We start from the raw sequence: 57671 nt of genomic DNA, 5'->3' as shown, positions 1-57671 counted from the left end.
CTCGAGGAGCATCTGCCCGCCGTCCACGGCCGCCGACAGCTCGACCGGCGTGCCGGCCGGCGTGTATTTCGCCGCGTTGTCCAGCAGGTTCACCAGCGCCTGCTCGACGAGCACGCCATCGAATGGCGCCATCGGCAGGCCCTCGGGCACGTGCGTGTGCACGGGGCGCCCGGCCAAAGCCGCCTCCATGCGGCCCAGGGCCGACCCGATGACCTCCTCGACCGGCTGCCATTCCTTGTGGACGACGAGGCCGCCGGCCTGGAGCCGCGTCATCTGGAGGAGGTTCTCGACGAAGTGGTTGAGGCGGCTCGCCTCGTCTGAGATGGTGCGCAGCAGCGTGCGACGGGTCTCCTCGTCCTGCACGCTGCCCAGCTCGAGCAGGCTGCTGCTCGCGCCGGCGATAGTGGCCAGGGGGGTGCGGAGGTCGTGGGACATCGAGCTGAGGAGCGCGTTGCGCAGCCGCTCAGCCTCGGCCTGAAGGCGTGTGGCGTGCGCCGCCTCACGCAAGCGGTCGCGCTCGGCAGCCATGGCAAGCTGAGCGGCGGCCTGGCGCCGGATGCGCTCGGTGAGCGCGCTCGTCAGCAACGCCACGCCCAGCATCACGGCGAACATGATCAGATACTGGAGGTCCGACACCCCCAGCGAGCCGAAAGGGGGCACAAACAGCACGTCGAAAAGCAGCACGCCGGCGAACGATGCGAAAATGCTCGGCCCCCGCCCGTGCCAGGCGGCGACCACGAGCACGCCGACGAGGAAGGCCATGACGATGTTCGCCTCGGCCAGGCCCGAGTGGCGGAACACACCGGCCACGAGGGTGCAGGCAGCCATGAGGACGGCAGCCCAACCGTACGAGGCCCACGAGGCACTCGACGCCGGCGCGGCGACGGCGCTCACCTCGGCCTGCGCGGTGCCTGTCGCGGAGTCGTCCATGTCGCGCAGTCTACCGCAAGCTCCGGCGTGGCGCAAGAGGCGAGCCGTGCGGCGCTCAGCCCACGAACACCTCGGCCGCGGCGTACCGGTACCGTGCCGGCTCGTGCGGCGCCACCAGCGAGAGGCCGAGCGCCAGCGGCCCCACGCGCCCGACGAACATCGTGAGCGTGAGCAGCAGCTTGCCCACGTCGCTGAGGCCCGCCGTGATGCCCATGGACATCCCCGTGTTGCCCAGGGCGGAGACGGCTTCGAAGAGGACCCGCAGGAACGACTCCCTCTCGGTCGCGGCCAGCGCCACCGTGTCGAGCAGCAGGAGGAGCAGGAACGACAGGAAGATCGTGTTCGCCTTGGCGATGGTCTCGTCCGATACGCGGCGGCGGCAGAAGTTGGGGTCGCGCTGGCGGAAGTGGCCCCACAGCGAGAGGGCAAGGACGCCGAGCGTGGTGGTCTTGATGCCGCCGCCGGTGCTGCCAGGGGAGGCGCCGACGAACATGAGGAACATGATGAAGACGAGGCTGGGCGCGCTCATCGTCCCAATGTCAATGGTGTTGAAGCCGTCGGTGGTCGAGGCCGAGATGGCCTGGAAGGCCGAGGCCCGCCAGCGGTCGGCCGCGGTCCAGCCCGCCGGCCACCGTTCCGCCGCATAGATCAGCCCTGTGCCCGCCAGCATCACGACGGCGGTGACGGTGAGCGCGAGCTTCGTGTGCACGGAGAGCCGCCGCGGCCCCTCGCCCATCCGGCGCCGGCGGAACCGGCCACAGAGGTCCGCCATCACCAGGAACCCGATTCCGCCGGCCAGGGAGAGCCCCGTGACGGTGGCGGCCACCACCCAGTCTCCCTGCCGCGACACGAGGCTGTCGGAGAGCAGGCCGAACCCCGCCGTGCAGAAGGCCGAGATCGAGTGGAAGGCGCCAAAGTAGAGTGCCTTCCAGAACGAGAACTCGGTCATCCAGCAGGCGGTGAGGACGGCGGCGCCGACGGCCTCGAAGCACAGGGTCACAAGCGCCACCCAGGCGAAGAAGCGCGTGACGTCCGCCAGCGTGGGGCCGGCCATGGACTCCCGTGCGACGAGCCTGTGGTTCATCCCCAGTCCGCCCGAGAGCAGGCGCGCGAAGACGACGAAAAAGGTCATGTAGCCCAGGCCGCCCACCTGGAAGTCCAGCAGCAGCACGGCTTGGCCGAAGCCCGAGAGACCTGTGCCCACGTCTACCGTGCACAATCCGCTGGTGCTGACGCCCGACATGGCCATAAACAGCGCATCCACGAACGGCATCGGCCGTTCGCTTGCCGACGCGATGGGAAGGCACAGCAACCCGGCGATGAGCAGGGTGAACGCCGCGTAGCCTGCGACCAACAGGCGCAGCGGCGCCACACGGAACGCCGCCTTCACGGTTCCCGCAACGGCCCTTGGATGGACCGGTTCCGCCAGCCCATTGCGGCGTGCGGCCACTCCACTTGCCATGGCACGCTTCCTGCCCAGGATGGGCACACTTCCCTCATCATCACCCTACCACACGGCGCATTAAGGCCGCACCCAATCGCGCCCCTTGCGCATCAAGATTCCGTCAAGAAGGCGGAAAACGCCTGCACCCTGCCGCCGCCAGCCGTGGCCATCTCGACGCGGGGCGCCAGGCAGCACCCGCAGGGGGCCGCTACCCTTTGACAAACCGAACGGCGTTGGGTAGACTCTCCAAGAAGAGCAAGGACCCTCTCTGTCGCGAGGAAAGGTCGGAGCCATGGCTGGACGGACGAAGGCCGCCGAGCCCGTGAGCGGCGTGGCCAAGGCGCAGAAGATCTGGATGGACGGCGAGTTCGTGAACTGGGACGATGCGAAGATTCACGTGCTTTCGCACGTCGTCCACTACGGTTCGAGCGTCTTCGAGGGGCTGCGCTGCTACAGCACGCCCACGGGGCCCGCCTGCTTCCGCCTGCGCGACCACCTCCACCGCCTGATGCAGTCGGCCAAGGTCTACCGCATGGCCGTGCCCTACACGGTCGAGGAGCTGGCCGAGGCGACGAAGGAGCTGATTCACCGCAACGGGCAGAAGGCCTGTTACGTGCGGCCGTGCGTCTTCCGCGGCTATGGTCCGATGGGCGTGTACCCCCTCAACAACCCCGTGCAGGTGGCCATCGCCACGTGGGAGTGGGGCGCCTACCTCGGCGACGAGGCCGCCAACGCGGGCATTGACGTGTGCGTGTCGTCGTGGACCCGCCTGGCGCCCAACACCGAGCCGTCGCTGGCCAAGGCGGGCGCCAACTACATGAACTCGCAGCTCATGAAGATGGAGGCGGTGATCAACGGCTATGCCGAGGCGATCGCCCTGGACATCAATGGCTACGTGGCCGAGGGCAGCGGCGAGAACATCTTCGTCGTCAAGGACGGCGGGCTGGTGACCCCGCCCTCGGGCGCCTCGATCCTGCCCGGCATCACGCGCCACTCGGTGATCGTGCTGGCCAAGGAGCTGGGCCACGAGGTCCGCAAGCAGATCGTTCCCCGCGAGGGGCTGTACATTGCGGACGAGGTGTTCCTCACCGGCTCCGCCGCCGAGGTCACGCCGGTGCGCAGCGTGGACCGCATCCCCGTGGGCGACGGCAAGCCCGGCCCCATCACCCTGGCCATCCGCAGGGCCTTCCTGGACCTCGTCACCGGCAAGGCCGAGGACCGCTACGGCTGGCTCGAGCGCGTCTGAGCTACGGAGGGCGAAGACATGGTGGAGCGGCATCCCGGGGGGACGCCGGCGGTGCGGGGGGGCCGCCGGCTGGCGCTCCGCGTCGCCTGCGCGCTGGCGTTCCTGGCGTGCGGCGGCTGCGAGCGCGACTACGTGGAGGTCACGGTGCAGCCGCGCGCCGACGGCTCGTTCTCGCGCACCTACCACACGTGGCACACCGACACCGAGAAGAAGGGCCAGGTGCTGGCCCCGCCCGCGGCGCTCGTGGAGCAGGCGAAGGCCCAGTACCCCAAGCGGGTGGAGACGAACGACCCGTCGGTCGCCTTCCAGGGCGACTTCCGGGTGGTGCCGCCCGATCTCCAGCGCGGCGCCCACAGCAACCGCGGCGCGTACACGGTCTGGACCTCGCCCCTCGGGCACGTGGGCTACTATCGGGAGCGGCGGCCGGGACGCACCGACCACTTCACCCGCTTCCGCGAGGCGGCGGAGGCCGCCGACCTGCTGGTCCGTCTCGCCGTCACCATCGCCCGCCAGCAGCTCAAGGACGAGGCGGGCCTCGACAAGCTGATCGAGTTCCTCGAGGGCCCGTTCCGCAAGGACTTCAAGGAGGCCCTCTTCTTCATCGCGCACGCCGACCTGGGCGCGGCGGCGCAGTTCATCGGCCAGGACGCCGAGAAGACCCTCGTGGGCGCCGCGGCGTTCCTCGTGCAGTTTGCCGAGGAGCACCGGTACCTCGAGGCGGCGGATATTCCGCGCCTTCTGACGCGCGAGGGCGCCATCGGCGTGGCCGCGGCGCTGGTGGCCAGCAGGATGGGCCGCCCGCTCGACGCGCCGCTGTGCAAGAAGCTCGCGGCCCTCGCCCAGCCCGAGGTCGCCAAGGAAACCTATGCCGCCGCACTCCAGGAGATGAAACTGACCGAGAAACAGTTCGAGGTCGCCCTGAGCCCGCTCACCGACGGCCTCTTCCATCTGCGGTTCTTCGATACCGAGACCGAGCTGCGCTACACCCTCATCCTGCCGGCCAACGCAGAGGTCCGCTACACCAGCGGGCGCCGCGACGAGAAGGAGAACCGCATCACCTGGCGCGACCTGCTCGACGATCGGCCCGTGGCCAGCCTCTACTTCGCCTTCTGGGCCGCGCCCGACGAGGCCTGGCAGACGCAGCACCTGGGCGGCGTGGTGCTCCGCGGCGAGGAGCTCACCGAGTACGTGCTCTGGGAGAACTCGCTGCGCCCCGACATGATCGCCGCCTGGCGCGCCGCCCTGGAGCGCCTCGACCCCAAAGGCGACCTCGCGCAGCAACTCACGGCCATCCGCCTGACGGACTCCCCCAAGGAGGGTCCGCCCGAGCAGGGCGCCCGCATCCTCCTCAACGCCCTCAAGCCGCCGGCTGCCGCCAAGTGAGCCGCGAGCGCGGCCCCGTCAGAACGCCTCCGCCACCTCGCGCGCGATCTCGGTCCAGCGCGTGAAGCGCTCGGGGTGGTTCTCGCAGGTGTGGGTGTCCTTGAGGATCATCTCCACCACGCAGCCGCGCGTGGCCTCGCAGGCGTGGCGAATGTAGGAACGGAGGCGCCCCTCGTCGAACCCGCCCACGAGGTGCGAGGGGTGCGGCTTCCACGAGGAATGGTCTATGCCCCTTAACCGCCCCAGCCGGTGACCGGAACGGCGGGTGATCAACCGGGTGAGGAGCCACTCACAGGGAACCCCAGCGCCGCCGAAGCATCGCGCCACGTGTACTATCGAGCACAGCCAGCGCAGCGCGGTTGACGTCGATGGTCTCCGCGAAGTCCCTATGCTGCCCACGTACACCTGTTGCCCGAAGCGCGGAAAGGAGGCGCTCCGCTTGACTCAGCATGTCCTCAAGGGCTGACATGGCACCATCGTACGAGTCTGTACGCAGAGACATGGCCTGTCCTCGCAGAGCGTGAAGGTAGTGGCGGAAAGCGCTCTGTTCCGAGAACCCAACGGATGATGGTTGCGCTCCCCCAAACAGGACCGACGCGTAGCCGCCGTCCAACTCGGGGGGCGGAGCCATGCGGTCAAGCACGCCCTGCCGGTGCGCGATATCGAGGAAGGGCAGTTTGTACTCCGACAATGCCTGAGGGCAGTAGTACCAGGTAGCCCTCTGGCGTATCTCCTCCTCGTATGAAGTGCGGAACTTATCGGGAGGGAAGGAGCGGACGTTCATCCACGTGCCAGAGCAGATTGCACAACCCTTTGCAACTGCCGCAACGAGCATCTGCTGGTTGCAGTAGCCCAGTATCACCTTGGCCCCCGCTAGCCTGAGCCCGACAGCCAGGTCAAGCAAGTTCGCGACCCAGTTCGGGTCCTGAACAAGGTACTCGCCGTTAGGGTGCTCGCACACCAGGTAGTACCCCTTGACCGGCCACTGTACAGCGTTCTCCAGGAGCTTCGCAACCTGACTCTGGTCCCTCGCCGCATCTGCTGACAACGCAACAGTCGCGATCAGCTCGAGCCCGTCGTCAAGGGAACCCGCTTCCTCAAGAAGGCTCCTATGGGTCATCAGCCAGTCGTCACTAATCGCAGTGGCGAGAGTGCCGGGCAGTATGAAGGAAGCGGTTCCAAGGCGGTTGTTGAGCCGGGTGAGCCTGCTGAGCAGTTCAGTGGCACCATGCCCTTGCCAGAAGGTCCCAGTATCATAGTCCTTTGGCCAGAAGTCATGGGAGCAGAGCCGCTCGTGGTCCGCGTAGGGCAGATAGAATTGCGGGTCAAGAAGGACCCGGCCGTCACCCGAGCCATTGATCTCGGCGGATAGGCGGACCATCTGCTGATCAGTGAGATCCCGCGGGCTCAGAATTACAGTGCCACCACCCCACGCGGCCAAAAGTTGGCGGCAGTGCTCCATCATTCCGTAGCCGAACTGGAGATAGGCTTCCATCATGCGGCCTCCAAGTGCACAACGGCTTCCAAAGCGCCACCGTCGTGTGCGCATGCCGATGTGGAGGTGCAGGTCCATGTCACTCCTGGAGCTCCGCGTTGTGGATCTCGGTCAACCATTCCAGCGCCTCAGCAGCGGACCCAGGTCTGTGGTCTCGACGCTTCTGCGTGAGCGTGAGAACGAGATCGGCGAAACTGCCCGCGGCGCGCAAGCCCAGCGCCAAGCGTGGGAGTGGCATCGTCTCGACGCGTCGAAGTACCTCCAAGAGGTCGGCTGCTCCTGTCCTGAACGGGTTCGACCCTGTGGCACACTCGAACAGTGTGACGCCCAGTGCAAAGAGGTCGGCTCGCGAGTCGATGTCTGGCTTCATGTTCCTGCACTGTTCGGGGGGCGAGTAGCCCCATGTCACCTTGCCGAAGGGCGCAGCCGTTGCCGTCAAGGACTGAAGGTCAAGGTGACGCGCGATCCCGAAATCAATCAGCCAGTAGTCGCCTGCGGGATCGCAGATGATATTGTCGGGTTTGACATCTCGGTGCACGATGTTCACCCGTTCGGCAGCAACCAGCGCTTCCAGAACATGAAGGCCCAGGCGTAGCACGCGGCGCGGAATGAGCGGCCCCAACCTGAGCATGTCCCGCACGGTGTGCCCGCCGATTCTACGCTCGATCAGCCAGACATACCCGCCAATCGGGGTGGCCAGCTTGCCATGCTCAAGGATCTGTGGTACACGGGGGGAACCAACCCGTGTAACAGCCAGGATCTCGCGGACAGTGACCTCGGCATCCTGCCTCGGACTGATCAACTTGAGGACGGTTTCACCATACACGGAATGGGTTCCACTGAACACGAGTTTCTGGCCCCCCTGACCGAGAAGGCGCACGTCTGAAAGCGCCGGGAACTGCTGCCTGATCCATGCGACATCAATCGCACCGGTGCCGCTCATCGCAAGGCCCTCGTGCCTGTGTGCTCGCGCCACACCCACTCGTTGAAAAGCCACGACGCGTAGGAACGAGGGAGGTCCGCCCTAGCGCTAAGCTTGGCCATCGGATCGGGTTCCGCCTTGGTCAGTACTCGAATCCCTAGGCCCGCGGCCTCATCGAGCAGACTTGCCCCTCTTGGAATACGGGGAAGAAGAACGTACGAATCGGAGGCAAACCACGTGTTGAGCAATGCCTGATCGAGCGCGACGCTCCAATTGCTGATCTTCGCTTCAATAGCTATTATGCGCCGAACCGCGAACGAAGCCGATAGCGACCTTGCTACCCAGGTCTCGCGACGCTTTTGGATCGTTCTCGCGGACGTGAGGCGGTCAAGGCCTGCGTGCAGCTTGGACCCAAATATCGTACGCAACTCCTGGGTAGTTGCAGGGCCGGCATAATGCAGGTAGTGAAGAAGCCGGATGTCGTACCGTGTCAGGACCGCTCGCCGGGAGTCCCATCTCTCCGCAGTCGGAGGATGCCAGACAACGAGGACGATATCGGGAAACCCTGTCTCAAGCTGCGGCTGGCAGAGCACACTGACCTTGTATCCGCGTCGAATCGTGAAAGGTCGCTCCTGCAGGAACCAGTTGACGAGTTCGTCCTCGGGTCCAGGACGGCCCCTTCGGAACGACAAGCCAAGCCCTGCCACAGCGGACGTGTCGTCGATGACGCTGATCGATCTTGGCAGCATTCCGCACCAAGCGCTTGGGCAGTTCCTCGCGGCACCCGCGAAAGTCACCCGGCCTCATTATACATGCTGCATACCAGGCGTCAAATCTGTCCGACGCGAGCAGTCAGCAGTGACCCACGGAGCATCCCCCGGGGCTACGCCTCATGTTCGGGACTCCTCCGCCACCTCGCGCGCGATCTCGGTCCAGCGCGTGAAGCGCTCGGGGTGGTTCTCGCAGGTGTGGGTGTCCTTGAGGATCATCTCCACCACGCAGCCGCGCGTGGCCTCGCAGGCGTGGCGAATGTAGGAACGGAGGCGCCCCTCGTCGAACCCGCCCACGAGGTGCGAGGGGTGCGGCTTCCACGAGAAGATGGCCTTCGCCCCGAGCCGCTCGGCACAGCGGTCCACGTCGGCGAACGGGCTGATCGAGATGCGACGGATGCGGGGAATGGCGAGCACGTAGTCCAGCTTCCGCGTCAGGTCCTCGCAGCAGCCGTAGCCGTTGAGTCCGAAGGGCGTGAGCAGCCGCCGCTCGTACTGAAGGGCGAACTCCTCGTGCATCTCGGGGCTGACGAGGGCGAGCTCCTGCGCCTCGGCCGATGCCCACATGTCGCACGGTCGCACACGGGCGGGGTCGAAGCCGGGCGCGGGCAACTCGTCCGTGTAGCCGTTGCCGCCCGACGAGTGGTAGGTGGAGTCGTTGTTCAGGCTCAGGAGGTTCAGCCACTCGTATTGCTGCACGGTGCGGCGATAGCCCTCCTCGAAGAAGGCCATGGCGTCGTGCACGAGCTGCGGCTCGGTCGCCATGTCCATCATCGCCTCGTTCAGGCCGCGCAGGCGGGTGTAGAGGGCCATGGGGTGGAACGAGATGTGCGAGATGCCCTTGAGCTTCACCTCGAGGATGTCGCCGAAGAGGTCTTGGGCCTCGGCAAGGGCCGCCGCTGTGGCCTTCTCGTCGTGGCCGACCTGGGGGAACGTGAGCTTCTTGAGGTCGTCGGGCGAGTTGAGCACGGGGTCGAACTTCCATGCCCCGCGCGCCTCGGTGGAGGGGATATTCTTCGGCTCGAGGCCCCAGCCCGTGTGTTTGATGGCCTTGCCCACGACCCATTCGCGCTCGATCACCGTGTCGTCGTGCAGGTGCTCGTGGTAGTAGAGGCGGCTGCGGAGGTTCCACTCGATGCGGCGCGCCCGCTCGTCCGCGCAGTTCAGTGCGGACTGGGGCAGGAGCTCGCCCCAGGAGCCTTCGGGGAAGACCAGGATCATCGGGCGGACGCGCTGGAGCGCGTTGTGCCGCTTCCACATGGCCCGCCGCTCGGCCATGAGGGGCAGGGCGGCCACGTCGGCGACCCGCTTCGCTAACTCCCTGAGTATGCGCCGGTCCCCTGGACTCTCAGACACGGTTCGCCCCTGGAAACGGAGGGTCAGTTGATGAAGAGCCTGCGCATGTCGGCGATGAGCATGGGGAGGGGCATGATCTTCTGGCGGCCCGGGTTCAAGGGGTTCGCCACCTCGGCTTCGAGCTTCGTCGCGCCCATGCTCAACCCCCAGCAATCCCAATCGGGATTCACGCTCCTCTGCTCAGAGTATAGCTGCCCGGCGCAGGGCAGTCAACGGCCCGATGCCACGGCCCGGCGAAGCCGATGAAGAAGCCGCCGAAGCCCTGGAGACAGGGCAGGGGCCCGGCTCCGGGCATGCCCATTTCGCGACGGGCATCCGACCACGCGTCGCAGGCATGTCGGCTCGCGAGGCGTTTGACTTCGCCGACCTTGTGCGGTATGACCAAGCTCGAGGAGCAGACCCATGGCCGACGGGCAGTGGCATTCGCTGTTGGCTCTCGCGCTCCTGGGCGCGGGGCGGCTGATTCCCCTGGCGTGTGCCGCGGGCCCGCCGGCCGGCGCCGTGCGCACCGGCCCCGACGACCCTGCGTCGCTCCAGCGCGGCATCGAGGCCGCGGCCCGGGCGGGGCTCAAGAGCGTGCGGGTTCCCGAGGGCACGTATCGCCCGCCAACGCCCGATCGCGGGCCGTATCTGAGGTTCGAGGGGCTGGCCGACCTCGAGATAGACGCCCGCGGCGTCACCCTGGCCCGCACCGACCCGACCCGCGGCGGCATCGAGTTCGTGCGCTGCCGCAACGTCGCGCTCCGCGGCATGACGCTCGTCAACGAGACTCCGCCATTCACCCAGGGCCGCATCGAGAAGATCGCGCCGGACGGCGCCTGGCTCGAGTTGCGGGTGGACGCGGGCTATCCCGCGGCCTACCTCGAGAGGCCCCAGACGGGCTACGTCTTCGACCCCCGCACGCGGCAATGGAAGCCGGGCAGCCACGACATGGGCTTCACGAGCGGCGAAATGCTCGGCGGAAACCTCGTGCGGCTGCACTTCCACCACCCGATCCGGCCCGCCGCCGAGGCGCTCGAGGCCGGCGACCTCATGGCCTTCCGCGGCCCGGGCCAGCGCGACATCCTCGTGGCCGGGTGCAGCGGGATGCGCATCGAGGGCGTCGCCATCCTCGCCGGAGGCGGCTTCTGCATCCACGACGACGGCGGCGAGGGCGGCAACCACTACTCCTACACCGTCACTTATGGCCCCAAGCCGCCCGGCGCCACCGCCGCCCCGCTCATCGCCTGCAACGCCGACGCCTTCCACTCCAGCGGCGCCCGCAAGGGGCCGACCCTTGACGGCTGCCGCTTTGAGGGCATGCCGGACGACGGCGTGGCCATCCACGGCACCTACGCCATGGTGATCGAGGCCGAGGGCAAGGATTGGGTGATCGCCACGCGCTGGGGCAACTTCTTCCGCGCGGGCGATCCCCTGCGCCTCTTCGACCTTCAGGGCGCGCTCGCCGGCGAGGCGACGGTCGTCGCGGTGAACCGCGCCGAAGGCTACACCCCCAAGGCCCTGCCCGACGACAAGCACTTCAAGGAGACCCGCAACTTCTGGCGCTTGACCCTCGACCGCCCGCTGCCCGCCGCCGCGCTCGGCTGCCGCATCAGCACCCCCGCCGCCAACGGCAGCGGCTACGTCGTCCGCCACTGCGTCATCCGCAACCACCGCGCCCGCGGCCTGCTGCTGAAGGCCGACGACGGACTCGTCGAGGGCAACACCGTGGACGGCAGCACCATCGCGGCCCTCATCATCGCCCCCGAGTACTGGTGGAACGAGGCCTGCTACAGCCGCCACGTCGTCGTGCGTGGCAACACCTTCCGCCGCGCCGGCTACGCCACCACGGGGGCGTGGGACGCGCGGCCCGGCATCGTCAGCATCGCCGGCGAGGGCGACCGCAAGGGCATCGCACACGGCCACCAGCACATCGTGCTCGAGGGCAACACCTTCCTCGAGAACGACGGGATCAACCTGTTCGTGGACGGCGCTCAGGACGTGTTGGTGAAGGGCAACCGCTTCGACCGCGCGCAGGGGCGTCCGAGCCGTCGCGGCGCCGACCGTGGTTTTGACCCGGGCGTCCTCATCTGGCTCAGCAACTGCGAGGGGGTTCGCTTCGAGAACAACACCGTCGCCGCCCGCGGCCCCTGCGGCACCGCCCTCCTCAAGGCCACCGTGACGGCGGTGCGCCTCGTCGGTGACAAGGATGGCGTGACCGTGGGAAGGTGAGAGCCGCTTCAGTGGGCCAAGCAGGCCAGCCGCTGGGTAAGCCGCCGGACGGGCCAGAGAACGGCGAAGCCGACGCCGCCGAACGAGCAGTCAATGAGCCGCCAGGTGAAGGGGATGCCGCGGAAAGGGCCGCAGATCATGGTCAGCGGAATGACCAGCACGCACGCGATGAGGCCGAACTCGATGACCCACAGGTTCCGCACAGGGTCGCGCAACGGCCCGATGAAGAGAACGGCCAGCACGATGTGGTCGAAGGCCAGCCAGTCGGTGCCATAGGCCATCCAGGGATAGCGGGCGTAGGTGTCGGAGAGTCCGTTGCGGACGCGGATGAGCCAGGCGGTGATGCCCGAGTAGCTGTCGGGGAATGCGGCGTCGGGCACGCCCATCAGGCGGGTGAGGGTTCTCAACTCCCATTCGATGGGGAAGGCGGTGAGGCCGCTCGCCGCAGTCCGAGGATGAAGATGGCGAAGAAGATTCTCGTGCGGTGCAGGAGGATACTCCGCTGGTCCCTCCGCGTCCCTCGCAGGCGGTCAGTTGGGGAACAGCCTTCGGACGTCGGCGATGAGCATGGGGAGGGGCATGATCTTCTGACGCAAGGGGTCGAAGATGAGGCCGAGGTTCTCGAGGGTGGTGACGCCGAGGAGAGCGCTGTCGCCCTCCTCGCCGAAGAGGACGACGCAGGTGGCGGTCTGGCCCTCGAAGGTGATCCGAGCCTCGCCGACCTGGCGTCGGATGGGCACGCCGTTGGCCAGGAAGAAGGTGCGCTCGCCGGTGGCCTCGATGCCCAAGCGCTCCAGCTCGGCCCGGGGAATCACCGAGTAGACTGCTCCGGAGTCCACCAGGAAGCGCAGGGTCTTGTGCCGGGCCGGGTGGAACGGGTTCGCGACCTTGGCCTCCACGTTCGTCAGGCCCATGTGCGTTCCTCCGGAGTGCTGGTGATGCGTGTTTCGCGCGCGAGGCCCCCGCGCCCAATCCCGAGTATAGCTCTCTTTCGCCCAACAATCAACCATGCGGCCGTAGGTCAGGTCATCCAGTGCCCGTGGCGGGCCAGGAGGGCCTCGGCGTGGTGGGCGCGGCCGGTGGCGCGCAGGCGCTCGCAGTAGGCGTGCAGCCGCCCGCGGGTGTGATAGGGGCCGCCTTCGCGAATGACCGTCCAGAGCGGGTCCACGTCGCTCTCCGAGGTGTTCATCATGGCGGTGGTCCACTCGTGGAGACGGGCGAGGCCCTCGTTGGCGACCTCGGGGCGGGCCGCCGACAGGTCGCGGGTGAGGTGCGGGTCGGCCGCGACGTCGAAGAGCAGGACGGGGTCGAGGTCCTTGAGGCCGTCGTGGTAGGTTCGGAGGAGGAGCCAGTTGTCCCACCGGACCGAGCGCTGGCAGCTCCAGGCGAGGTTGCCGCAGACGAGGAAGCTGCGGCCGGTGGCCGCAGCGCCAGTCGGCACTCGGCACGAGGCAGTCGGCAGGCAAGAGCTGTCGCGGAGGGCGGGAGCGACGGAGCGTCCGTCCCAGAGGGCGGGCACTTGGCCGCCGGCGAGTTCGAGGATCGTCGCGGCGAGGTCGGTCTGGTAGTGGAGGCCGGCGTCCACGCGGCCGGCGCCCAGGCCGGGCCAGCGCAGGATGAAGGGCACGCGGGCCGTGATGTTGTCGGCGGTGTGGTGGTCGCCGTAGATGTTGAGCTCGCCCTGGTTCTCGCCGTGGTCGGAGGAGACGATGATGGCGGTGTCGTCGAGGACGCCCTGGCGTTCGAGTTCGGCCAGGAGCAGGCCGAAGTGGTGGTCGGCGTAGCGGATGCCGGTGTCGTAGCCGTTGATCCAGCGGGCGTAATCGTCCAGGCAGGTGATCTGCGCGGGGATGCGGGGCCAGCGGGCGGTGTCGTAAGGGCCCATGTCGCCAAGGTCCTGGGCCGAGTGAGGGCCGTAACCCTCGAAGTGCTTGCGAATCTGGTCCTCGGTGAGCCATTCATCGAAGGGTTGGCCCTGGAACGGGTCGCCGAAGTCCAGCGGCGTGCGGTAGGGGGTGTGGGGGTCCCAGACGTTGACGTGGAGGAACCAGTTGTCTTCCTTGGCGTGAGCATCGAGCCAGCGGAGGGCGCCGGGGACGACCTGGGGGGCGATCTCCATGCCGCCGCTGCCGGGGTTGTGCATCTCGAGCCAGCCGTGGTAGAACCACCAGGCGCTGTGGCGCTCGGCGAAGGGGCTGAAGGAGACGGGCCTGAGGCCGGCCTGGCGGAGGGCGGCGATCCACGAGTTGCGGGCCGGGCCGTGGCGGAAGGCGCGCTCGCGGCCCTGAAGGCGCAGGTCGGCCGCCAGGCCCCCGTGGTTCACCACGCCCGAGTGGATGCCGAAGCGGCCCGTGTAGAGCGAGGCGCGCGAGGGCAGGCACGGGGCGTCGGAGACGTAACAGTGCTCGAACCGCACGCCCTCGGCGGCGATGCGGTCAATGTTGGGCGACGTGTCGCGGCAGTAGCCGTAGCAGCCCAGGTGGTCGGCGCGCAGGGTGTCAATGTCGTAGAACAGCACGCGCATGGCGGTCTCCTGTGGGGACAAGGGGCTTCGGGGCGGGATTCTAGCAGGAAGGCCGCAGGGGTTCAACCGCAGACGCCGCTTGAATCTGCACACGGGTTGCCTACAATAATAGAAAACGGGAACTGGCGAGGCGGCTGCGGCAGGAGACCCACGTGAGCACACCGTCCGAACAGGTGACCGAGGCAACCTCTCCGCGCCGATGGAAGCGCGTAGTGCGCGTCCTGGCCATCCTGCTTCTGCTCATGGCAGGAAGCCTGCTCGTGGTCCACGCCTCGGCCTGGACCTCGTTCCCGCGCCTCAGCCCCTCGGTGCTGCCGCCGGCGGGCGAGGTGCTCGAGGGCAAGGCCCCATTCTCTTTCGCCTACGTGGCCGACAGCCGGGGCAACCTGGACCTGCTCGAAACCATCTTCGAGCGCGTGAAGGCGGACCGCGTGCGCCTGGTGCTCGCCGGCGGCGACCTGGTGGTCGAGCCCGCGGCCGAGGACTTCGAGTGGCTGCTTCACGAACTCGAGGAGGCCCGGTTGGGGGTGCCCTTCTGCGCCGTGGCGGGCAACCACGACATCCGCCGCGAGGAGGCGGACCCGGCCGAGCGATACCGCCTGTACTCGCGCAGCTTCGGCCCGCGGCAGTACTGGTTCGCCTGCGCGAACACGCTGTTCGTGGCCCTCGACACGGCCACGGAGGCGTGCGCAGAGGGCGACCTGAAGTGGCTCGAGCAGACCCTCGCGCGGTACCGCAGCCAGTACGAGGCCTGCATCGTCTACACCCACACGCCGCCGCACGACCCGCGCCACCTGCGCCCCTGCCTGGCGTCCGGCGTGGAGGAGCTGCAACGCATCCTGAACGCGCACCACGTCACAGCTCTGTTCTGTAGCCACATCCACTCGTACCTGGAAGACAAGCTCGGCGAGGTGCCCGTCTACATCAGCGGGGGGGCCGGCGCCGGCCCGGATCCGCCCTTCGTGCCTCACCACTACCTGTTGTGCACGGTGGAGCCCGGCGGCGCGCTCCGGGTGGAGAGGAAAAACGTTGCCGTGGACACCACGGAGGACTACTGGGAGCACAAGCTGCTGGTGAAGCTGCCGCGCCGGTTCAACGTGCTGGTCATGCTGGGGCTCGCGGGCGTCGGCATCGTGCTCCTCGCGGTCGGCGCCACGCCCCGGCGCCGGCGGTCGCCCGGCAAGCAAGGCGCCTGACTCAGCCGCCGGCCAGCAGCAGGGTCCCCTTATCGCGCTCGGTCTGCCACGAAGAGAGTTCGCGTAGCGGCCTCGGCGAGAGGCCGCGCACCTCGTCGGCCCGTTCGGCCTGGGTGATCAGGTACCGCGGGCCGGGGGCCGCGAGGAAGACGCGCACCGCGTCGGCATCCGGCAGCAGCGCGACCGCGTGCCCCAGCTTGAAGAGCAGATGCTCGCTGGCCGACCTGTAAGCCCCCACGGCCGCGCCGCGCGGGAGGCTGGCGATCACCTCGCGAGCCGCCGCGACCTCTCTCGACGGCTTGGCGACGTGCCCGATCCAGAGCGGGAACCACGCGGCCCCCACGACCGCAGAGGCCACGCACAGGGCCGCGGCCGACTGAGCGGCCCGCCCGCGCCAGGCCGCGGCCAGGCCCCACGCCGCCAACCCCGCCAGCACCACGCTCAAGGCGATCACGGCCGCCAGCCCTCCGCGCGCCTGCCGGGTCCAGGCGAACGGGCCGGCCAGCGCGCCCGCGAGCAGGGCGGCCAGGATGAGGACCGCCGGCCAGCGCGCGGCCCAGGCCGGCGCCTCCCGGCCCTCGCGGCCGGCCGGGTCGTCGTTTGCCAGGCTCTGGGCGAGCAGCGCCCCGAGCCACAGCGCCCACCACGGCATCGCGGGCAGCATGTAATGCACCCGCTTGTTCGTCACGAGCGAATGAAGCACCAGCAAGGCCGCGAAGACGAACGCGGGCACGAGCGCCGCGCTGTAGCCTCGCTCGCGCCCGCGCCGCACGGCCCACGCCACGGCCCCCACGACGAACAGGCTCCACGGCAGGGCCACGGGCAGAAGCTCCACGAGGTAGTAGTAGAAGGGCATGGGGTGCTGCTGGAGGCCCACGCCGAACTGGTGGCCCGTGAGCGCCCGCAGATAGCCGGGCTGCGAGACCTCGGCGGCCAGCGCCCAGCCGCCCACGAGCGCGGCGATCGCGCCCAGTGCCGCGAGCGTCAGCGGCCACGGCGGCGCCCAGCGCGGCCTCCGCGCCCGCCACACCAGCGCCGCGACAATGGCGAAGAACAGCGCCGCGTGCGGCCCCTTGGCCAGCGTGGCCAGCGCGGCGAACGCGCTCGCGCCCAGCCAGGCCGCCCAGCGGCGCGGGCCCTCGTCGGCGGCCGCCGCCGAGTCCGCCAGCAGCGCCGCGTAGGCCAGCAGACACGTCAGCAGCATGTCCGAGCGGCTCTGGCGCGCCCAGAGGGCGACGAGAGGGGTCGTCCCCCACACCACGGCGGCGATCAGCGCCGCCTGCGTGGAAAACCAGCGCCGCCCGAGCACGTACACAGCCGCCAGCACGGCGACGGCCGAGAGCGCGCTGGGCAGGCGCGCGAGAAAGTAGTCGGCTCGGCCCGCGAGGCGGAACAGCAGGGCCGCGGTCCAGTTGAACAGCGGCGCCTTGTCGGGGTACAGCTCGCCGCACACGTGGGGCACCAGGAACCGGCCCGTGGCGGCCATCTCGCGCGAGATTTCCGCATGGCGGGCCTCGCGGTTCGCCAGGTCCACCTCCTGGCCCAGGCCGGGCAGGAAGGCCAGGAGCCCGTAGAGCACGAGCGCCGCCAGATGAACCGATGCGCGAGTGCGCACAACGGAGACCAGGCCCACATGCCCGCCGCTCATCGTTGGTTCCTGCTACCGTGGCCCGATGGCCGGCTGGCCGGGGTGACGCCAGCGGGTGCGCCAGAGGCCGTTGGTGGTATGCTCGGTGACGTAGAGGTCGCAGCCGTCGGCGCCGCCGAAGTGGACGTTCGACGGCTTGTCGAAGGGGCATTCGATCCGCTCGACGAGCACGCCATTGCGGGCGAAGACGTCAAGGGTGCCCGCCCCCCAGTTCGTCGCCAGCAGATTGCCCTCGGCATCGAAGTCCATGCCGTCCGGCCCGCCGAAGTGCTTGCCGGGCAGCGTGGCGAAACGGCGCCGGGGGCCCACCGCGCCGTCGGCAGCCAGCTCGAACGCCCAGAGGGCCTTGGTGAAGGTTTCGGCGACGATCAGCTCGGAGGCGTCGGCGCGGACCGCGATGCCGTTGGGGAACGCATAGCCCTGGCCGATGCGGGCGACGGCGCCGCCGGAGGTGCGGCGGAAGACCTCGCCCACGGGCTTGTCGGGGCCCGAGCCGCCCGGAGCGGTGAAGTGGAGGGTGCCGCGGCGGTCGAGGCACAGGTCGTTGCAGCCGCGGATGGGCGCGCCCTCGAACTCGGCCACGATGTGTTCCAGCCGTCCGTCGGGCGCGCAACGCAGGATGCCGAGCTTCATGTCGGCCACCCACAGGCCCCCGTCGCGATCGGGGAAGAGCCCGGCCGGGACGCCGCCCGTGTTGGCGTGCTCGCGGGCCGAGCCGTCGTCGAGCACGTGGAGAATCTGCCCGCGGCTGGGGCAGACCATGAAGAGACGCCCCGCGGCGTCGAGGCACGGGCCTTCGGCGCCGGGGATGTCGCGCACTATCTGGGCGAAATCGAGCTTCAAACGATGCTCCTCAGACGCCGACAAACGGCATCATACACCGGGACCCGCTCGAGGGCAAGCGACCCTGGCGGGGGTGCCTTCCGGGGCGGCCCTGCCCCGTACGGTGCAAGTGCGGGCGATCCTCAAATGCACGGGGCCGGCTTCCATTCCTCGGGCCTATCTCCTGAGCCGATAAGCAGTTGCAAAGCCCGTGGGGGCGATGGCATGGGAGTTGCTCCGGCGAGAACCATTGCAACGCCGGGCCGAAGCCGGCCAGCCGACACCTGGCGGCCTCAGCCAACCTTGTAAGAGCCGAAAGGAGGCGGGCCAAGAATGCAATCAACAGGAGAAACCGTCGAAGGGCCTTCACCCTCACCGAACTGCTGAGCACCTTCGTCATCGTGTCGGTGCTGCTGGCGATCGGCCTGTGCCTGGGCCGTGGGGCGCGTCACTCGGCACGCACCGTGGTGGCGCAGGGCAATCTGCGGCAGGTGGCGGTGGGCCTCGAGCTCTACTTCCGCAAGTTCTTCAACTATCCCGCCGAGAGCGATGACCTCGTCACCCCTCTCTCGCCCTTCGTGGGCGACCCGCGCGTGTTCCGCAACCCCCTGGATGACGAGCCCGTTCCAGGGCGTACCCTGAGCCTGCTGTATCACCAGCCCACCCCCGCCCAGATTGACAGCCCCCACTTCTACGTCACGGCCCTGCTCTCCACCGACCGCTCGACGGCCGTGATCCTCAAGACGGGCGGCATCGTCGAGAGGCACGACGGGCTGCACCTGCCGCCAGACGACCTGCGGCAGGCCGCCCTGACGCTGGACCTCCAGTGGGGGCGCTACCGCTCGCCCGGCGCCAGCCTCGCCGGCCCTGCCGGCCCCACCGGCCCTGACGAGCCCGAGGGCGAGCCGCTCAGCGGCGCCGTCAACCTCAACCCGAAGAATAACAACGACTTCGAGTTCGAGCTCCGGCGGCCCGACGGCTCGACGCTCACCCGCGACCACCTGCACGCCTCGGGCGGCTCGCTCGATTTCAGCGGCCCCGCCGCCTGGATCCGCTTCACCCCCAAGGGCAACGGCAACCAGAACAGCCTCACCCTGGACGGCAAGCCCTACGAGGTGAGCAACGCCAGGACCTACGTGATCACCGGCGGCGCCATCCAGACGCACGTCTACAACTCCTCCAAGAGCGGGGGAAAGGCGACGGGCAAGTGGTGGCTGGCCGTCAACGCCGCCCACGCCACGATCACCGCCAGCAAGTAACACGCCACGCCGCCCCGGAGCACACGAGTGCTCCGAGGCGTCGCCGCATGGGAACAGGACATGGCTCCTCAGCGTCCGGCAAGCGCGACCGACAGCGACGGCTGAAGCTCCTGAGCCAGCCAGTGTCCATATAACCATATACGCAGCAATATCTTACGTGCGCCAGACATTCCCGCTCCCATACTTGCTCATCGCGCAGAGGAGCATGTATGGCCGGAGCCGCGAGAATCGCCAATCCTCGCCCATCCACCCATACTTGCTCACCTCCCCCCACACGGGGTTGAGCAAGTATGGGAGCGGGGCAGCACCTCAGCCGAATGACGCGGCCAGCCCCACACCCGCATCGAACGGCGCGCCGAGTCGGGAGTGCGGCGCCCTTCGGCCCGCACCTGGACCGAGAAGGACGGCTTGATCCACCCGCCGCCCGCGCCTACAATCCTCCCCGCACGAGGGAATCAACGGAAAGGCCACCATGCCCCGTCGCCTGCGAATCGAGGACTACCCCTGGGACACGGTGGACGCGACCAAGGCGTTCATCCGCCAGCTCTTCGCTGGTCCGCCGCCCGGCCGTCCCGCGGCCATTCTCCACTGTTCCGACGGCTCTGCGCCGGAGCCGTCGCCCGAGGGCCTCACGGCCCTCCAGCAGCAAGTCTGGCACGCGACGCAGGCCATCCGGGCGCGACCCGTCGGCGGCGACGATTACGTACCCGCACTCGCCACCGGCGCCGGCACCTGTGCCCTGGCCACGGCCTTCGGCTGCCAGGAGATCGAGGCGTCCGGCGTCCGCTGGGTCAAGCCCGTCATCACCAGCCCCGACCAGATCGACTCCCTGCGGAAACCGAAGATGACCGCCGGCAGGCTGGGCGAGGTGCTGGAACAGACGCGGGCCTATGCGGACTGCGCCGACGAGCGGCTCGCCATCCAGATCATGGACTTTCAGAGTCCCTTCACCACCGTGGAGCAACTGGTCGGCGGCGAGGCATTCTTTCTCATGCCCCACGACCATCCCGCGCGGCTGCACGCCCTGATGGACCTCGTGACCGACTTCGCCATCGAGTTCTTCCGCGCCCAGATTGAGGCGGCCGGCCCGGCGTGCAGCCGCGGCTCGTGGCCGCCCATCTGGTTCCCCGCCGAGGCCGGCATCCAGATGTCCGACGACAACCTCGTCAACGTCTCGCCCGAGACCTATGAGGAGTTCGTCGTGCCCTACAACAACCGCATCGCGCGGGCCTTTGGCGGGCTGTTCCTCCACTCCTGCACCATCCGCGAGGCCCACCTGCCCGTGCTGAAGAAGCTCGAACGGCTCACCGGCCTCAACTGCGACATCTCGTCAAGTGTCCCCATCGCCACGCTGTCGCGCGAATTCGGCGACCGGGCCGTCATTGCGCCCCACGCCTACATCAACACCGGCGGGCGCTACCGCGGCTACCGTGAGTTCATGGAAGACATTCTTGCCCCCTGGCATCCGGGCCAGCGCCTCTTCATCTACCCCTGCACCGTCCTGTACCTGCCCGACGAGGCGCGCGAGATCGCCTTCGACGAGCCCGCGGCCCGCGCCGTCCTCGACCGCCTCCCCGCCTGGCGCCAGGCGCACGGCAGGGGCAGAAACGACGGCGACAGATAGCCTGTGCAAGCAGCTGACACGCCCCCAGTTCTGGTCTTCCGCTTGTCCTGAGCCCCAACGGGGCGAGATAGGATAGCCCAGGGCGGAGCGAAGCGGAGCCCTGGGAAATGCCGCCCCCACCCGGTAGCCCTGAAGGGGCGAGCTAGCAGGCCCTGCGGCGCCCTATGCCGCCCCTACAGGGCTAGGTCCTTTGCGACCCCAGACCCAGGGCTTCGCTTCGCTCCGCCCTGGGCTATCATATGACGCCCTTGCAGGGCTGCAACCCGTCGAGCGCTCAAACTAGTGTCAGTGCAGGCAGCCGTTGACACCTCATCGCCTGGCAGCCTATAATGGCCGCGGGGGCGCGGTGCGGAGACCAGCCATGCGGCAGGCCAATGCCAGGACGAGCGTGCCCCGGAGCGCCCGGTCCATGCTCCTCGCCTGCAAGCGCATCATTCAGGAGCATGTGCCCGACGCCACCGTTGTCCTCTTCGGCAGCCGCGCCCGCGGCGACGTTGCGCCCGACTCGGACTATGACCTTCTAGTGGTCACCCCCGCGCCACTGACCTCTGCCGAAGAGGACCGGATCAGCGACGCTGTGTACGATCTGCAGCTTGAGCGGGGCGTTGTCATCTCCCTCATCTTCTTCGCCCGCGACTACTGGGACCGCCATCCTCTCATGCCCCTCCACCAGGAGATTGACCAAGAGGGGATCGTGCTGTGAAGGCGATCGATCTTCCCCAGTTTCAAGGAGGCCTGGATGAGGTCCTCAACCTGGCCGCCGAAGAGAACGTGGTTCTGACCACCAGCGACGGCAGGCAATTCGTCGTCGCCGAGGTGGACGACTTCGAGGAAGAGGTCCGCCTCGTCCGCGAAAAGCGCGAACTCATGGGATTCCTCCGCCAGCGCTCCGCCCCAGGCAAGACCTACACCCTGGGTGAGGTCCGAGGGGAACTCGTCCTCACCTGCCCCGGCTAAGCGGCGGCTTCACGGCGCCTGCATAGGAGCGCGACTAATGGATGGCGGAACGTTGCTTGGTCACTTGGTTGGGAGCTTCGCGGCGCATCCAGAGAACGTCGCCACGCAGTCGCTGGCCTTTATTCTCCAGAAGTCTGCGACTGCCCGCCGAGCGTTGGAGCGGCTCCTGCAAGGGTGTTGTCCAGGCCTGCCCGACGAAGTGAGGTACCGCTCACAGGCCTGGGGAGAGGACCAAACAGTCCCGGATTTGGTGGGCTTCGATGACGCAGGAGAGGAGCGCGTCTTCATTGAGGCCAAGTTCTGGGCGGGCCTGACGGAAAAGCAGCCGGTGGTCTACATCAAGCGGCTGACGGCAGGCAAGCCCGGACTTCTCCTTTTCGTGGCTCCGGAACGCAGGCAGCCAACGCTCTGGCCGGAACTCATCAGACGCTGCGCAGCAGCACAACTGGTCCTCACGGAGAGCGCCGCGCCACTTGGTGTCACCGCGGCCCGGGTGTCCAACGGCACCGTGCTGGCGCTTGTGAGCTGGCGGGCGCTCCTGGCGCGCGTCAATGATGACCTCGTGAGCGCCAATGAAGGCGACGCCGCGGCCGATGTCAGGCAGCTTCACGGCCTGTGCGAACGCATGGACACCGACGCCTTCCTGCCTCTGCGCTCCGAGGATCTCTCACCCGGGATCCCCCGCCTGGTTATACAGCTCACCCAACTCGTCTTCGATGCTTCACGCCGAGCAATTGAGGAGGGGTTTGCCGACGCCAAGCGTCTGAAGGCGTCAAGCGTGTTCGGCGAGTGTTACGTTGCCTACCTCAGATTCGGCGATGTCGGCGTGAGTCTGAGGCTGGACTTCAGCATGTGGGCATCGCAGGAAGAGAGCCCGCTGTGGCTGGGCATACATGGCACGGAATGGCGACCCGAAACACTGCATGGCATCCGAGCGAAGCTCGCCGACCTCGAGGGGTCTGGAGCCATTCGCATCCTCACACGTGAGCCGGGCGGCGAGCTCTTGTGTGTCCCACTGACGGTCCCACTGGGCATTGAGAAGGAGCAGGCCATCCAGGCCATCGTTGCCCAGATGCGGCCCATCGCTGAACGGGTTAGGCAATCGGGTCCGACGACCCAAGTTGCCGAAGGGGGCCCGCCTGCGGACGTCGAACCCACTGAAGAGCGCGGGGCGCCCGAGCGCCCCGAAGAGTAGCACTGCAAGGAGAGGGCATGAGCGACTTCAACGGCTTGGGAATGGGGCTGGGGAATCTCGCGCGGGTGTCGAGGGCGAAGACGCGCTCGATCAGCGCGGATGGCTTCAGGGGATACGCCGCCTTGGCGATGCCCTGCTGAATCCCCGACCACGCATGGGGCGGATGCGCACCTTTCCCTCCGTGGCGACGGTGAAGGAATCGCTGAGGCGGTTGGCCCAACGTTCGAGCACGGATGCAACCACCCGCACTCGGTTCTCGGCGCTCTCGTCGCGCAGGCGGAGCAGGATCACGCCACGGTGAGGCCTCCCGCTGCGAAACACCAGTTCCCCGAAATCCTTGTCGTTCGTCACGACGATCCGCTTCTCTGCCGCAGCCAGCTTCAGTATGTCCGGGTCATCCGCCTGAGGCAGGGACTCAACGATGTTGAGGACGTCGTGCCCGAGGCCGCGGAGGAACTCAGCCACGGCCGTGCCGGTGGACTCATCCACGACGAAATCCATGAGCGGGAGCCTAAGCGGGCGTCAGGGCGAAGACATCCTCGTCGGCGAGGACCTCGGCGGCATAGGCGAGGGCAGCCCGGATGTCCTCCGGCTCGAGGCGTGGATACTCCCGCAGAATCTCGTCCTCCGGTATGCCCTGTCCCAGCATGCGGACGATGAGTTCCACGGGAATCCGCGTGCCCCGGATCACGGGCTTGCCCACCATGACACGCGGGTTCAGGCTGATACGCTCCAGCACCTTGTCATCCATCGGCTGCGCTCCGCTGCCCACGGTGTTGCACTTCCCTCAATCCCATGTATAATCCCTCTGCGTGTGATTGTCAAGCATGCGGCGTTGCCTCAGTGCGCGGGCGCGGAAAGGGTTGACAATGAGCGGGTTCAACGGTCTGGGCATGGGGCTGGGGAATCTGTCGCGGGTGTCGCGGGCGAAGACGCGCTCGATCTGCGCGGAGAACTTCACGGGCGAAAAGGGCAAGGCCGGCATGGCGACCGAAGGCACAGGCGCCCGCTGCGCCCGCGACCTCGGCCAGGGCTGGAAGGTCTCCCCCAGCGTCCGCATCAAGGCGGGCGAGACGTTCACGCTCGCGCATATCAAAGGCTCAGGGGCGATTCAGCACATCTGGATCACGGGCGACCTGTCGCTCAAGGGCGCCCAGGCACGCTTCTACATCCTGCGCTTCTACTGGGACGGGCAGGAGCAGCCGTCGGTCGAGTGCCCTGCCGCCGATTTCTTCGCCTCGCCCTGGGGGCAATACGCGCAGATCAACTCGCTGCCCGTGGCCGTGAACCCCAACCGCGCCTACAACTGCTACTGGGAGATGCCCTTCCGCAAGGAATGCCGCATCACGCTGGAGAACCGCCACAACGACGACATCACGTGCTACTACCAGATTGACTACACGTTGACGGAGGTGCCCGACGACGCGGCCTACTTCCACGCCCAGTTCCGCCGCAGCAACCCGCTGCCCTACAAGGAGGTCCACACGATCCTCGACGGCGTGCGCGGCACGGGGCACTACGTCGGCACCGCCCTCGCCTGGGGCGTCAACAACTCGGGCTGGTGGGGCGAGGGGGAGATCAAGTTCTATCTCGACGGCGACGGCGAGTTCCCCACCATCTGCGGCACGGGCACCGAGGATTACTTCGGCGGGTGCTACAACTGGGACGTGGCCGGCCAGTACACGCCCTACTCCACGCCGTTCCTCGGGATGCAGGTGTTCCGCCCCGACGGCACGTATCGCTCGCAGATGCGCTTCTCGATGTACCGCTGGCACGTGATGGACCCGATACGCTTCGAGCGCGATCTGCGGGTGACGATTCAGGCCCTGGGCTGGCGCGACGGCGGCCGCTACCTGCCGCTCCAGGACGACATTGCGTCGGTGGCCTTCTGGTATCAGACGCTGCCCACCGCGCCATTCCCGAAGCTGCCGGACAGGGATTACCTCGAGATCATCTGAGCGCACAGCAGCAGCCCGCGCGAGGCGCGGTGCCAGGCATCTGCTCTCTGCTCCTCATGGTCCCGGCCTTCGCGCCGGGTCAGATCGCCTCGAGTGCCGAGCCGGTCGCCCCCGACGGCTTGCCCTCGGGCCGGGTGTGGGGCTGCGCCGGCTACTTGGTGATCGAAGCGCTCGTCTCCCCGTTCGCCGCCGGGTCGTAGACGCAGCCGCCGTGGGTGACGCCGGTGACCGTGAAGGTGGCGGTGCCGGAGCTCTTGGTCTTGCGCGAGAGGAACACGGCGTGGCCCGCGGCGTCGGTGGCGGCCGTGGCCGAGCCGGTGACGATGCCGCTCCACTGCCCTGCCACCGTGGCGCCCGCCACGGGCGCGCCCGCGCCGGTCACGATGCTGACCGTGGCCTCGATGGCCGTGCCCCCCGGCTGCGCGACCAGCCGCAGCGCGATGCTCTTCACGCAGATGAACTCGGCCGTGCTGTCGGAGACGACGATCACGACCTGGGCCGTGCCCGCGGCGCCCTGGTTGTCGGTGACGGTGAGCGTGGCCGTGTAGGTGCCGGGCGACCAGTAGACGTGCTGCACGGCGGCCCCGCTGCCCGTCGTGCCGTCGCCAAAGTTCCACTGGTACGACGCGATCTGCCCGTCGGGGTCCGACGACCCTGCGCCGCTGAAGTCCACGGTCAGCGGCGCCTGGCCGGCGGTCGGGGTGGCCGCGGCCACGGCCTTCGGCGGCTGGTTGACCGCGCTGCCCGTCGAGATCGAATCGGTCGTCTCCAGATTCAAGCTCGGGTCGTACGTGTAGCCCGAGGCCGAAACGCCCGTGACGGTGATCGTGAACGTGAGAGGGCTGCCCTTGACCTTGGGCGACTCGAGCGTCACCGTGCCGTCGGCTCCCGTGACGCCGGCGGCGGTGCCCGCCTTGGGGCTGCTCCACGAGCCGCTCACGGTGGCGCCGGGCACGGGCGCGCCCGCGATGTCCATGATGCTCACCGTGGCCAGGGCGAGGGTGCCGGCCGGCACGCTGCGAAGGGCCATGTCGATGCTCTTCACGAACACGACCCGCGACGGGTCGGGGTCTACGGTGATCTGGACGCTGTCGGTGTCGGTGGCCCCCTGGTTGTCGGTGACGGTGAGGGTGGCCGTGTAGGTGCCGGGCGCGGTGTAGGTGTGCGCGGGGGTGGCGCCGGCGGCCGAGGCGCCGTCGCCGAAGGCCCACTGGTACGACGCGATGGCGCCGTCGGCGTCGGTCGAGCTCGAGCCGTCGAAGGTCACCGCCAGCGGAGCCACGCCGCTCGTGGGACTGGCGGCGGCCACGGCGAGGGGCGGGCTGTTGGGCCGCGCGTTGGCCATCCTGGCGACGGCGGCCGCGGCGTCAATGCGCCCGTGGCCGAACACGTTGTCCTCGCCCGCGGCCCCGAGGTCCTTGCAGGTGGTGAAGAGGACGTTCTCGACCTCGGCCGGGGTGGCAGACGGGTTGATCGAGTAGAGGAGCGCGCCCAGCCCGGCCGCGATGGGCGACGAGAAGGACGTGCCGCTCATCGAGCCGTAGCTGCTGGCGCCCGTGGTGGAGTAGACGCCGACGCCGGGGGCCACGATGTCTATGTAGGCGCCGTAGTTGGACCAGCTCGCCTTGTTGTCGGCGCTGTCGGTGGCGCCCACGGCCACGAACGACGCGAAGTCGGGCCAGCCCGGGTCCTGGCCGTTGTTGCCGGCGGCCACGAAGAGCAGGCCGCCCTTGCCGCGGAGGTACTGCGCGGCAGCGTCAATCGTGGAGTAGCCGGCCATCAGGTAGCTCAGGTTGACCACCTTGGCCCCGCGGTCGGCAGCGTAGCGGATGCCATTGGCCGCGTCGGACACGTAGGCCAGGCCGTCCGACGTGTTGGTGATGCGGATGGGCAGGATCTTCACGGTCCAGGCCACGCCGGCCACGCCGGCCCCGTTGTTGCCCACGGCGCCGATGCAGCCGGCCACGCCGGTGCCGTGGTTGTAGACGGGCTCGGTGTTCGTCGAGCCGTCCACGGCGTTATAGCCCGGGAGCTGGAGGTTGGCCGCGAGGTCGGGGTGGGTCGAGCTCACGCCCGTGTCGCACACGGCGGCGAGCACCGAGGGGCTGCCGGTCGTGCGGTCCCAGGCCCCGGGGGAATTGATGCAGGCGTGCTGCCACTGGCTGCCGTAGTAGGTGTCGTTGGGCAGGGCGACGGGGGGCACCAGGGCGTCGGGCTCGGCGAACGCCACGGCGCCCGTGGCCAGCAGGTCGGCGCACACCTCGCGCTCGGCGCTCTGGCCGCGGGCGATCTGCGCCACCTGCACACCCAGCCCCTGGAGCGTGCGAAGCGTGGCCAGGCCGTGGGCCTTGCCGCGCGCGTCCAGGGCCTGCAACTGCGCCGCGCTGGCGCCGCGCTTGAGCTGGTACAACACGCGTCCCGGCCGCCCTCCCTCGCCGCCGGGCGCTCCCGCCCACACCGCCGCCGCTGCCATCACCAGGGCCGCACCAACACCCGAGAGCCGGACTCTCACCATGGACAAGGCCTCCGCGGTCGTTGTCCCTGCATACGGCGTGGGGGTGTGCCGGGCAGGTTTCCTGGCACACGACAAGGGGGGATTCACTTCCTCGGCGCTCGGAACTCGTGGATAGCTTACACCAACTCGCGCCGCCTGTCAAATCCCTCGTCCACCGCCTGCCCTGCGGTTTGACATTGCATGGCGCCAGACATACAATGGGAGCGGCTGTCCGCCGCGCACCCCTCTGGTCAGGTGGGCCGTACACCCTGTCGCCAGGGAGCCTGTGAATGCCCAAGGCCAAGGAAGATATTGACTGGTACGTGGATATGAGCGAGCGGCTCGAGCGCCGCGAAGAGAACAGGAGATACGTGATCCTGGCGATCTGCGTGGCCGTGCCGCTCGTGCTGATGGGCGCGTTCGTGCTCTACGCGGTGCTGATGCGGTCGGGCAAGCTGCGCCAGTGGCTGGGCGACCTCACAAGCCCCCGGGCCGAAACGCCGGCCGCCGCCAAGGAACTGCCCCTGGGCCCCGTGTCGGTGAAGTCGTTGCAGAAGACCGACATCCGGTTCCAGCAACTGGACACGAACGGCATCCCGACGAGCATCACGTTCTTCTTCCGGGAGCTGAAGCCCGAGCAGGCCGATGTGTTCACCGTGAACCGCGAGACGGATGTCACGGGGACCATCCTCAGCTACCGGCTGCTCAACATCGGCACGGCGGACGTCTACGAGTTCGCCAACGTGCAGGTCAGGCTGATTGGCGCGGAGTGGACGATCACCGAAGAGGGCTGGAAGACGATTCGCGACGCGCTGCAAGCGAAGATGAACGTGCCCCTCGGCCTCCCGGGGCTCTAGGGTCTGTGCGGAAGTCCACGCGGGACTGCGACGCCGCGAATTCTGGCCGCGAGCGACACAGCTCGAGGCCATGAGCCGCGGCGGCCCTCGTCCCGGAACGGGACGCCTCCCTCTCACCGCCGCTTGGCCACCAGATCGGCCAGCATCGCCAGCGCGAAGAGCTGCACCCCGGCCACCAGGAGCAGGAGGTCGGAGGTCTTGAGGTTCGGCCCGATCGCGGGGTCGCTCGGCCAGAGAAGGTCCCAGGCGCCCTTGACGGCGCCGGCCAGAAAGGTGACGGCGGCGAGCGGCCCGAGGACCTTGAGCGGGCGGAAGTGGGTGATGGTGCGGGTGATGAGGAGGAGGAAGTTGAGCGAGTCGCGCAGCGGGCGGATCTTGGAGCGGCCCACGCGCGGCCGGTACTCGATCGGCACGAAGACCACGGGCAGGTCGTCGCACAGCACGGCCAGCGTGAGCGTGGTGGTGAACGAGAACCGGCGGGGCAGCAGGTTCTCGTGGCGGCGGTAGACGTCGCGGCGGAAGACGCGCAGGCCCGAATTGAGGTCGGGGATCCTCTCGTCGGCCAGATAGCTGGCGAGCCGGGTGAGGAGCCACTTGGCGGGGCGGCGCAGCAGGGGCACGGCGCCGGCGCGCGTGCGCGCGCCCACCACCATGGCCGCATCGCCCATCGCCCGAAGCAGCTCGGGCAACTGCTCGGCGGGATACGACCCGTCGCCGTCCACGATGGCGATCAGGTCGTGGGCCGCGTGCCGGATGCCGTGCTTGAGGGCCGAGCCGTAGCCGCGGTTGCGGTCGCGCGCGAGCAGGCGGACGGCGGGGCGGCCCTCGGCGGCCGCCTGCACGGCGCGGGCCGTACCGTCGGTCGAGCCGTCGTCCACCACCAGAATCTCGAAGGCCGCGATCTCCGGGGCGCGACGCAGCGCCGCGTCGAGATCGGCGAGGACCGCCGCGACGGCCCGCTCCTCGTTGTAGACGGGCACGACGACGCTGAGCTTGGCCATGCCCCTGCCGCCTCCGGATGCCGGGAAGGCGAAACGCCGCCGGGATTCTAGCAGCCGCGCGCGCCAAAGTCAACCTGGCGGCCTGCCCCCGCCCGCCCTGGAGCCGTGGTTGACAAGGGGGCGCGGTTGCGTTACACTCGGGCCGGACGGCGGACGCGCGCGGGCAGCGCCCCGGGCAGCGGCGGCCTGGCGGGAGACTCGGCGATGGGTTCAGGGCAGGGCGGTGGCGCCGGCGCAGAGCAGTTCCAGGCGGAGGTGCTGCGGCAGTTCCGCTCGACCTACGGGCCGGCGGTGCTCGAGGGCGAGGAGGGCGCGGCGGCCCTCTACTCGATGCCGGGCCAGGTGGGGCTCTTCGCCCGGCGTTGCCGCAATCCGGTGCTCGCGGCCGGCATCGGCGGCGTGGGCCCGAAGCCGCAACTCGCGCGGGACCCGGCCGAACACGAGTCCGTGGGGCTGAGCCTCGCGGCGGCCTGCGTGAACGAAGTGCTCGCGCGGGGCGCTCTGCCGCTGTTCCTCGTCCACCGGCTGGCGACGGGGGAGCCCGATCCCGCGGTCGCGCTCCAGGTCCTTCGCGGCATCGCCGCGGGTTGCCGGCAGGCCGATTGCGCGCTGCTGGGCGGCATGACTGACGTGCGCCCCGGCGCCTGCGCGCCCGGCCCCTACGATCTGACCGGCTTCGTGGTGGGCATGGTGGAACGCGAGCGCCTCCTCCACGGGCCGCAGAAGGTGCGGCCCGGCGATGTGTTGGTGGGCATCGAGTCGGCGGGGCTCCACGGGAGCGGCGACGCGTGGGTGCGCCAGACGCTCCTGGGGGCGCGGCCGGCGCAGCTCGACGAGGTGCTGCTCGAGCTGCGGCGCCCCCTGCGCGAGGAGCTGCTGCGCCCCGCGCGGGTCTACGCGAAAGCCGTCCGCGCCGTGCTCGAACGCTACCGCGTGAAGGGGGTCGTGCACGGTCTGGCCCACGTCGGCAACGGCGGCCTGCTGCCCGGGCTCCAGCGCGCGATGGGGCGGCGTTGCGTGGCGCGCCTCGACCGGGCCGCCCTGCCCAGCCAGCCCGTCTTCGCCGTGGTGCAGCGGCTCGGGGGCCTGGGCGACGACGAGATGCGGCGCACGTTCAACCTGGGCGTGGGCATGGTGGCGATCGTCGCGCCGTTCTACGCCGACGCCGCGGTCCGGCGCATTCGCCGCGCGGGGGAACGCGCCGCGGTCATCGGCCAGGTAGTGCAGGGGGACGGGCCCGCGGCCGAGCTGGGCTGAGGCGGCCGGCCCGACACCCTGCGCCGCACGTTCAGCTCCTCGAAAGAGTCACGCCGCGGCCGCCCGCGGCGAATCCCTTCCAGGAGGAGATTGCCGCGTGGGCATGATCCGGGAACTGCCCGATCTCGTGGCCAACAAGATCGCCGCCGGCGAGGTGATCGAGCGTCCGGCCTCCGTGGTCAAGGAACTGGTCGAGAACGCCATTGACGCGGGCGCCACCCGCATCGAGGTTCAGCTCGAGGACGGCGGCCGCAAGCTGGTGCGGGTGACCGACGATGGCAGCGGGATGGACGCCGAGGACGTGGTGAAGTGCTTCGGGCGGCACGCCACGAGCAAGCTGCGGACGTCGGACGACCTGTTCTTCATCACGACCTTGGGCTTCCGCGGCGAGGCGCTGCCGAGCATCGGCTCGGTGGCCCAGGTGCGCCTGGTGTCGCGCCCGCGCGACGCCGCGGCGGGCACCGAGATCGAGGTGGCCGGCGGCCAGCGCACCGAGCCGAAGGCGGCCGGGGCGCCCCAGGGCACCACGGTGGAGGTGCGCAACCTCTTCTACAACACGCCCGCGCGGCAGAAGTTCCTGCGCTCGGCCCGCACCGAGCTCGGGCACGTGATGGACATGGTGACCCGCATCGCCCTGCCCCACGAGCAGATCCACTTCCGCGTGTCGAACGACGGCAAGACGCTGCTCAACGCCCCGCCCACGAACAGCCGCCGCGAGCGGATCGCCGCGTTCGTGGGGGCCGACCTGGCAGGGGCGCTGCTGCCCGTGTCGGGCGGCGACGGGCCGCTCGCCATCGAGGGCCTCGCGGCTCCGCCCGACCACGCCCGGGCGTCCACCGGCATGCAGTTCCTCTTCCTCAACCGCCGCTACGTGCGCGACAAGGCCCTCGCCAGCGCCATACGCCAGGCCTACGAGGGGCTGCTGCCGCGCGGGCGCTACCCCGCCCTCTTCCTGTTCCTTCAGATTGACCCGCGCGAGGCCGACTTCAACGTGCACCCGACGAAGATCGAGGTGCGCTTCCGCCAGGGCCGGCGAGTGTTCGCGAGCGTGCTGGGCGCCCTGCGGGCCGCGCTGGCCGCGGCCGACCTGGCCCCGCCGCTGCGCCCGAGCGCGCCGGTGCCGCCATCCTGGGACCACGTGCGCCGGTCGGCGCCCGCGCGTGCCGCGGAGGAATTCGCCCTGCGCTCGCCGCCGGTGACGCCGCGGCTGCCCTTTGCCGCGGCCCCCGAGCACCTCGACGACGCGCGCACCCGGCCCCGCACCGTGCCGGCGCCGGCCGATCCCTTCGCCGCGCCCGACGCGCCGCCCGCCTTCCTCCAGCTCCACGGCACGTACCTGGTCGAGGAAACGCCCGAGGGCTTCCGCGTGACCGACCAGCACGCGCTCCACGAGCGCGTGCTGTACGAGGAGCTGTTGCAGCGGAGCGCCGAGGCGAAGGTCGAGGCCCAGCGCCTCCTGATGCCCGAGGTGGTGCCGCTGAGCGCCGCCGAGGCGGCCCTCGCCGCCGGAGCGCTCGAGCCGCTGCGCGCCCTGGGGCTGGAGGCCGAGCTGTTCGGCGGCGACGCGTTGACCGTGCGCGCCGTGCCGCGGCTGACGCGCGACCTCGACGTGGGCACCCTCGTCCACGACCTGCTCGCCGAGATGGCCGAGGACGAAGGGGAGGGCGGCCCCGGCGTCTCGGCGGTCGAGCGCCACCGGCGACGCCTCGCCTGCGCGCTCGCCTGCAAGGCCGCGGTGAAAGCGGGCGACCCGCTCCGCGCGAGCGAGGCGGCCGCTCTGCTGGCCCGCCGGGCCGCGCTGGGGCCCCGGGCCGACACCTGCCCCCACGGGCGCCCGACCGCGCTGGTCTTCTCTCTGGGGGAGTTGGAGCGTCAGTTCCATCGCAAGTGAACACAAGGAGCATCTCGTGGGCAAGCGCGTGAGGTCCATCCTGTCCCTGCTCGTCCTGGCCGTCCTGGCCGTCGCGGCCGGCGTCTACATCCGATTCTATCTCCAGGACGCCGGACGGATGCCGATGCCGCCGGAGTTCGAGGACAGGCTGCGGCAGGGCAACGGGGCGGTGGAGGGCCTGCGCACGCTGGCCGAGGCGCGCGCGATGCTCAAGGACGCGCCCGACGAGGCGGCGCAGCGCCTGCGGGCGCTGATCGCCGCCGCCCCCAGCAGCCCCGAGGCCTTCGAGGCCCGCCTCATCCTCGCCGAGCTCCTCGCCAAGGGCGGCGACGCGCCCGGCGCCATCCGGCTTCTCGACGACGTCATCGCCGGGCAGGCCGGGCCGCGCCGCACCCGCGCTCACATCGAGCGCGCCAAGATCCTCGGCAAGACCGACCCCGCCGCTGCGCGCCGCGACCTTCAGGAGGTCCTCGGCAACGACGAGCACCTGCCCGCGCTCCAGCTCAAGGCGCGCCTCGAGCTGGGCCTGCTCGACCTCGAGGCCGGCGACTACCTGCGCGCCATCGCCACCCTCAGCCCCCTGACCGCGCGCGACTACCCCGAGAAGCCCGCCGCGCTCGAGGGCGTGCGCAAGGCCGTCGAGGGGCACGCCCAGAAGCTCGCCGCCGGCAACGACCCCGCCGCCCTCCTGGCCTGGGGCGAGGAGATGGTCAAGCGGTTCCCCGAGCTCGACGCCATGCGGAGCACCATCCGCTACCATCAGGCGGCCGCGCTCCGCCAGGCCGGGCGCCTCACCGACGCGCGCCGCCTGGCCGAGCGCCTCCGGCGCGACGCGCCCGAGCTCCAGAAGGCCTGCACCGACGAGCTGGCGCGCCTCACCGAGGCCGAGGCGGCCAAGGGCATCGCCCGAGGGGCCGCCGCGTTTCTCAAGGCCGCGGCCGACGGCAAAGAGAACCGCGCCCACCTCGAGGGCGACCTCGCCGCCGACACCGCCTGGACCAAGGCCCGGAGCCCCCTCGTGCTCACGGGCACCACCACCGTGAAGCGCGGCGCCACGCTCACCATCGAGGCCGGCTGCACCGTGCAGTTCCTGCTCGGCGCGCGGCTCGTGGTGGAAGGCGCCCTCCTCGCGGCCGGCACGCCCGAGGCCCCCATCCGCTTCACGAGCGCCGTCGCCAACGACCCCACCCCCTTCGATGGCGAAGGCATCCTCTTCGCCGACTCGAGCGACGACGAGCGCTGCCGCCTCGAACACTGCATCGTCGAGTACCAGCGCGTGGGCGTGGCCTGCGCCGCCGCGTCGCCCGTCCTGCGCCGATGCGTGCTCGCACGCAACGGCACCGCCGGGCTCCACGCCACCGACGGCGCCGCGCCCCGCCTCGAAGACCTCTGCCGCATCGAGAACAACGACGCCGCCGGCCTCCGGGCCGAGGGGGCCAACGTGGCCGTCCGCGGCTGCCTCGTCCTCAAGAACGGCGCCGACGGGCTCCGCCTGACCGACAAGAGCCAGGGCACGATCGAAGGCAACCGCATCCGCGACAACGCCGGCCACGGCATCGCCTGCGACAGCTTCTCGTCCCCCGCCATCCGCGGCAACGAGATCGCCGGCAACCACGGCTGCGGCATCCGCTGCAACCGCTTCTCCCAGCCCGCCATCCAGGGCAACCTCATCCGCGACAACCGCGGCCCCGGCATCCGCTGCTCGCTCGACTCCGCCTCGACCATCGCCGCCAACCTCATCGAGGGCAACGGCGACCACCCGATCATCCTCGAAAAGAGCGACGGCGTGATCCAGGGCAACCTCATCCTCCGCAACCGCCCGTACGGCGTGGACTGCCGCCAGAGCGCCTCGCCGCGGATCGAGGGCAACTGGATCGAAGGCAACGGCGGCGTCGCCATCCTCTGCGGCGAGGGCAGCGCGCCCACGATCACCGGCAACGCCATCCTGGGCCATAAGCTGGCCATCAACATCGCCACCACCCTCACCGTGCAGGCGGCAGGAAACTACTTCGGCGACGTGGACGACGCGCATCTGGCGGAGCAGATCATAGACAAGGCGGATGTCACGGGCCTGGGCGAGGTCGTCTGGAAGCCTCGGCTCACCGCGCCGCCCACCCGCCCGGCCACGCCAACGCCGGACCTGCCGCCCCTGCCCCAGTGACCTCTGCAAAAGCAACGACGCCGTGTGCAGGGCCGCGGGGGATTGTGGGCGAGGCGTCTCAGCCCCGCGAGGAATGGGGACGCGGGGCAGGGACGTCCCGCCCATGGGCAATGGATCGAGCGGACCGTGTTGCCGGCGCCAGCGAGAGCTGCCCCCTAACCATCTATGCAGCAATACCTTACGTTCTCCAGCCACTCCCCGTCACATGCTTGTTCATCCCGCAGGTGAGCGAGCATGGCCGGAGCCGCGAGAATCGCCAATCCTCGCCCTTCTGCCCATGCTGTATCACTTCCCTCCTCACAGGGTTGATACAGCATGGGCAGGCTGCGCTCCCCAGGCGCTCGGCAGAGCCCCCGAGGAACCGCCAGGCCCAAGAGAGCAAGCATGCCCACAGACCCCACCGGGCCAGTCGGGCCAAGACCGCCGAACCCTGAAACACCTGAGATAGCTTGCAAGGCGCCGCCGCGCTCACTCCTCCCGCTCGGCCTCGGCGACGCTGCGCTCGGCGTCGGCCGCGCCCAGGCGCTCGGCCAGGCTGGCCGGCAGGCCGCTGTCGAGGATCTTCTGGCGGGTGGCCGCCACGTCGTAGGGCACGCGGCGGAACTCCACCGTCTCCGCCTCCTCGTCATAGACGACGTAGCAGGCCCGGGCGTCGCCGTCGCGCGACTGGCCCACGGAGCCCACATTGACCAGGCTGATCAGCGCGTCGGGCTTGAGCTGCACGCGCGGGCCCGGCACGAGCCGCGGCGGCTGCATGCAAATGGCCCTGCCCGCGAAGCGCACGAGCTGGTCCGCGGGCAACTGCCAGACGCCGGGAATGTGCGTGTGCCCGAAGAAACACACGTGCACGCCCGCCATCATGGGCGCCTCGACCACCTTCTGCGCACGGCGACCGTCCAGAACGTACTCGAACAGCGTGTCGCGCGGCGAAGCGTGCACGCACAGCACGCCGGCGCCCAGCGACAGGTGGTCCTGGCTCTGCTGGAGCAGGAACTGGCGATACGGCTCGGTGAGCCGCTCGCGCGTCCACGCGATCGAGACCTTGGCGTTGGTGCTGACGGGGATGTACCGGCGCTGCTTCTGGTCCAAATACTGGCGGGCGATGGCCTCGCGGTCCTTCAGGCCGGCCTGGGTGGCGAGGAACTCGAGGTCGTGGGAGTCGCGCAGGTCCACGAACTCGAACCGGCCCAGCGCGGCGGCGTCGTGGTTGCCCAGGCAGTAGCGGACCGTGTAGCCCTTCTTCGTCAGAGAGTGGAGGCCGGAGACGACCTCGGCGGGGTTGGGGCCATAGCCCACGAGGTCGCCCAGCGACACCACGCTGCGCAGGCCCTCGAGCTTCACGAAGTCGCGGTAGATGGCCAGCAGGGCCTCGAGGTTCGCGTGGACGTCGGAGAGGATGGCGTGCTTGGGCATCACTTGTTTTCGCTGGCGCTGAGGCGGTTGAGGAGGTCGCTGCGCAGCTTGGCGACGCCGGCGCGCGCGAGGGGCGCATAGGGCGAACTGGGCGCCTCGCGCACGAGGCGCTGGAAGCCCACGAGCGCCCCATAGTAGTCGCGCGACAGGTAGCGCGCCATCGCCAGGTCGAAGAGCAGCGCGTCGCGCAGCGGCGCGTCGGCCTCTTTGGGCAGGCCGGCCTCCAGCATGGCGATCGCCTCCGCATGCCGGCCCTGGGCCAGGTAGGCCCGGGCCAGGCGCAGGCGGGCCTGCGTGGCCGCGGGGCCCTCGGGCCAGCGTGTCAGCACCTCGCCGAACGCCGCCGCCGCATCCTCGAAGCGGTCCATGAGCAGATGGCACGTGCCCAGGCGATAGAGGGCCCAGGCGGCCTCGGGGCCGTCGGGGAACTTGGCGAGCATCAGGCGCAGCAGCTTGGTGGCCGCGAACAGCTCGCGGCGCGCCACCAGGGCGTCGCTCTCCGCGCGCAGGGCCGCGGCGGCCTCGTCCCTCGACCTTGCCATCAGGGCGTCAATGTAGCGCTCGAAGGCGGCCTCCTTCTCGGGGTGCTTGCCGAGGGCCTCGCAGCAGCGGGCGACGACGAGGTGCGCCGCCGCCGCCGCGGGGTCGGCGGCGTGGGCCTCGGCCGCGGCCGAGGCGTCGGTGAGCAGGGCCTCGTACCGGCCGCGCAGCGCGAACCCTGTGCCTTCCTTGCGCAGCGCGGCCAGACGCTCTTCGAGGGCGGCCATCGCGCGCGCCGCGGGCGTGGGCTCGGGCCCCTTCTTCTCGGGGGCAGGGGCCTCCGCCGCGCCGAGCCCGCCCGCCGCAAGCAGGCACAACGCCGCCGCGCAAACCCGCCAGCCGCGACCCGCCGTCCGCACTCGGGCGTTCATTCCTCGTCGGCCCTCCCGGTGCGCTTGATGCGCTGGATGCGGTCGCGCACGGCGCGGAAGCCCTGGGACTCGCGCGCGACGCGCAGGTAGAGCTCGTAGAGGTCCACGGCGCGCTCGCCGTCGTTCCTCTGGAGGCACTGGTCGGCGAGGTCGAGGAGGCGGGCCGAGAAGACCTCGTCGGGGTCGCCGGCGCCCACGACCTCGGCGATCGTGAGCTTGGGCAGGGGATTGGCGGCGAGGGCCGCGAGCGTGCGCCGCGCCTCGGCGGCGGCGTCGGGGTCGGTGGTCTGGGCGGCGAGGGCCTCGAGCACGCCGCGCGCGGCGGCCGCCTCGCCCTGGAACAGGTAGAGCCAGGCGAGAATGCGCGCGGCCCGCACGCGCGGCTCGTCGTCTATCGGGCTCACCAGCGGCTGGAGCACCTCGATGGCGCGCGGCGTGGCGCCCGTGCGGTCCAGCGCCACCGCGAGCTGGAGCCGCACGCCCGGGCCATACTTCGAGTCCGGGTAGCGCTTCACGAACTCCTCGGCCTCCCGGGCCAGGACGGCGGGGTCGGCGTCGCCGGCCAGGCTGCGGAAGCCCAGGTGCTCGGCGTAGTCGGAGCCTTTGGGCCCGAGGACGGCGCGGATCCACTGGAGGTACGCGCCCAGGGGGTCGCCGCCCTGGGCGAGGATGCGCTCGCGCTGGAAGAGGCCCAGGGCGTAGCGGGCGGCCTGCTGGGCCTGCGGGGTGTCGGGGAAGAGCTGCATGAGGGTGGCGTACTCGGCCTTGGCGCTCTCGACGAGGCCCTCGCCGGCCAGCTCGGTGGCCTTCTGGTAGGCCTGGGTGAAGAAGGCGGCGGCCAGACGCGCCGAGGTGGGCCGCGGCCAGGCCGGCGGCTTGGTGACGGCCTGGGGCGCGTCGAGGCGGGCGCGCGGCACCTGGGGCAGGGGCACGCGCGGCAGCTCGGCCGGCACCCGGAGGCGTTGGCGCGGCGGGGGCGCGTACGCCTGCGCCTGCACCGCATAGTCGGGGCGGCTGGGCTGGCCGACGCCGGGGACCGCGGCGGGCCGTGTGAGGCGCGAGAGGCCCTTGGGCCGCGCCGCCTCGCGGGCCTGCTGCTCGGCGGCGAGGGCGAGCTCGGCGCCGAGGCGCTTCACGCTGCGCTCCATCTGCGCGGTGCCGGCCTGGACCTCCTGGAGCAGGCGCCGGGCCGCGGGAGCGGCCGTCTGGGTGTCCTTCTCGAGCGCGGGCAGGATGGCGTGGAAGTGGCCGTCGCGCGCCTTGCAGGTGCGCACCAGGGCGGCGAGGAGCGCGGCCTGCTGGTCCCTGGGCGCGGCGGCTCGCCGCTGCTCGAGGTCGGCGGCCAGCGCCCCCGCGCGCCCGCCCTCGATCGCGGCGGCCACCAGCCCGTCGAGGGCGCGGGCGCGCTGCTCGGCCGTGGCGTCGGCGGCCTCGAAGGCCCTGCGGAACGCCGCCTCGGCGGCGCCGGGGTCGCGGCGCGCCAGAGCGGCTTCGGCGGCGCCCAGGTCGGTCGCCACGTCGGCGCGCGCGGCGTGCGCCGCGATCCACAGAAGGGTGCAGGTGGCCGGCAGCCAGGTGCGAATGGGCGGTCTCCTCGCCGAAGATGGCCGTCAGAGGCCCGCCAGGGGATCGGTGAGGTCGTCAGCGGTTTTCGGCTTGCCGTCGGGCCCGTTGGGGCCGTAGCGCTGGAACTCGGCGAAGGCTTCCATGCCCACGGGGGTGGCGTGGAGCGCCTTGAGGCCGAGGGCGATATCCTGCGCGGCGCGGGTGAGCTCGGTGGTCTCGAGCGGGCAGAGGGCGAAGGCGCGCTTGAACTCCGCGAGCGCCTGCTTCGGCTTGCCCCAGACGAGGTAGGCCCAGCCGCGGGCGCGGTGGCCGGCCACGGAGGCGGGCCGCGCCGCGAGGGCGGCCTCGAGGAGCTTGTCGAGCTCGGGGTCGGCCTGGGGGGCCAGGGCCGCGAGCGGGTTCGGCAGGTCGTCGGGCGTGCCGGGCTTCTTGTCGGGGCCGGCGGGCCCGTGGACCTGGTAGAGGCGGAAGGCGTTGCCGGAGACGAGGTGGCCGTCGCGCGCCCGCAGGGTGTCGGCCACGAGGTCCACCGCGCGCCCGAAGCTCTGGGGGCTCACGTAGCTGGCGAAGCCGCAGGTGGCATAGGCCACGTAGGCGGCGGCCACGGCGTCGTCGGGGCGGCCCTGGCGCAGGCGCAGCTCGACGATGGCCTTCGAGCAGGCGTAGGGCACGGTCTCGTCGAAGGGCTCGGCCAGGATGGCGCGGGTGAGCAGGCGCGCCAGCTCGTCGCAGCGGTCGAGGCGCAGGGCCGCGGGGGTGAGGATGGCCAGCACCTCGTCGTGCGCGAGCAGGCGGAGTTCGTTCTCCTGGAGGGTGGCGGCGAGCTTGAGCGCGGCCGCGTCGTCCTCGCCGCCGATCAGGCGCAGCAGGGCCGCCCGCGCGGTCGAGGGCTCCTTGCGCACGAAGAGCGAGAGGATCTTGCGGTCCAGGGCGTCGGCCTCCTCGGTGCGGCCGGCGGCGGGCAGCTTCTGGGCGAGTTCCTGGTAGGCCTTGGCCGCCTCGGCGATCACGGTCTCGCTCTCGAGCTTGCCGTAGAGGCGTTCGAGGCAGGCCATGGCCTTGTCGAAGCGGTGCGTTTCGGCGTAGAGGCGGGCGGCCCGGGCCACGGTGGCGCCCAGGGCATCGCCCGGCTGGGCCAGGGCGAAGAGCCGCTCGTACGTGGCCAGGGCGGCGGGCGCCTGGCCCGCCTGTTCGCGGCAGGCGGCCAGCGTGGCGAGCAGCTTCACGCGGGCCTCGGGCGGCAGCTTGGCCAGGTCGAGCTCGGCCGTGGCCTTCTCGAGGTGGGTGATGGCCTGGTGAAGCTCCTGCCGTGCGATGTGGATCTCGGCGATGCGCCACCAGGCGGGCAGGGCGTTGGGGTCGTCGCGCCCGAGGGCCACGAGGGCCTGGTGGTAGGCGGCAATGGCGAGGGAGGCGGAGCCTGCCTCGAGATAGCTCTGGGCGATCAGCTCGAAGGCCTTGCCGCGCCGCTCGGGGGTCTCCTTGGGTTCGGAGGCCACCGTGGCGGCCTTGGCGATGGCGGCGAGATACTGGCGCTTATAGGCGGCGGCGCCCGCCTCGGCCAGGGGGTCGGGCGAGTCGGCCGCCGCGAGCGGGCGGGCCAGCGAGGCCGCCACGAGCAGGATGGGGAAAAGGCGTCTCATTTCGGTAGAGCCAGGATCGGGTCCTTCAGGTCGTCGGGGGTGTTCGGCTTGCCGTCCTTGCCATTGGGGCCATAGGTCTGGTAGTCGAAGAACGCGTCCACGTCGGCCTCGGGGCAGCCGATGGCGCGGAGGGCCTGGGCCACGAGCACGGCGGCGCGCTGGAGCTTCGTGGCCTCGCCGGACTCCAGGTAGTGCCGGCGGAAGGCGCGGAGGGCGTCGGCCGGCTTGTCCCAGCACAGGTAGAGGAAGCCCAGCTCGTAGGGGTCGCTGATGAACCGCTGGGCGGCGGCGGCGAAGACCTTGTCGCGTTCGGCGTCGGCGGGCAGCCGACAGGCGGCCGTGGGGTCCTGGAGGTCGTCGGCCGTGCCGAGCTTGCCGTCGGGCCCCTCGGGCCCGTGCTCGACGAAGGCGATGAAGCGGTTGGCGGGCAACAGGCTGCCCTCCTTGGCCTTCAGGGCGCGCACGACGGCGAAGATGGCGTCCTGCGAGACCGCCGCCCAGCCGCCACCGCCCGCGGCATAGCCGTGAGTGGCGGCGGTGAGGTAGGCCAGACGGCACTGGGCCTTGGCCATGGCCAGGGCCTCGTCCACCCGCCCCTCGCCCACGAAGGCGTCCACGAGTTCGCCCAGGACGTTGCCCGACTGGATGATGCCGCTGGGCTGGGCGGCGATGATGTCGTAGGCGAGGCGGATGACGCCGGCCTGCTCGCCCACGCGGCGTTGGAGGTCGAAGAGCTGGCGATAGGCCGACGCCCGGTAGGCGGCGCCCAGCGTGCGGTCGGCGGCCAGGCGGCGGTAGATGTCGGCCGCCTTCTGGCTCTCGCCCTTCTGGATGTAGAGCATGGCCAGCCCCATGTAGGCCTGGGAGCGCCGCGCGTCGGCGCGGGGCAGCTCCTGGAGCAGCCTCTCATAGGCGAGGACGGCGTTCTCGGTGTCCTCGGCGGTGCGGAGGGCCTGGGCGATGGCCAGCAAGAGGCCGCGGCGCGCCTCGCCCTCCCAGGGGTACTCCTTGGCGAGGCGCTCGCAGAGGGGGAGGGCCTCCTTGGGCTGCTTGAGCTCGATGAGGGCCAGCCCGCTCGAGGCGAGGGCCTCGGCGCACAGGCGCGGCCGGTCGGGGAACTGCTCGACGAAGGCCCGATACGCGGCCAGGGCGAGGGCCGGCTTCGACGTCGCCTGGTACAGCCGCGCGAGGGCGATGGAGGCCTCGGCCCGCCGCACGGGGTCGGCCGTGGGCAGCTTGAGGAACCGCTCGTAGAGTTCCACGGCTTTGGGCTGGGTGGAGGAGCGCTCGGCGTAGGCCCGGGCCAGCTCGTACGTGGCCAGGCCCGCCCAGGGCTCCGCGTTGGGGAAGGCCTCGAGCAGTTGCTCGAGGGTCCTGGCCACGGTCGAGCGGTCGGCCTCGCGCTGCGAGAGGGCCACGTCGTAGAGCACCTCGGCGGCCAGCGCCGGGTCGTCCTTGTGGGCGAGGGCGAAGCTCACCTGGGCCGCCCAGCCGGGCGCGCGGTCCAGGGTGCGTTGGGCCGCCAGGCCCGCGCGCAGGGCAAGAAGGTCCTCGCGCGCGCTGCCGGCCCGAACGGATGCCGCCGCGAGGGCGACGCCGAGGGCAGCCGAGACTCCCGCTCGCATCCAGCATGGTCCCATAGCCGTGTTTCCTGGACGGAGAGGATACCAGTTTGCCTTCGGCGGATCAAGCGCGTTGACAGAGCGGCCGCGGGGCGGTATACTTGGCGCCGCGGAGGACGGGCCGTTCTCCGCTTCCCCGCGACAAGGCGTCCCCGAGCCCCCCTGGCGAGTCCATGGCAAAGCCCAGCAAGCGGGCCGGCGCGGCCTCCGCCGCCGAGCTCGTGCACAGGTACCTGCGGGAGTCGCGCGAGTTCGCGACCGGCTTCCTCTTCATCCTTCCGCTGCTGCTCGGCTACGAGGTGGGGATTCTGCTGCTGCGCTCGGACGTGATCAACTGGGCGCACGGGATCATCCGCCTGGTGTTCCACGTCTTCGGCCCGGCCGAGCCGGCGGTGTTCGCCGGCGTGATCGCGGCCCTGGCGTGGCTGGCCCTGCGCCACATCGAGCAGCGGCGGGTGGATGCCGAACTCTACGGCCTGATGCTGATGGAGAGCGTCGTGTACGCCTGCGCGATGGGGCTGGTGTGCGGGGCCGTGGCGCGGCGCCTGCTGGTGATGGGCGCGCTGGGGCCGGGCCGCCACATCGCCCGCGACGTGGTGCTCTCGGTGGGCGCCGGCGTCTACGAGGAGGCGCTCTTTCGCGTGGTGCTGATGGGCGCCCTCTACTACGGCCTGAAGCTCTGGAGCGGCCTGTCGCCCGGCTGGGTGGCGGGGGTGAGCATCGTCGTCTCGTCGCTCGCCTTCGCCGCGTGCCACCACATCGGCCCCTATGGGGACCCGCTGGAGGCGGGCCTGCTGGCCTACCGCTTCGGCATGGGCGTGCTCTTCGCGGCCATCTACATCTACCGCGGCCTGGGCATCGTGGTGTACACTCACGCCCTGTACGACGTTTTCGTGTCCCTCAGCCGCTGAGGCACTTGACTCCGCCTGCCGGGCGTGGTCTAATGGCACCGCGCGGCCCTCGTTTCAGGAGACAACCGTGGTAGACGAGGAACTCGAGTTCAAGCTCCAGCAGCTCGAACAACTGGTCAACCAGTGGAAGCGCTTCTTCACGCTGTACCGGAAGATCCAGAAGCCTGGCGAGGCGACGCCCAAGGAGGAGCACGACTACGCGGAAATGGCCACGACGTTCGCCCGCATCTACTCGCCGATCGCCACGCGCGTGGGCCTCAAGAGCGACCCGGGCTGCGGCGTGCTGGATATGGTGACCAACGTGCCCGACGCGCGCGCCGTGCGCGAGCTTTCGGACATGCAGCGCCGCAAGTTCGAGAACGACTGGCGGAGCAACAACACGGGCATGAACCAGAAGCTCGGCGAGCTCCAGATCCTGCGCGAGGAGCTGCTGGGCACGAGTGAACTCGTTTACTACGGCAAGCGCTTCTTCTCGAACAAGGCTGTGCAATGGACCGTCGGCGCCTCGATCATCATCGTGCTCCTGGGCGTCTTCGGCTTCTTCGGCTACCTGTACAAGCTCCTCAGCGAGCTGATCCACCGCATGTGACCCGTGGCCAAGAAGCTGTTCTTCCTCGCTGACGTGCACCTGTGCCCCGAGCACCCCGAGCGGCTGGACGCCCTCACGGCGTTCCTGCGCGCCCGCCGCGACGAGGCCCTCGCCTTCTACATCATCGGCGACCTGCTGGACTTCTGGGTGGGCGCCCGCCAGCTCCGGCGTCGGGCCTGGGGGCGAATCGTCGAGCAACTCGGCGCGGCCGCGCGCGGCGGACCGCCCGTGCGCATCCTCGGCGGCAACCGCGACTACCTGCTCGACGCCGCCGCCCTGGCCCCCCACGGCCTCGAAAGCCTGGGCCTTCAGCACACCTTCGAGCACGACGGGCTGCGGTTCTGCCTCGTCCACGGCCACCTGCGCTTCCCCGACCCCTGGTTCTCGCGCCAGTTCCTGCGCTTCATCCAGGGGCGCTTCATGCGCGGGCTCGCCCGCGTGTCGCCCCTGTGGGCCTGCATGAGCGTGGCCGGCGTGCTGCGCTGGTGGCGCCGGGTCGTCGGCCACCGCAGCGACCCCAAGGACGCGCAACGCTATGACCCTGCCGCCTTTCTGCCCCTCTTCGAGGCGGGCGCCAACGTCGTCGTCTGCGGCCACAACCACTGGGCGCACGACTACACCAGGGAACTGAACCGCCCGGGCTGCCGCCTCCTCGCCGTCGGCCCCTGGCGTCCCGGCCCCTCCTGGCTCGAATACGCCGACGGCGTTTTCCACCTGGCAGACCCCCGCCTGTGACGCCGGGCCGCCAGTTTGACCCCGCGCGGGGGTACGGGTACAATGCGGTGCGGCCAGCCGGTGGCTCCAGGGCGGTCCCCAACGGTTCCGGAGTGCCTGCGACGGTGAACAAGTCCTACTGCGACAAGTGCGGCGACCTCGTGCCCACGACGCGCGCGGTGCGCGACGGCAAGGTCTATCTCGCCAAGAACTGCCCGAAGTGCGGGACGAATGAGACCTATCTCTCGTCGAGCGCCGACCGCCACCTGACGAAGCGCAATCAGGACCCCGGCTTCGAGTACCAGGGCTGCCAGGTGCAGTGCGTGGACTGCGCGCACCACCGCTCGCCCACCTACGCCTTCGTGGACGTGACGAACCGCTGCAACCTGAACTGCCCGATGTGCGCCGACGGCGTGGCCTGGCACGGCTTCGAGTTCGACCCGCCTCTCGAGCACTTCGAGCGGATCTTCCAGCATCTCTCGATCTTCGAGCCGCTGCCCACGATCGCCCTGTTCGGCGGCGAGCCGACCGTGCGCAACGACCTCCCCCAGATCGTGGCCCTCGCCCGCAAGTACGGCATGCGCACCCGCGTGCTCACCAACGGCCTGCGCCTGGCCAACGAGGAGTACTGCCGCCAGATCGTCGAGAGCCGCGCCCACCTGCTCGTCTCCTACGACGGCGGCAGGCCGACCTGCTACGACAAGCTCCGCGGCAGCGCCAAGGTCCTCGAGATGAAGAAGCGGGCCATCGAGAACCTCAACAAGATGCCGCGGGCGCGCGTCAGCTACGTCACCTGCCTCGCCTGGGGCCTCAACCACAAGGACCTGCCCGAGCTGCTGCGCTTCTACCACGACCAGCGCCGCATCCTGCACGGCGTGTACCTCATGCCCCTCGTCCAGACCTGGCACGAGCAGGAGTTCGAGTACCAGCCCGAACGGATGACGACCGAGGACGTGGAGCAGTTGCTGGCCGACTGCTTCCCGGGCTACAAGGTCAAGTTCCTCTCGCTCGGCGTGGCGAGCCACTTCAAGACGATCTCGAAGTACCTGGGCCGCGAGGCCCTGCCCTACTACGGCACGCACCCGAACTGCGAGAGCTTCTACCTGCTCGTCTCGGACGGCGAGAAGTACCTGCCGATTGACCACTACCTGCGGACGTCGCTGCCCGAGTTCGCCGACGACCTCCTGTTGCTGGAGAAGCGCCTGACGGCCCGCGACGAGCGCTGGGCGCAGAGCGCGCTCGGGCGATTCGGCCGGGCGGTCGGGCTGGCGCGCACGGCCGCGCTCTTCGGCCTGATGCGGGTGGTGAGACGCCACTTCGTCTTCGGCCGGGCCTTCAAGGGCAAGGGCCTCGGCAAACTCTGGCACGTGCTGGCCACGCTCGCCCGCGCCCCCTTCGGCAGCTTCAGCAAGACGCGCCTGAAGCACATGACCGTGCAGAGCGCCCTGCGCGTGATCATCCTGCCGCTGGAGGACGACCCGATCCTCGAGACCGAGCGCCTCGAGCGCTGCCCCAGCGTGCACGTCTACTTCGACCCGCCCGACGGGCGGTTCCACTACATCCCCGTCTGCTCCTGGCGCAAGCACAACAAGCGGGTGCTCAAGGAGCTGGCTGACTACTACAACGCCCAGCCCCCTAAGGCCCCGACCGAGCAGCCGACGGCGAAGTGACCCCACGCGCATGGTGGTGCATGAATAAGCTGGCGCCGCGCCCCGGTCCGGGACGCGGCGCCAGTGTGGTTCTGGCTCGAGGGTGAGCGATGACCGCGCCTACTTGACAGGCGCAGCGGCCGGCGCGTCGCCGAAGTTGAATCGCGGAGGCAGGTTGCGGGCGCCCGCGCTCTGCCACGGCCAGTGGCCGAGCACGTCGTTATCGTCGCCGCAGAGGTCGAGCGTCGTCCAGCCGAGCAGGAAGTCTATGATCTCGAGGTAGCGGAGGTTGAGCACGAAGCCGGTGTGGCCGAAGTGGAAGAAGTGGTTGCAGCCGGGCGCGTAGCCGGGCCGACGCTGAATGTGCTCGATCCAGCCGACGATGCCGCCATAGTAGGAGTAGAGCGTCTCCTGCCTGGCCTTGTCGTAGTCGCCCCAGCCGATCTCCTCATAGGTCCACAGGCCGTAGCCCACGCTGCGGTAGTAGAGCTTGGTGGTGCCCACCTGGTTGCCGCCGATGCCCGAGAAGGTGCCCTCGATATTGGCCGCGCCGAAGCCTACCAGGCTCACGCCGCACATGAAGAAGGCGTTCATCGGCTTCTCCGTGTGCGTGATGCCGATCTCGAGGATCTGCGCCGCATCCTGCCCGCGCTGCTCCCAGTACGTCGCGCATCCTGTGAGCGACACGGCCAGGGCCACCGCCGCCATTGCCACGCCAACACGCCACGCGCCACACCGCTTCATCCGAGACTCCTCATGGGTCGAGAAACGTGTCCGCCCGCCTCGACACCTTTATACCATGTCGGGCGTTTTCCAGCAAACCACATGGCGCGGGGGCAGGCTGATGGCCTGCCCCCGTGCGCGGGACTTCCGCCGTTCGGCTCAGTACGGGATCTCCGGACGCATGCACTCGTTCGAGGTGCCCGGAGCCTGCCAGGGCCACACGCTGGTGGCCGTGCCGTCGTCGCCAGAGAGGTCGAGGAGGAAGAAGCCACCCATGAAATCGAGCATCTGAAGGAATCGCGCGTTGGCGACCAGACCCACGTAACCTACGTGGAGGTACTTCGTTCATGAGAAGCCGTAATCGGGCTTCCGCTCGAAGTAGCACGCGTAGCCGATCGGGCCGTTGTGCCAGCGGTACAGCGTCTCCGGCTTGTTGATGTCGAACTCGCCCCAGCCCAGCTCCTCGTAGGTCCACAGCAGGAGGCCGCAGACCTTGTGGTAGTGGGGCATCACGCCGACGCGCCCGCCGCCGATGCCGAAGAAACCGCCGTCCACGTGGCCCGCGCCGATCGAGCTGAGGCCCAACAGGCACGCGTAGACCGAGGCATACGGCGTCTCCGTCCACGTCACGCCCAGGTCAATGCAGTCCAGGGCGTCCTCCCCGCGGTGCACGAAGTAGTCGCCCACGCTCGCCGGGTGGCTGCACCCGGCCACGAGAGCCAGAGCCGCCGCCAATGCCAGGCCCCGGCCCATCCATCGGACACCTGGTAACCTCACCACGCGCCTCCTTTGCAGGCAAGTGCTCTCGACAGCCCTATCCCCTCGAACGGCAGGAATGCTAACGCAAAGGGCACCGCGTGTCAAACCGATCTTGCCGGCTTGCGCGCGAGGCGGGTTTTCCTATATTGGACATCTGCCATTCCCGAAGGGAGCCTCAAGTGCCCGGTCCGCCCAACTCGCCGCAGACGGCACTGCCCCGCCGCGCGTTCCTCGCAGGCTCGGCGGCCGGGCTGCTCGCCGCCCAAGCCCTGCTCCCGGCCACCCTCGCCCAGGAGACCCCCGCCATGACCGACGCTCAGCTCAGAGAGAAACTCCTCGCCTGCCTCGGCGGGCCGTGGCCCGAGCCGGGCGACCTCAAGCCCGTCCTCCGCGAAGCGATGAAGAAGGACGGCTACCGCATCGAGTCGGTGACGTATGAGGTCGAGCCGGGCGACCGCGTGCCCGCATTCGTCCTCATCCCCGATGGCGTAGACGCCGCTCATCCCGCCCCCGCGGTGGCCGTGTGGCACCAGCACAACGGCGCCTGGCACCTGGGCAAGGTGGAGCCCGCCGGCCTGGCGGGCATGCCCATGCACCATACAGGCGTCGCGCTGGCCAAGGAAGGCTACGTGGTCATCTGCCCCGACGCCCTCTGCTTTGGCGAGCGGCAGAGCAAGCATCTTCGCGGTGGCGACTACGAGCGGTTCGAGTTCCTCCGCTACGTCGTCGCCGGCAAGTGCCTCGCCTGGAAATACATCCTCGACATGCGGCGGGCCATTGACTACCTCGTCACGCGCCCCGAGGTGAAGAAGGACGAGATAGGCTGCTACGGCCACTCGATGGGGTCCACCTGCACCTGGCTCATCGGCCCGTGGGAGCCGCGCCTCAAGGCCCTCGTCGGCAACTGCTGCCTGCCCACCTACAAGGGCATCCACCGCACCCACATCCTCCACTGCTTCCCCAACTTCATCCCTGGGTGGTATCAGTATGGCGACACGCCCGAGATTGCCGGCCTGATCGCCCCGCGCGCCTTGCACCTCAACCTGGGCGAGAAGGACGGCGGCAGCCCTATCGAAGAGGCCCGCGAGGGCATCGAGCGCATCGCCGCCGCCTACAAGCGCGCCGGCGCCGAAGCCAACTTCACCCACTTCATCGAGCAGGGAGCCGGCCACGTCCTCTCCGACGAAATGTGGAAGCGGGTGAAGGCCACGTTTGCGAAGCACCTGAGAGGCTGAGTCTTGGTAAGGCGTGCATACCTGCACGCGGAATCTTGAAAGGAGGTACGCCGTGTTGTTAGCCAGCAACCACATGTTCCCCGCCGGGCCGATTGAGGCGATCTTCGAACGACTGAAGAAGGCCGGGGCGGGCGGGCTTGACCTGTTCCTGCCACACATCCCCTATCTGCTCGATCCGCGGTTCGGGCCGAAGAACCTCGCTCTGTGCCGCCAGGCGGCGGAGGCGGCGGGGTTGCCAATCAAGGGCATAATCGGGGCGCCGCTTCAGAACAACCCGGGCTTCGGGGCCTATCTGGGCTCCGATGCGGAGAAGGGCCGAGCCGAGAGCGTGGCGTTCATCCAGCACAATGTGGACCTCGCCGCCGCGCTCGGCGCCTCGCACGTCTGTATCGCCGAGGGCCGCTGCCCCGACGGCGCCGACGAGCGGGAGATGTGGGGCCGCCTGGTGCGGACGCTCAAGGAGTGCGCCGCCATCGCCGAGCCGAAGGGGGTGACCATCCAGATCGAGCTTCACCCCGGCCTCATCGCCAGCACGCCCGAGAAGGCCCCAAGGCTCATCGCCGAGGTCGGCTCGAAGGCGGTCCGCATCTGCCTCGACTTCTGCCACGCGAACGTCATCACGAAGGGCGATCCCGTAGGAATGATTCGGGCGCTCAAGGGCACGCTGGGCGCCATCCACATCGCCGATGGGATTCAGGTGCCCGGCCTCCACCTGCCTATCGGGCAGGGGGAGATTGACGTGGACGCCTGCATCCGCGCGGTGAAGGACGTCGGCCACGACGGCCCGTGGGTGCTGTGCATGTACGGCAACGCCTTCCCCGAGATGACGTTGAAGACGGCCGTCCGCTTCCTCAGGAAGCGCCACCCCGACATCCTGGCTTGACGGCCAACCTGGGCGGAACTGCCTCGAGGCAGCCCACGGCAAGGGCTGTCATGGCGCGCACGCCGCGCGCAGCTTGAACGTGCGGGGCGGGCACGCTACGATTGGGGCCTGGGGAGGCCAGGAGAATGCCATGCCCCGGCCGTTTGCGTCGCGCTGGCTCCTCGTGGGCGTTCTGGCCCTGGCGGGCAGCGGCCTTGCCGCCGAGCCGCCCGAGGCCGGCGGGCCAACCGCCCTGCCGCAGGAAACCACCGAAGCCGTGCCCCTCGCCAACCCCGGCTTCGAGGCCGACTGGGATGGCTGGCTGCCGCGGAACGCCGCGGCGTTCGCCCTCGACGCCGCGGCCCGCTCGGGCAAGGCGTGCGTGCGGCTCAACTGCGGCCAGGCGACCCCCTACGTGCCCAGCCTGCGCCAGCCCCTCAAGGACCTCGGCCCCGGCATCTACGCCCTGCGCTTCTGGGTGAGGACGCGGGACCTCGGCGGGGCCTCGAAGGGCGACGGCGCCCGCGTGAGCATCGAGTACCTGCTCCAGGACGGCCAGCGCGCCTGGCCCTCGACCAGCGTGTTCCGCGGCACGGGCGACTGGCGGCAGGAGGAACTCCGCGTGCTCATCCCGCCCGAGCTCAAGCCAGGCAGCGCGGCCATCAGCCTCCACCGCTACGGCGGCGCCAGCGGCGGACAAGCCCTCTTCGACGACTTCGCCCTGGAGCGCATCCGTCCTGCCCCGGCCGAAGCTTATCTGCTCTACCCCAACTACCGCGGCTACCTGCCCGACGACGGGCCGGCCGCGGTGCGGTTGTGGGTGCGCGCCAACGATGCGAAGGCCACGGAGCCCGCCGGCGTCGAGGCCCGCCGCATGGGCGATGACAAACCGATCGCCACGGCGCACCTCGGGGCGGGCACGAGGGAGCAGGTCGTCGAACTCGATGCGAGCAAGTGGCCCCTCGGGCGCTACGAGGTCGAGGCCCGCCTCGGCTCCTATCGCACACCGCCCTACATCGTCCACAAGATCGCCGCCGAGCAGCGCAAGAGCCTCGCCGTCTGGTTCGACGCGCACCAGGTGATGCACGTGGCGGGCAAGCCCGTCTTTCCCTTCGGCCTCTACAACACGACCCGACACTTCGCGAATGGCGAACTCGACTTCGACGAGGAGGCGGCCCGCCTGAAGAAGATGGCCGAGGCGCCGGTGAACGCGAACACGAACTACTGGTGGTGGCCCTGCGGCACAGCGGTGCGGCAGCGCTATCTGGCCGAGATGCAGCGGCACGGCCTGGGCTACTTCGACTGCGTGAACAACGCCTTCCCCCCCTTCCCCCGCACGCCGTGCGTGGCCGAACTCGTGCCCGAGGCGGCGAAGCTCGAGAAGCTCGATTCGCAGGAGCTGGTAGACGCCTACCTCACTCGCCTGGCCGCCGCGATGCGCGATCTGCCCGCGTTCCACGGCTGGTACGTGATGGACGAGCGCGGTTTCGACGATGTTCCGCGCCACTTCCATCAGTACCGGGTGCTGCGCAGGGCCGACCCCGGCCACCCGACCTTCGGCGTGAGCAACCTGCCGCTCGAGCTGCCGCTCTGGCGCGACACGCTGGATGTCTTCGGCCTTGACCCCTATCCTCTCTTTAACATGAAGGCAGGCCGCCCGCTTTCGATGGTGGGCGAGTGGACCCGCGCCGGCATGGCGGCCACCCACGGCAGCCGTCCGGTGTGGATGGTCATCCAGTTCTTCCAGGGCTGGAGCACGGACCGCTGGCCAACGGCCGAGGAGTTGCGCACGATGAGCCTGATGGCCATCGCCGAAGGCGCGCGCGGCCTTTACTACTGGAGCTTCGGCAACCGCGGCCTGATGTCCGTCGCCAACGCACAGCAGCAGGAGGACTACTGGCAGCGGCTGGTGAAGGTGACGAAGGAACTGAAGGCGCTGGAGCCGGCCCTCGTGGCCCCCGACGCGCCGCAGGCGGTGAAGGCGGTCTCCGACCCGCGTGTGCGCTGGCGCGCGCGGCTCGCGGGCGGCCGCTGCCACATCTTCGCCTACCTGCCCTCGGAGAAGTTCGTCGCCGACCCCGCCCAAGCCGAGACGGTAGAAGTGCGGTTCACCCTGGCCGGCGGCCAGACGGCCACGTGCAGGCTGCGCCCCGACTTCGCGGAGTACACGACGGCGCCCCTGGGACAGGCCCAGTAGGCCTCACTCTCCGGCGCGGGCTCTTCGGCTTTCGGCCCGCCTCTTGTATCCCCTTCGCGCGAGCCTCAGGGGGCCTTCGGCCCGATGGGCTGCGTGGCCACGACCACGTCGTCGTACCACACGGTGCGCGTGACGCCGCCGCCCGCCCGCTCGTAGCCGTCGGGCTCGAGGTAGAGCGTGAGCTGCACCTTGTTGACCTGGAGGGACTCGGCGGAACGCCAGTTGATGTTGCGGAACTCGCCGCGCTTCACGCCGTTGATCCAGCAGTCCAGCTCGCCGTTCTCCTGGCCGGGGGTGTTGGCCTTGACGCGCCACTCGATGCAGGTCCACGTCTGGAGCGGCGGGACCTGGTCGGGTTGCGGCTGGAACCAGTTGCCCCAGTAGTTGCCCCGGCCGTCGGGCTTCATCTTCCACCAGTAGGCGTAGAAGATGAGGGCGCCGGGGGGCCCCCAGCCGCGGTCGGGCCTGCCGATGGGCTCGAGCGTGGCCCAGAAGAACTTGTCGCCGTCGGGGGCCTTGCCGGCGCCGCGGAACGCGCCCCCGCCCCAGTCGGCCATGAACCCGCTGCCGCCGTGCGCGTGGTAGCCGTAGTCGGGGCCGTAGCGGACGTAGTGTCGCATGTAGAGTTCATCGAGGCCCGGGCGAAGGCGCTTGACGAGCGAGACGTCGGAATGGCTGTCCTTGTGGAGGGAGGCGCGGGCCGAACGGGCGCCGCGCGCAATGGCTGCGGCGGTCTCGGCCACGAGGGCCGGCGCCTGGGCCGTGGCGTTGCGGAGGCGGCGGATGGAGACCTCGTCCCACTTCTTCCCCACCTCCCCGGCCTCGAAGTCGTCGTGAAAGAGGACGGCGGGGTCCTTCTCGATCCCCTTGTCGCCCGGGTAACGCGAGGCCAGGCCGCGTCGTGTCTCGCCTTTGGCGGCGGGTGCGGCTGCCATCGCGCAGGCAGCCGCCAGCCCCAGCGCTCCCAGGAGGAACGGGCATCTCCGTGTCAGCATCTCAGGCCTCCGCTCGAGGCGGCTACCTGGCGCCGCCGATGCAGAAGAGGGTCTTGTCGGCCCGCAGGAAGAGCTGGCCGTTCGCCACGGCGGGGCTGGCGTTGAAGGTGCCCACGCGGCCCAGCTCGTTGGTCGCGAGCAGCTCGAACTTCGGCTTGGCCGCCACAACATAGGTGCGGCCGCCGCGGTTGGTGTAGTAGAGCTTGCCGTCGGCCAGCACGGGCGAGGCGTAGAACTGCCCGGCCCGCGGAAGCCGCTCTTCGTAGACGACCTGGCCCGTTTTCGCCTCGACGCAGTAGAGGATGCCCTCGTTCTCGTGCGCCCAGTAGAGGTGGCCCTCGTGCAGGATGGGCGACGAGACGTTCGAGCCCTTCTTGAGCGTCCACAGGCGGTGCGAGGCGGTCACGTCGCCGCGCCCGCCGCAGCGGACGGCGAGCGCCCCGCCCGTGCCGCGCCCGCCGATGCAGTAGACCACGCCGTCGCCGGCCACGAGGCTGGGGACCATGTACCAGGGGATGTCGGTCGCGGCCGACCAGAGCGGCGCGCCGGTGTCGGGGTTGAAGGCGAGCACCTTGCCGCCGATGGCCAGGACGAGTTCCACCTTCTCGCCCACGGGCACGAGGATGGGGGTGTTCCACGACTCCTTGATGCCGGGCGCGCGCCATTTCTCCTTGCCCGTCGCGCGGTCGAGGGCGATGAGGGATTCGCTCTCGACGCTGGCGTTGATGATAAGCAGGTCGCCGTAGCGGATGGGCGAGGCCGCCGTGCCCCAGCCGTTGGTCCTCGACCCCACGTCGGCCTGCCAGAGCGGCTTGCCGTCGAGGTCGTAGGCGAAGACGCCCGACTTGCCGAGGAAGGCGTAGGCCCGCTCGCCGTCGGTGAACATCGAGTTTGCCGCGTAGCCGTGCTCGCGGATGGTCGGCTCCTCGGGCAGCTTGGCGGGCACCGTCTTGCTCCAGAGCAGCTTGCCGTCGCGGCGGCTCAGGCAGACGACGTGGCGCTTGAGCTGGTCGAGTTCGCCCTTCGGCTCGCCGGGCACCAGGTAGCCGCTGAAGCAGGTGAGGAAGATGCGGTCGCCCAGGATGATGGGCGTGGAGGCCCCGCCGCCGGGCAGGTCGGCCTTCCACGCGATGCCCTCCTGCGGTCCCCAGGTGACGGGCAGGCCTTTCTCGGCGCTGATGGCCTGCCCCCTCGGGCCGCGGAACTGCGTCCATGGCCCGGCCGCGGGCTGGCCGGCGGCCGCCAGGCTGCCGAGCAGTACCACGCCGCAGAGCCCGACCGCAAGCAACCTCACTCTCATGCTCTCTTCCTCCGTGCGATCGCCTCGCGCGCGGCAGCGACCCCGTGTGCCGCGCGTGCGGCGGGTGGGGCGTTCCTCACAAGTGCCACGGGCTGCGCAGGGCGCGGCTGAGGCGGCGCGCGGCGTCGGGGTCGCCCACGATGGTCTCGGCCTTGGGGTCCCAGCGGATGGTGCGGCCCTCGCGGATGCAGATGTCGCCCAGATGGCTCATGAAGTCGCTTTGCACCGCCGAATCAATGTCGCTGGCCGGCGCGGTGCGGGTGAGACAGGCGTTGACGAAGTTGCGGTAGTGGTGGGTGTCCTGGAGGAGGTGAATCTCGTCGGGCTTGATCTTGACGGAGAGGAGCGAGCGCGGCTCGGCGGTGATGCCGCCGCGCGAGGGGGCCACCCAGCCCTCGGTGCCCACGAAGGTGGTAAGGTCGCCGCCGGGCTTGAGGGTGAACTCGACGCCGCTGGCGTAGCGCCCCTGGACGTTCCAGTTCACCACGGTGTCGAAGAGGCCCTCGGTGGGGATGAGGCCGGTGCCGCGGTATTCGACGGGGATGTGGGGATAGCCCCAGTGGGCGATGTCGAGCGGGTGGGCGCCCCAGCCGGCGATGAAGCCGAGCGCGTAGTCGTAGATGTGCCAGCGGCCCACGCCGAACACGCGGTCGTTGCAGAAGGGCGCCCAGGGGGCGGGGCCGAGCCACAGGTCGTAGTCGAGGCCCTCGGGCACGGGCTGGGGCGCGGGGTTGCCGCCCGTGGCGCCGTTGGGCGCCACCACGTGCACGGCCTTGAGCTCGCCGATGTAGCCGTTGCGCACCAGCTCGCAGCCGAAGGCGCAGTGGGTGCTGAAGCAGCGCTGTTGGGTGCCGTACTGGAAGATGCGGCCGTAGCGGTGCACGGCCTCGCGCAGGGCCTTGTCCTCGGCCACGCTCACGCCCAGGGGCTTCTCCACGTAGACGTCCTTGCCCGCCTTCACGGCGGCCAGCGCGATGGGCACGTGCCAGTGGTCGGGCGTGGCCACGATGACGGCGTCCACATCCGCGCGGGCCAGCAGCTCGCGGAAGTCGTTGTGCGGCGTGCAGCCCTTGAACGTCGCGCGGTCGGCCTTGCCGGCATAGGCGTGCTCGACGCGGCTGGCCGCGGCCTCGCGGCGCTGGGTCACGGGGTCGCACACGGCCACGCTCATGGCCATGGGCAGGCCCACGAAGCCGCCGAGCAGGCCGCTGCCCTGCCCGCCGACGCCGATGTGGCCGAGCTGCACGCGCTCGCTGGGCGCGGCCTGGCCGAAGACCGAGGCGGGGACGATCGTGGGCGCGGCGAGCGCCGCGGCCGACGCGGCGGCTCGCCCGAGAAACGTGCGGCGGCTGGGTTCGACGGGCATGGTTTCTCCTTTGATCCGACATCGCGCCAGCGGGCGCCGGCAGCGGGCCTGCGGGTTGGCTCCGCGCCCGGTACACTATAGCGGGGATGCCCTCGCGCCGCAAGTGATGGCGCGCCCCGCCCGGCGCGGCCCCGCGGCGGCCTTGGGCCATCGGGACTTGCATTTGATTCGACTTTGGGGTATTTGGATGGGATACAGGGCCGGGAGGGCAGAGGGAATCTATCGCTCGCATTCAGGAGACCGCGCCGTGACAAGACTGGCCTCTCGTGTGGTTCTGCTGTGCGGCGTGCTCGGCCTCGCGGCCTCGGCGTGGGCGGGCACCTACCGCTCGCCGTACGCGGCCGCGGTGTCGGCCGACGGCAAGGCGGTGTACGTTTCGGACCACACGGCCGACTGCATCGTGGTGGTGGACCCCGCCGCCGGCAAACCGGTCGCCGAGTGGAAGGCGGCCGGCGGCCCGGCCGGCATCGCGCTCTCGCCCGATGGCAAGACGCTGTTCGTCGCGCTCCAGACCGCCAATGCCGTGGCCGCCCTCTCGACCGAGAACGGCAAGGAGACGAAGCGCATCCCCGTGGGCTACCGCCCCACGGGCCTCGCCGTGGCGCCCAAGGCCAACCGCCTCTATGTGTGCAACATGGGCTCGGGCAACGTGTCGGTGATCGATCTCGGCGAGATGGTCGAGAAGTTCCGCGTGCGCTGCGTGCGCGAGCCGATGTTCGCCGCTGTGACGCCCGACGAGGCCCGCGTGGTGGTGAGCAACGCCCTCGCCACCGGCTCAGCCACCGAGAGCTCGACCGCCATGTCGGTGAGCCTCTTCGATGCCAAGGACGGCAAGACGGGCTCGACCATCAAGCTGCCCGGCGGCTCGACGAACGGCCGCACCGTGTGCATCTCGCCCGACGGCAAGTGGGCCTACCTGCTGCACGGCGTGTCGCGCTTCCAGGTGCCCACGACCCAGCTCGAGCGCGGCTGGATGAACACCTCGGCCCTCTCCGTGATTGACCTCCAGAAGGACGAGCTGTACGCGACGATGCTGCTGGACAGCATTGACCTGGGCGCGGCCGACCCCTGGGGCGCCGCCCTCACCGCCGACGGCAAGACCCTGTGGGTCAGCCTCAGCGGCTGCCACGAGGTGGCCCGTCTTGACGTGGGCCGCCTCGTCGAGATGCTCTCCGGCAACGTGCCCGACCAGTACGCCAAGAGCCTCGGCTCGGCCAACATCAACCCCTGGGCCGAAGTCAAGAAGGACCCCAAGTACCGCTTCCAGCTCGTCAACGACCTGATGGCCATGTACTTCGCCGAGCTGATCCAGCGCTTCCCCGTGGGCGGCCGCACGCTGCTCTATCTGCACGCGGCCGACCGGCCCTTCGAGCGCGGGCCGCGCGGCATCGCCCTGTCGCCCGACGGCAAGCAGCTCTACGTGCCCACCTACTTCGGCGGCGCGCTGTGCGTGATGGACACCGAGACCGGCAACCTCGCCAGGAACATCCCCGTCGGCCCGCAGCCCGAGCCCGACCAGGTGCGCAAGGGCGCCATCGCCTTCCACGACGCCGAGCTCTGCTTCCAGAAATGGCAGAGCTGCGCCACCTGCCACCCCAGCGACGCGCGCATGGACGGCCTCCGCTGGGACCTCCTCAACGACGGCATGGGCAACCACAAGAAGACCCGCTCGCTCGTCTACTCGCACGTCACGGCGCCCGTGATGGCCATGGGCGTGCGCCAGACGGCCGACGTGGCGGTGCGCGCCGGCTTCCGCTTCATCCTCTTCGCCGTCGTGCCCGAGGAGACCGCCACGGCGGTGGACGACTACCTGAAGTCGCTGAAGGCCGACCCCAACCCCTTCCTGGTGAACGGCAAGCTCAGCGAGGCGGCCGAGCGCGGCAAGAAGCTCTTCGACGGCAAGGCCAAGTGCAGCACCTGCCACTCCGGGGCCAACTACACCGATCTGAAGGCCTACGACGTGGGCACGCTGGGCGCCTACGACAAGCCCACCGACCGGTTCTACACGCCCAAGCTCAACGAAGTGTACCGCACGGCGCCCTACCTGCACGACGGCCGCGCCGCCACCCTCGAGGAAGTCTTCACGGCCTTCAACAAGGAAGACAAGCACGGCGTCACGTCGAAGCTCTCGCCGGAGGAGCTGGCCGACCTGATCGCCTATCTCAACTCGCTGTGAGCCTGCCGGCCGGAGCGGGCGCCCGACTTCGGCGGGAGGGGCCCCCAGCGCTCGCCCTTCCTGTTACCCTCCCGAAGGGATTGGAACCTTCGGGAGGGAGGCCCTGCTGCGCCCTCCCTCGTTCCTACGCTCTGCTCCCCCTTTTCTCGTCCCTGCGCTCTGCCCCCCTTTCTCGTCCCTACGCTCTGCGTGGGGACGGGCCTCTTGGCCGCTCCGCGGCCTCTTCGTCTTCGGGGAAGAGTCGGGAACCTCCCGCGGGTTGCGAACCCGCGGGAGGTTGGGGTTGCAGGCTTGTGGGCGGGGGCTCTGTCCCCCGCGAGGAGGCGGCAGGACGCGGGGCACGGAGGCCCCGCCCACAGCCGAACCCCGAGAACGAACGCGGGGTTGTTGGACGCGGGAGCGTCCGGCTCATCGCCCCCACGCGGAGCGCAGGGGCGAG

The 57671-nt window shown here is 69.9% G+C and carries 48 protein-coding genes (1 of these 48 running past the window's edge); 22 read left to right on the top strand and 26 right to left on the bottom strand.

What is annotated here, in order from left to right; genetic code table 11:
• Together PLE19_10830 and PLE19_10825 are read right to left on the bottom strand one after the other, a co-directional pair.
• Positions 1-930, bottom strand: the 5' portion of a protein-coding gene (locus PLE19_10830; protein ID HPD15437.1) for a DUF4118 domain-containing protein. The gene continues 255 nt to the left of window position 1, outside the view; only the first 930 of its 1185 coding nucleotides appear in the window; the start codon lies at positions 928-930; its stop codon lies beyond the left edge, outside the window.
• 55 nt (positions 931-985) lie between these two features.
• Positions 986-2392, bottom strand: coding sequence for a potassium transporter TrkG (locus PLE19_10825; protein ID HPD15436.1), 1407 nt, complete (start codon positions 2390-2392; stop codon positions 986-988).
• A 274-nt stretch (positions 2393-2666) separates the two neighbouring features.
• Here PLE19_10825 and PLE19_10820 point away from each other — a divergent pair, with 274 nt between their 5' ends.
• Positions 2667-3620 (top strand): branched-chain amino acid transaminase, encoded by a 954-nt coding sequence (locus PLE19_10820; GenBank protein HPD15435.1) that lies wholly within the window; start codon positions 2667-2669, stop codon positions 3618-3620.
• 18 nt (positions 3621-3638) lie between these two features.
• Positions 3639-5003, top strand: a complete 1365-nt coding sequence (locus PLE19_10815; protein ID HPD15434.1) for a hypothetical protein — start codon at positions 3639-3641, stop codon at positions 5001-5003.
• A gap of 18 nt (positions 5004-5021) precedes the next feature.
• Here PLE19_10815 and PLE19_10810 read toward each other — a convergent pair whose 3' ends face one another.
• The 4 genes from PLE19_10810 to PLE19_10795 all read right to left on the bottom strand — a co-directional run bounded on the left by PLE19_10810 (position 5022) and on the right by PLE19_10795 (position 9546).
• A complete protein-coding gene (locus PLE19_10810; protein ID HPD15433.1) occupies positions 5022-5276 on the bottom strand; it encodes a hypothetical protein in 255 nt (84 codons plus the stop codon).
• 16 nt (positions 5277-5292) lie between these two features.
• On the bottom strand, positions 5293-6498 hold the full coding sequence (locus PLE19_10805) for a hypothetical protein (protein ID HPD15432.1): 1206 nt from the start codon (positions 6496-6498) through the stop codon (positions 5293-5295).
• Between the two features lie 79 nt (positions 6499-6577).
• Positions 6578-7441: a serine/threonine-protein kinase gene (locus PLE19_10800; GenBank protein HPD15431.1), complete on the bottom strand. Its 864-nt coding sequence runs from the start codon at positions 7439-7441 to the stop codon at positions 6578-6580.
• Between the two features lie 869 nt (positions 7442-8310).
• The gene (locus tag PLE19_10795; GenBank protein ID HPD15430.1) at positions 8311-9546 is read right to left on the bottom strand and encodes a hypothetical protein; all 1236 of its coding nucleotides are present in this window, start codon (positions 9544-9546) and stop codon (positions 8311-8313) included.
• Between the two features lie 402 nt (positions 9547-9948).
• Here PLE19_10795 and PLE19_10790 point away from each other — a divergent pair, with 402 nt between their 5' ends.
• Entirely contained in the window at positions 9949-11757 is a 1809-nt protein-coding gene (locus PLE19_10790) for a right-handed parallel beta-helix repeat-containing protein (protein ID HPD15429.1), read from the top strand.
• Positions 11758-11765: 8 nt separating this feature from the next.
• Here the strand turns inward: PLE19_10790 and PLE19_10785 are convergent, their stop codons facing one another.
• From PLE19_10785 to PLE19_10775, 3 genes are all read right to left on the bottom strand, one after another.
• The gene (locus PLE19_10785) at positions 11766-12164 is read right to left on the bottom strand and encodes a hypothetical protein (GenBank protein HPD15428.1); all 399 of its coding nucleotides are present in this window, start codon (positions 12162-12164) and stop codon (positions 11766-11768) included.
• 123 nt (positions 12165-12287) lie between these two features.
• Positions 12288-12671, bottom strand: coding sequence for a retroviral-like aspartic protease family protein (locus tag PLE19_10780; GenBank protein ID HPD15427.1), 384 nt, complete (start codon positions 12669-12671; stop codon positions 12288-12290).
• 107 nt (positions 12672-12778) lie between these two features.
• The gene (locus tag PLE19_10775) at positions 12779-14281 is read right to left on the bottom strand and encodes a sulfatase (GenBank protein HPD15426.1); all 1503 of its coding nucleotides are present in this window, start codon (positions 14279-14281) and stop codon (positions 12779-12781) included.
• A 152-nt stretch (positions 14282-14433) separates the two neighbouring features.
• On the opposite strand from PLE19_10775, the gene PLE19_10770 reads away from it, so the two are divergent.
• On the top strand, positions 14434-15477 hold the full coding sequence (locus PLE19_10770; GenBank protein ID HPD15425.1) for a metallophosphoesterase: 1044 nt from the start codon (positions 14434-14436) through the stop codon (positions 15475-15477).
• A 1-nt stretch (position 15478) separates the two neighbouring features.
• Here the strand turns inward: PLE19_10770 and PLE19_10765 are convergent, their stop codons facing one another.
• Entirely contained in the window at positions 15479-17125 is a 1647-nt protein-coding gene (locus PLE19_10765) for a glycosyltransferase family 39 protein (protein HPD15424.1), read from the bottom strand.
• A 12-nt stretch (positions 17126-17137) separates the two neighbouring features.
• Entirely contained in the window at positions 17138-17968 is an 831-nt protein-coding gene (locus PLE19_10760; protein ID HPD15423.1) for an SMP-30/gluconolactonase/LRE family protein, read from the bottom strand.
• A gap of 179 nt (positions 17969-18147) precedes the next feature.
• Between PLE19_10760 and PLE19_10755 the strand changes: the two genes are divergently transcribed.
• The 5 genes from PLE19_10755 to PLE19_10735 all read left to right on the top strand — a co-directional run bounded on the left by PLE19_10755 (position 18148) and on the right by PLE19_10735 (position 22982).
• On the top strand, positions 18148-19206 hold the full coding sequence (locus PLE19_10755; GenBank protein ID HPD15422.1) for a type II secretion system protein: 1059 nt from the start codon (positions 18148-18150) through the stop codon (positions 19204-19206).
• A 472-nt stretch (positions 19207-19678) separates the two neighbouring features.
• The gene (locus PLE19_10750) at positions 19679-20830 is read left to right on the top strand and encodes a uroporphyrinogen decarboxylase family protein (GenBank protein HPD15421.1); all 1152 of its coding nucleotides are present in this window, start codon (positions 19679-19681) and stop codon (positions 20828-20830) included.
• A 361-nt stretch (positions 20831-21191) separates the two neighbouring features.
• Positions 21192-21533: a nucleotidyltransferase domain-containing protein gene (locus tag PLE19_10745; GenBank protein ID HPD15420.1), complete on the top strand. Its 342-nt coding sequence runs from the start codon at positions 21192-21194 to the stop codon at positions 21531-21533.
• Positions 21530-21787 (top strand): hypothetical protein, encoded by a 258-nt coding sequence (locus PLE19_10740; GenBank protein ID HPD15419.1) that lies wholly within the window; start codon positions 21530-21532, stop codon positions 21785-21787. Before PLE19_10745 ends, PLE19_10740 begins: the two co-directional genes overlap by 4 nt.
• A gap of 37 nt (positions 21788-21824) precedes the next feature.
• Positions 21825-22982 (top strand): hypothetical protein, encoded by a 1158-nt coding sequence (locus tag PLE19_10735; protein ID HPD15418.1) that lies wholly within the window; start codon positions 21825-21827, stop codon positions 22980-22982.
• A 105-nt stretch (positions 22983-23087) separates the two neighbouring features.
• Here the strand turns inward: PLE19_10735 and PLE19_10730 are convergent, their stop codons facing one another.
• On the bottom strand, positions 23088-23483 hold the full coding sequence (locus tag PLE19_10730; GenBank protein HPD15417.1) for a DUF5615 family PIN-like protein: 396 nt from the start codon (positions 23481-23483) through the stop codon (positions 23088-23090).
• Positions 23484-23493: 10 nt separating this feature from the next.
• Entirely contained in the window at positions 23494-23733 is a 240-nt protein-coding gene (locus PLE19_10725; protein ID HPD15416.1) for a DUF433 domain-containing protein, read from the bottom strand.
• Between the two features lie 118 nt (positions 23734-23851).
• Here PLE19_10725 and PLE19_10720 point away from each other — a divergent pair, with 118 nt between their 5' ends.
• Positions 23852-24940: a DUF2961 domain-containing protein gene (locus PLE19_10720; GenBank protein HPD15415.1), complete on the top strand. Its 1089-nt coding sequence runs from the start codon at positions 23852-23854 to the stop codon at positions 24938-24940.
• A gap of 151 nt (positions 24941-25091) precedes the next feature.
• Here the strand turns inward: PLE19_10720 and PLE19_10715 are convergent, their stop codons facing one another.
• Positions 25092-27455, bottom strand: coding sequence for a PKD domain-containing protein (locus tag PLE19_10715; GenBank protein ID HPD15414.1), 2364 nt, complete (start codon positions 27453-27455; stop codon positions 25092-25094).
• A 269-nt stretch (positions 27456-27724) separates the two neighbouring features.
• On the opposite strand from PLE19_10715, the gene PLE19_10710 reads away from it, so the two are divergent.
• The gene (locus PLE19_10710) at positions 27725-28291 is read left to right on the top strand and encodes a hypothetical protein (GenBank protein ID HPD15413.1); all 567 of its coding nucleotides are present in this window, start codon (positions 27725-27727) and stop codon (positions 28289-28291) included.
• 113 nt (positions 28292-28404) lie between these two features.
• On the opposite strand, the gene PLE19_10705 is transcribed toward PLE19_10710, so the two are convergent.
• A complete protein-coding gene (locus PLE19_10705) occupies positions 28405-29292 on the bottom strand; it encodes a glycosyltransferase family 2 protein (GenBank protein ID HPD15412.1) in 888 nt (295 codons plus the stop codon).
• Between the two features lie 204 nt (positions 29293-29496).
• Here PLE19_10705 and purM point away from each other — a divergent pair, with 204 nt between their 5' ends.
• The 3 genes from purM to PLE19_10690 all read left to right on the top strand — a co-directional run bounded on the left by purM (position 29497) and on the right by PLE19_10690 (position 34601).
• A complete protein-coding gene (gene purM / locus PLE19_10700) occupies positions 29497-30549 on the top strand; it encodes a phosphoribosylformylglycinamidine cyclo-ligase (GenBank protein ID HPD15411.1) in 1053 nt (350 codons plus the stop codon).
• Positions 30550-30652: 103 nt separating this feature from the next.
• Positions 30653-32440, top strand: a complete 1788-nt coding sequence (gene mutL / locus PLE19_10695) for a DNA mismatch repair endonuclease MutL (protein HPD15410.1) — start codon at positions 30653-30655, stop codon at positions 32438-32440.
• Between the two features lie 16 nt (positions 32441-32456).
• The gene (locus PLE19_10690; GenBank protein HPD15409.1) at positions 32457-34601 is read left to right on the top strand and encodes a right-handed parallel beta-helix repeat-containing protein; all 2145 of its coding nucleotides are present in this window, start codon (positions 32457-32459) and stop codon (positions 34599-34601) included.
• 468 nt (positions 34602-35069) lie between these two features.
• On the opposite strand, the gene PLE19_10685 is transcribed toward PLE19_10690, so the two are convergent.
• The 5 genes from PLE19_10685 to PLE19_10665 form a co-directional block, all read right to left on the bottom strand.
• The gene (locus PLE19_10685) at positions 35070-36014 is read right to left on the bottom strand and encodes a metallophosphoesterase family protein (protein ID HPD15408.1); all 945 of its coding nucleotides are present in this window, start codon (positions 36012-36014) and stop codon (positions 35070-35072) included.
• Positions 36014-36925, bottom strand: coding sequence for a tetratricopeptide repeat protein (locus PLE19_10680; protein ID HPD15407.1), 912 nt, complete (start codon positions 36923-36925; stop codon positions 36014-36016). The genes PLE19_10685 and PLE19_10680 overlap by 1 nt, the downstream gene beginning before the upstream one ends.
• Entirely contained in the window at positions 36922-38442 is a 1521-nt protein-coding gene (locus PLE19_10675) for a hypothetical protein (protein ID HPD15406.1), read from the bottom strand. The genes PLE19_10680 and PLE19_10675 overlap by 4 nt, the downstream gene beginning before the upstream one ends.
• A gap of 93 nt (positions 38443-38535) precedes the next feature.
• A complete protein-coding gene (locus PLE19_10670; GenBank protein HPD15405.1) occupies positions 38536-40134 on the bottom strand; it encodes a tetratricopeptide repeat protein in 1599 nt (532 codons plus the stop codon).
• Positions 40131-41774 carry a tetratricopeptide repeat protein gene (locus tag PLE19_10665; GenBank protein HPD15404.1) on the bottom strand — a complete coding sequence of 548 codons (1644 nt, stop codon included), beginning with the start codon at positions 41772-41774 and terminating at the stop codon, positions 40131-40133. Before PLE19_10665 ends, PLE19_10670 begins: the two co-directional genes overlap by 4 nt.
• A 155-nt stretch (positions 41775-41929) precedes the next feature.
• On the opposite strand from PLE19_10665, the gene PLE19_10660 reads away from it, so the two are divergent.
• The 4 genes from PLE19_10660 (at position 41930) to PLE19_10645 (ending at position 45640) form a co-directional block, all read left to right on the top strand.
• The gene (locus tag PLE19_10660; GenBank protein ID HPD15403.1) at positions 41930-42667 is read left to right on the top strand and encodes a CPBP family intramembrane metalloprotease; all 738 of its coding nucleotides are present in this window, start codon (positions 41930-41932) and stop codon (positions 42665-42667) included.
• Between the two features lie 67 nt (positions 42668-42734).
• Positions 42735-43256 (top strand): hypothetical protein, encoded by a 522-nt coding sequence (locus PLE19_10655; GenBank protein HPD15402.1) that lies wholly within the window; start codon positions 42735-42737, stop codon positions 43254-43256.
• A 3-nt stretch (positions 43257-43259) separates the two neighbouring features.
• Positions 43260-43991, top strand: a complete 732-nt coding sequence (locus PLE19_10650; GenBank protein ID HPD15401.1) for a metallophosphoesterase — start codon at positions 43260-43262, stop codon at positions 43989-43991.
• A 104-nt stretch (positions 43992-44095) separates the two neighbouring features.
• Entirely contained in the window at positions 44096-45640 is a 1545-nt protein-coding gene (locus tag PLE19_10645) for a radical SAM protein (GenBank protein ID HPD15400.1), read from the top strand.
• A 99-nt stretch (positions 45641-45739) separates the two neighbouring features.
• On the opposite strand, the gene PLE19_10640 is transcribed toward PLE19_10645, so the two are convergent.
• The 3 genes from PLE19_10640 to PLE19_10630 form a co-directional block, all read right to left on the bottom strand.
• On the bottom strand, positions 45740-46363 hold the full coding sequence (locus tag PLE19_10640; GenBank protein HPD15399.1) for a hypothetical protein: 624 nt from the start codon (positions 46361-46363) through the stop codon (positions 45740-45742).
• 138 nt (positions 46364-46501) lie between these two features.
• The gene (locus tag PLE19_10635; protein HPD15398.1) at positions 46502-46663 is read right to left on the bottom strand and encodes a hypothetical protein; all 162 of its coding nucleotides are present in this window, start codon (positions 46661-46663) and stop codon (positions 46502-46504) included.
• A gap of 24 nt (positions 46664-46687) precedes the next feature.
• Positions 46688-47119, bottom strand: coding sequence for a hypothetical protein (locus PLE19_10630; protein ID HPD15397.1), 432 nt, complete (start codon positions 47117-47119; stop codon positions 46688-46690).
• 161 nt (positions 47120-47280) lie between these two features.
• On the opposite strand from PLE19_10630, the gene PLE19_10625 reads away from it, so the two are divergent.
• From PLE19_10625 to PLE19_10615, 3 genes are all read left to right on the top strand, one after another.
• Positions 47281-48336 (top strand): alpha/beta hydrolase family protein, encoded by a 1056-nt coding sequence (locus PLE19_10625; GenBank protein ID HPD15396.1) that lies wholly within the window; start codon positions 47281-47283, stop codon positions 48334-48336.
• Positions 48337-48388: 52 nt separating this feature from the next.
• Positions 48389-49219, top strand: coding sequence for a sugar phosphate isomerase/epimerase family protein (locus PLE19_10620; GenBank protein HPD15395.1), 831 nt, complete (start codon positions 48389-48391; stop codon positions 49217-49219).
• A 130-nt stretch (positions 49220-49349) separates the two neighbouring features.
• On the top strand, positions 49350-51395 hold the full coding sequence (locus tag PLE19_10615) for a hypothetical protein (GenBank protein HPD15394.1): 2046 nt from the start codon (positions 49350-49352) through the stop codon (positions 51393-51395).
• 65 nt (positions 51396-51460) lie between these two features.
• Here the strand turns inward: PLE19_10615 and PLE19_10610 are convergent, their stop codons facing one another.
• The 3 genes from PLE19_10610 to PLE19_10600 form a co-directional block, all read right to left on the bottom strand.
• A complete protein-coding gene (locus PLE19_10610) occupies positions 51461-52390 on the bottom strand; it encodes a hypothetical protein (GenBank protein ID HPD15393.1) in 930 nt (309 codons plus the stop codon).
• Positions 52391-52412: 22 nt separating this feature from the next.
• Positions 52413-53690, bottom strand: coding sequence for a PQQ-binding-like beta-propeller repeat protein (locus tag PLE19_10605; GenBank protein ID HPD15392.1), 1278 nt, complete (start codon positions 53688-53690; stop codon positions 52413-52415).
• A gap of 76 nt (positions 53691-53766) precedes the next feature.
• Positions 53767-55056 carry a Gfo/Idh/MocA family oxidoreductase gene (locus tag PLE19_10600; GenBank protein ID HPD15391.1) on the bottom strand — a complete coding sequence of 430 codons (1290 nt, stop codon included), beginning with the start codon at positions 55054-55056 and terminating at the stop codon, positions 53767-53769.
• A gap of 247 nt (positions 55057-55303) precedes the next feature.
• Between PLE19_10600 and PLE19_10595 the strand changes: the two genes are divergently transcribed.
• Positions 55304-57232: a beta-propeller fold lactonase family protein gene (locus PLE19_10595; GenBank protein HPD15390.1), complete on the top strand. Its 1929-nt coding sequence runs from the start codon at positions 55304-55306 to the stop codon at positions 57230-57232.
• Positions 57233-57671 lie beyond the last annotated feature (439 nt).

This window comes from Planctomycetota bacterium (assembly GCA_035384565.1).
Lineage (GTDB): Bacteria > Planctomycetota > PUPC01 > DSUN01 > DSUN01 > DAOOIT01.
This window is presented reverse-complemented; position numbering and strand designations above follow the sequence as displayed.

What these genes read in the sequence shown, in the direction of transcription:
- PLE19_10735 (HPD15418.1), top strand. Translation starts at nt 21,825, where the DNA reads ATGGATGGCGGAACGTTGCTTGGTCACTTGGTTGGGAGCTTCGCGGCG.
- PLE19_10615 (HPD15394.1), top strand. Translation starts at nt 49,350, where the DNA reads ATGCCCCGGCCGTTTGCGTCGCGCTGGCTCCTCGTGGGCGTTCTGGCC.
- PLE19_10765 (HPD15424.1), bottom strand. Translation starts at nt 17,125, where the DNA reads ATGAGCGGCGGGCATGTGGGCCTGGTCTCCGTTGTGCGCACTCGCGCA.
- PLE19_10825 (HPD15436.1), bottom strand. Translation starts at nt 2,392, where the DNA reads ATGGCAAGTGGAGTGGCCGCACGCCGCAATGGGCTGGCGGAACCGGTC.
- PLE19_10745 (HPD15420.1), top strand. Translation starts at nt 21,192, where the DNA reads ATGCGGCAGGCCAATGCCAGGACGAGCGTGCCCCGGAGCGCCCGGTCC.
- PLE19_10780 (HPD15427.1), bottom strand. Translation starts at nt 12,671, where the DNA reads ATGGGCCTGACGAACGTGGAGGCCAAGGTCGCGAACCCGTTCCACCCG.
- PLE19_10640 (HPD15399.1), bottom strand. Translation starts at nt 46,363, where the DNA reads ATGAAGCGGTGTGGCGCGTGGCGTGTTGGCGTGGCAATGGCGGCGGTG.
- PLE19_10805 (HPD15432.1), bottom strand. Translation starts at nt 6,498, where the DNA reads ATGGAAGCCTATCTCCAGTTCGGCTACGGAATGATGGAGCACTGCCGC.
- PLE19_10725 (HPD15416.1), bottom strand. Translation starts at nt 23,733, where the DNA reads ATGGATGACAAGGTGCTGGAGCGTATCAGCCTGAACCCGCGTGTCATG.
- PLE19_10685 (HPD15408.1), bottom strand. Translation starts at nt 36,014, where the DNA reads ATGCCCAAGCACGCCATCCTCTCCGACGTCCACGCGAACCTCGAGGCC.
- PLE19_10750 (HPD15421.1), top strand. Translation starts at nt 19,679, where the DNA reads ATGCCCCGTCGCCTGCGAATCGAGGACTACCCCTGGGACACGGTGGAC.
- PLE19_10665 (HPD15404.1), bottom strand. Translation starts at nt 41,774, where the DNA reads ATGGGACCATGCTGGATGCGAGCGGGAGTCTCGGCTGCCCTCGGCGTC.
- mutL (HPD15410.1), top strand. Translation starts at nt 30,653, where the DNA reads ATGATCCGGGAACTGCCCGATCTCGTGGCCAACAAGATCGCCGCCGGC.
- PLE19_10600 (HPD15391.1), bottom strand. Translation starts at nt 55,056, where the DNA reads ATGCCCGTCGAACCCAGCCGCCGCACGTTTCTCGGGCGAGCCGCCGCG.
- PLE19_10800 (HPD15431.1), bottom strand. Translation starts at nt 7,441, where the DNA reads ATGAGCGGCACCGGTGCGATTGATGTCGCATGGATCAGGCAGCAGTTC.
- PLE19_10820 (HPD15435.1), top strand. Translation starts at nt 2,667, where the DNA reads ATGGCTGGACGGACGAAGGCCGCCGAGCCCGTGAGCGGCGTGGCCAAG.
- PLE19_10775 (HPD15426.1), bottom strand. Translation starts at nt 14,281, where the DNA reads ATGCGCGTGCTGTTCTACGACATTGACACCCTGCGCGCCGACCACCTG.
- PLE19_10680 (HPD15407.1), bottom strand. Translation starts at nt 36,925, where the DNA reads ATGAACGCCCGAGTGCGGACGGCGGGTCGCGGCTGGCGGGTTTGCGCG.
- PLE19_10710 (HPD15413.1), top strand. Translation starts at nt 27,725, where the DNA reads ATGCCCAAGGCCAAGGAAGATATTGACTGGTACGTGGATATGAGCGAG.
- PLE19_10610 (HPD15393.1), bottom strand. Translation starts at nt 52,390, where the DNA reads ATGCTGACACGGAGATGCCCGTTCCTCCTGGGAGCGCTGGGGCTGGCG.
- PLE19_10790 (HPD15429.1), top strand. Translation starts at nt 9,949, where the DNA reads ATGGCCGACGGGCAGTGGCATTCGCTGTTGGCTCTCGCGCTCCTGGGC.
- PLE19_10720 (HPD15415.1), top strand. Translation starts at nt 23,852, where the DNA reads ATGAGCGGGTTCAACGGTCTGGGCATGGGGCTGGGGAATCTGTCGCGG.
- PLE19_10730 (HPD15417.1), bottom strand. Translation starts at nt 23,483, where the DNA reads ATGGATTTCGTCGTGGATGAGTCCACCGGCACGGCCGTGGCTGAGTTC.
- PLE19_10715 (HPD15414.1), bottom strand. Translation starts at nt 27,455, where the DNA reads ATGGTGAGAGTCCGGCTCTCGGGTGTTGGTGCGGCCCTGGTGATGGCA.
- PLE19_10605 (HPD15392.1), bottom strand. Translation starts at nt 53,690, where the DNA reads ATGAGAGTGAGGTTGCTTGCGGTCGGGCTCTGCGGCGTGGTACTGCTC.
- purM (HPD15411.1), top strand. Translation starts at nt 29,497, where the DNA reads ATGGGTTCAGGGCAGGGCGGTGGCGCCGGCGCAGAGCAGTTCCAGGCG.
- PLE19_10815 (HPD15434.1), top strand. Translation starts at nt 3,639, where the DNA reads ATGGTGGAGCGGCATCCCGGGGGGACGCCGGCGGTGCGGGGGGGCCGC.
- PLE19_10670 (HPD15405.1), bottom strand. Translation starts at nt 40,134, where the DNA reads ATGAGACGCCTTTTCCCCATCCTGCTCGTGGCGGCCTCGCTGGCCCGC.
- PLE19_10660 (HPD15403.1), top strand. Translation starts at nt 41,930, where the DNA reads ATGGCAAAGCCCAGCAAGCGGGCCGGCGCGGCCTCCGCCGCCGAGCTC.
- PLE19_10705 (HPD15412.1), bottom strand. Translation starts at nt 29,292, where the DNA reads ATGGCCAAGCTCAGCGTCGTCGTGCCCGTCTACAACGAGGAGCGGGCC.